This is a genomic window from Massilia sp. S19_KUP03_FR1, assembly GCF_036688685.1.
Taxonomy (GTDB): domain Bacteria; phylum Pseudomonadota; class Gammaproteobacteria; order Burkholderiales; family Burkholderiaceae_D; genus JALYUM01.
On the sequence record NZ_JAQQPS010000001.1, the window covers coordinates 1 to 57671 of the forward strand.

The following is a 57671-nucleotide window of genomic DNA, read 5'->3' on the forward strand; positions in this document are numbered from 1 at the left end:
GTCACGGCCAGAAAACGGTGTCGCCAGCGCATGCTGGTGTTCTTGGCCACGTCGAGCCGGGCCGCTGCCTTGCGTACGGTGCGCGAATCGAGCATGCAATCGAGGTAATCGAGCCACTTCGATTTGTGGCGCAGGCGCGCCAACGGCGTGCCGGTCAGCGCGTTGAACGTGCGGCCACAGGCCCGGCATTGGTAGCGCTGCATGTCGTTGACCTGGCCGTGGCGATACAGGATCCGGCTCTGGCAACGAGGGCAGCACAATTTGTCCGCAACGGCTGCCTCGACGATGTCGGTAGCGCGGGCCTTGTCAACGGCATTTTTTAGAACCGACAGCAGCTGCGCGCACTGGTGGCGCGATAACTGGGCAATCTGGCTGAGGAAGGTGTCGAACCTGCAAGCGTCCATGGCGATTCTCCGGCGATGCGTGGTCGAGGTTGGACCTCAGCCGGAGAAATTCGTTCACTCTTCAATATTTAACGAGTACAGCGCCAAAAAATCGGCCCCCTCACGCTCTCTCGCAAGGGGGCCGATGTGCGCGCAGCCTGCCGCTGCCGCAACAGAAAAAACCTTACATCGTCAACGCCGGCGACTTGCGCGCTGCAAGCTGCGGCCGCGCCTGCGCTGCCTGCCCACCCAGCCTGAACCCGGCGGCCGCCTGCGCCAGGCGCGCCGCCTGCTCCTGCATGCTGGCCGCCGCTGCCGCCGCTTGTTCGACCAGCGCCGCATTTTGCTGCGTCACCTGGTCCATCTGCGCAATCGCTTCGTTGACCTGGTCGATCCCGATGCGCTGTTCCTGGCTGGCGCTGGTAATTTCCGACATCATGTCCGTGACGCGCGCCACGCTGGCCACCACGTCGTCCATTGTGATCCCGGCCTGCTGCACCAGGGCCGTGCCGGCATTTACCTGCGTCATCGAGTCGCCGATCAGGGTCTTGATTTCTTTTGCCGCGCCGGCCGAACGCTGAGCCAGGTTGCGCACCTCCGAGGCGACGACCGCGAAGCCGCGGCCTTGCTCGCCGGCCCGTGCCGCTTCCACGGCCGCATTCAAGGCCAGGATATTGGTCTGGAAAGCGATGCCGTCGATCACGCCGATGATGTCGACGATCTTGCGCGCCGATGTATCGATCGAGCGCATGGTATCGACCACGCGCCCGACGATGGCGCCGCCGCGCATGGCCACTTCCGATGCGGTCACGGCCAGGGTGTTGGCCTGGTGCGCGTTGTCGGCATTCTGGCGCACGGTGGAGGTCAGTTCTTCCATCGAGGCGGCCGTTTCTTCGAGCGAACTGGCCTGGTGTTCGGTGCGCGACGACAGGTCCAGGTTGCCCGCAGCAATTTCGCTCGAGGCGGTGGAGATGGCGGTCGTGCCTTGCTGGACTTCCGACACCACGGTCGACAGGGAACCGTTCATGGCCTGCAGCGCACGCATCAGCTTGCCGACTTCGTCCTGCGGATAGCGATGGAAATCGGTACTCAGGTCGCCGCTGGCCACGGTTTCTGCAATGCCCACCGCGGCCACCAGCGGCCGCGTGATCGAGCGTGAAATAAGCCAGGCGCAGATTGCGCTGAGGGCGGCGGCCAGGACGCTGAGCACGATCACCAGGCGTGTGCTCTGCTGGTGCGCCGCGTCGATGCGGATGGCGGTGTCGTCGATCGCCTTGCGCTGCAGGTCGAGCAGTTTGTAGACGGCGCCGCGATAGACTTGCGCGGCAGGTTCGAATTTCTCCACGTAGGCCCGTTCGGCGCCGGCATTGTCGCCGGCCTTGCGCACATCCATCACCACGACCTTGGCATCCTGGTAGACCTTGCGCAGGTCGATGACTTGCTTGAAGAGCGCCTTCTCTTCTTCCGATCTGAGCATGGGCTCGATCTGTTTCAGGGCCTCGCTGGTGCGCGCCACCGACTCGGCCATCGGTTTGGCGAACAGGCCGGCCAGGGTGGCATCGGACGTACGTGCAATCATCGAGGTGCGCGCCACCGCGGTATCGGTGCGGGTGTTCCATTCCGAGACGATGCGTTCCTTCGATAATGGCAGACTCATCATTTCATGGGTCGCCAGCGCATTCGTGCGTGCGCTGTAGAGGGCCGTTCCGGTCGCACACAGGCACAGCACGAGCACGATGGCAAAGCCCAGCGCCAGGCGAATGCCGATCCGGGTGTCGCTCAGCAGCTTCATCGTCTCTCCGATCAAAATTCAAAATAGATAAATCAAAATAGGCCTTTTTTAGGCCGCTGGCAATTTCGTTCAGAAAATTTGTATCCGTAATGCATCAAACTGGCGACAGCAGCGGTGCATCTTCGGCACAAAAAAACGGCCACCCTGCGCTCTCTCGCAGGGTGGCCGACGCGGTGACGGCATGGCGCCGTACGCAAAAGGAAAATCTTACATGGTCAAAGCGGCGCGCTGGCGCGTGGCCGGGCCGGCGCCAAGGTGCGGGCGTGCCGGCGCGGCCAGCGCGCCCAATCTGAATCCCGCGGCCACTCCTGCCAGCCGCGCCGCCTGTTCCTGCATGCTGGCCGCCGCCGCTGCCGATTCTTCGACCAGCGCCGCATTTTGCTGGGTCACCTGGTCCATCTGTGCAATGGCCTGGTTGACCTGGTCGATGCCGATGCGCTGCTCGTTACTGGCGCTGGTAATTTCCGACATCATGTCGGTTACCCGGGCCACGCTCGAGACCACGTCACCCATGGTGGTGCCGGCCTGCTGCACCAGGGCGGTACCGTTATTTACCTGAGTCATCGAGTCGCCGATCAGGGCCTTGATTTCCTTGGCTGCGCCGGCCGAGCGCTGCGCCAGGTTGCGCACTTCCGAGGCAACGACCGCGAAGCCGCGTCCCTGTTCACCCGCGCGCGCCGCTTCCACGGCCGCGTTCAGGGCCAGGATATTGGTCTGGAACGCAATGCCGTCGATCACGCCGATGATGTCGACAATCTTGCGCGCCGACGCGTCGATCGAACCCATGGTGTCGACCACGCGTCCGACAATGGCGCCGCCGCGTACGGCCACTTCCGACGCGGCCTGCGCCAGGCTGTTGGCCTGCGCGGCGTTGTCGGCGTTCTGGCGCACGGTGGAGGTCAGTTCTTCCATCGAGGCAGCGGTTTGTTCCAGTGCACTGGCTTGCTGCTCGGTGCGACCGGACAGGTCGAGGTTGCCGGCGGCGATCTCAGCGGAGACAGTGGAAATGGCGCTGGTGCCTTCCTGCACTTCCGACACCACGGTCGACAGCGAACTGTTCATGGATTGCAGGGCGCGCATCAGGTCGCCCACTTCGTCACGTGGATAGCCGGCAAACCGGGTGCCCAGGTCGCCCGAGGCGACTGTTTCGGCGACCCCCACGGCGGCCGACAGCGGCGCCGTGATCGAGCGGGTGATCAGCCAGGCGCCGAACGTGCCCAGGGCTGCGGCCAGCACGCTGAGAAGTGCGACCAGTTTGGTGCTGCGCGCATCTGCGGCTGCAATCGCGTGGCCGGTGTCGTCGATGGTCTGACGCTGGATTTGCAGCAGGCTCAGTACTTTCGATCCGTAGGCTTTGGCGGCCGGGTCGAACCCTTCCGTGTAGGCTTTTTCGGCCGTCGCCGCGTCACCGGCCTTGCGTGCATTCATCACCTGTACCTTGGCATCCTGGTACTTCTTGCGCAACACCAGAATGCTTTGCAGGGTCTCTTTTTCCTCCGGCGTGCTCAGGAGCACTTCGACCTTCTTCAGGATCGCAGTGGTGTCGGTCACGCTGTCGGCGATCGGTTTTGCGAACACCGTCGACAGGGTCGCGTCACTGCTGCGCGCGATCAGCGACGTGCGCGCGATCGCCGAGTAGGTCAGCACGTACCAGTCGGACACCAGCCGTTCCTTGGCCAGCGGCTGCTCCAGCAACTTCTGGGTCGCTTCGGCACTGCTGCGCGATGTGTACAGCGCGAACGCGGTGCCGGCCAGCGACAGCACCAAAATGGCTGCGAAACCGATTCCCAGGCGTGAGCCGATGCGTAAATTTTTGAGCGCCATGCCTTGTCCCCGTCCATACAATAAAGTTCCGTCAGGAAAGTATGGACCCCTTGAAGCCGAAAGGAAATGGCGAATGAACCACGTGTTGTAATCTCGCACGCTGTCAAAAAACCATGTCATACGGGCGTAAAAAAGCCGGCCCCCATGTTGGCGGGACCGGCTTCCGGTGCGGCTGATTGCTTACTGGCGGCTTGGATTGGTCGTCGTGGCGGCATTCGCGGCCGTGGTGGCGGTGGCCGGCACGGTCCAGCCGCCGCCCAGGACGCGGTACAAGGTGACCTGATTTTGCAGGCGCAGCAAGTTCGCTTCGACCGAGGCGCGCTGCGCGTCGAACAGCGAGCGCTGGGCGTCGAGCAAATCGAGATAGCTGGCCGCGCCATTCCGGTAGCGCAGGTCGGACAGGCCGAAGCGGTCCGATTCCGACCTGGCCACGGCGGTCTGGGCGCGCAGCTGTTCGGTGTAGGTCGACTGGCCGGCGAGTGCATCGGCCACTTCGCGGAACGCGGTCTGGATGCTCTTCTCATACTGGGCCACGGCAATCTCACGCCCGGCTTTGGCGCTGTCCAGGTTGGCCTTGTTACGGCCATAGTCGAAGATCGGCAGGAAGATCCGCGGCGCGAACGTGAAGCCGAACGAGCCGCCCTTGAACAGGCCGTTCAGTTCCGTGCTGGCGCTGCCGCCCGAGCCGGTCAGCGAAATGTTCGGGAAGAAATTGGCGCGGGCTGCGCCGATATTCGCGTTGGCGGCAATCAGCTGTTGCTCGGCCGAGCGCACATCCGGACGCACGGCCAGCAGGTCCGATGGCAGACCGGGCGGCAGTTCGGCCAGCCTGGTTTCGGCCAGCGGCACGCCTTGTGGCAGGGTGTCCGGAATCGGGCCGCCCACCAGCAAGGTCAGGGCGTTGGCGTCCTGGGCACGCTGGCGCAGTTGCTGGGCCAGCACGACACGCGCCTGTTCTACCAGCGACAGGCTCTGGTCCAGGTCCAGCTTGGAAACGATGCCGTTGTCGTACTTCAGCTGCGTCAAACCTTGCGAATCTTCGCGCGTTTTGAGCGTCTGGCGGGTCAGCGCCAGCAGCTCTTCATCGGCCTGGTAGGCCAAATACGTAACGGCAACCTGCGCAATCAGACTGATCTGCGTGGTCTTGCGCGCTTCCTCGGTGGCAAAGAACTGCGCCTGGGCTGCGTTCGACAGCGAGCGCACGCGACCGAAGAAATCCAGCTCGAACGAACTGATCTGCACGCCCGCCTGGTAGGCATCCGCACCCGGCTGGACCTGGCCGGTGGCGCCGACGCCCACCGTCGGCAGCAAATCGGCGCGACGGATGCGGTAGGTCGCACGGGCCTGCTCGATGTTCAGGACCGCCACGCGCAAGTCGCGGTTGTTTTCCAGCGCCAGTGCAATGAGTTGTTGCAGGCGCTGGTCGGCAAAGAAACGCTGCCAGGCGATGCTGGACGCCGCTTCGTTGGTGGCGGCGCTGACCGGCGCCGCGCCGTCCGGCGTCGGCGCTACCGGAAAGCCGGCGGCGACAGGGGCGGCCGGACGCTCGTACTTCGGCGCCAGCGACATGCAACCGGTCAAAACCATGGCCAGAGCCAGTGGTGTCACAATCTTCTTGATGTTTTTCATTTAAATCTTTTCCTCTTGCGGGGCTGGATGTGCGATCTGCGCGTCATGCTTGTGCTCTGCGTCTTTGCTGCCGAATACTTTGCGAACGACCACGTAGAACACAGGGATGAAGATTACACCGAGTGCGGTGGCCGTGATCATGCCGCCCATCACGCCGGTGCCGATGGCACGCTGGCTGGCCGCGCCGGCGCCGCCGGCAATCACCAGTGGCAGCACGCCCAGGATGAATGCCAGTGAGGTCATCAAAATTGGGCGGAAGCGCAAATGGCAGGCTTTGATGGCCGCATCGACTGCCGAGTACCCTTGTTCCTGGAGCTCCTTGGCGAACTCGATGATCAGCACGGCATTCTTGGCGCCCAGGCCGATGATGGTAATCAGGCCGACTTTAAAGTAAATGTCGTTCGGGAAGCCGCGCAGCGATGCTGCCGCCAGTGCGCCCAGCACGCCGAGCGGCACCACCAGCAGCACCGACACCGGAATCGACCAGCTCTCGTACAGCGCGGCGAGCGACAGGAACACTGCCAGCAGCGAGAAGCCGAGCAGGATGAACACGGTCGAGCCCGACAGTTTTTCTTCGCGCGACTGGCCGGTCCATTCGAAGCCGAAACCGGCCGGCAGTTTGGCCGCCAGCATTTCCATTTCGGCCAGTGCATCGCCGGACGAACGGCCCGGCGCGGCGTCGCCGGTCAGGTTCATGGCCGGGTAGCCGTTGTAGCGCGTGGTCTGCATCGGGCCGGTCACCCAGCGTGTTTTGGCAAACGCCGACAGCGGTACCGGATTGCCCTGGTTGTTCATGGCGTTCAGGCGCAGCAAGTCGTCCGGCTGCATGCGGGCATTCGCATCGGCCTGCACGATCACGCGCTGCAGGCGGCCGCCGTTCGGGAAGTCATTGACGTAGCTTGAGCCGAGCGAGGTCGAAATGGCCGTGTTGATGGCGTTGAACGTCACGCCCAGGGCTTGCGCCTTGTCGCGGTCGATGTCGAGCTGCACCTGCGGCGCATCTTCCAGGCCTTCCGGACGCATGCCGGTCAGCACCTTGCTTTGCGAGGCCATGCCGAGCAGCTGGTTGCGGGCGGCCAGCAGGGCGTCGTGGCCTTTACCGCTGCGGTCCTGCAGGCGGAACGAGAAGCCGGTACCGCGGCCCAGCTCCGGAATCGGCGGCGGCGACAGCGCGAAGATGAAGGCATCGCGCAAGCCCATCAGCTTGCCGGTGATGCGGCCGGCCAGGTCGGTGGCGCTGTGGCCGGCGCCCTTGCGCTCGTCCCAGTCTTTCAGCGGGATGAAGGCGAGGCCCATGTTCTGACCCTGACCCGAAAACGAGAAGCCGGTGATGGCGACCAGGTCGGCCACTTCAGGCTGTTTCAGGATGAAGGCTTCGGCCTGTTTCAGGATGGCGTCGGTGCGGGCGGCAGTCGCGCCTGGCGGCAACTGGATATTGGCGATGATGTAACCCTGGTCTTCGTTCGGCACGAACGAGTTCGGCAAGCGGGTGAACATCAGGCCGACCATGCCGAGCACGAGGACGAACGCGATCAGCGCGCGGCCGGTATGGCGCAGCGTCTTGCCGACAAAACCTTCGTAGCGCGTGGCGGTTTTCGAAAAGCCGCGGTTGAACCAGCCGAAGAAACCGCCCTTGGCGTGGTGCGAACCTTTTTCCACCGGTTTCAGGAAGTGCGCGCACAGGGCCGGCGTGAGCGACAGGGCCATGAAGGCCGAGAAGAAGATCGACGACACCATGACGGCCGAGAACTGGCGGTAAATATTGCCGACCGAGCCGGCGAAGAAGGCCAGCGGCACGAACACCGACATCAGCACCACGGTCACGCCGATGATCGCGCCAGAAATCTGGCCCATCGCTTTGCGGGTCGCTTCCAGCGGCGGCAAGCCTTCTTCGGACATGATGCGCTCGACGTTTTCCACCACCACGATCGCATCATCGACGACGATACCGATCACCAGCACCATGCCGAACATGGTCAGCACATTGATCGAGAAGCCCAGCGCCAGCAGCGTGGCCAGCGAACCGAGCAGGGCGATCGGCACGACGATGGTCGGGATGATGGTGTAGCGGAAGTTTTGCAGGAAGATGTACATCACGATGAACACCAGGATGATCGCTTCGATCAGCGTTTCCACCACTTGCTTGATGGAGATCGAGACGAACTTCGAGCTGTCGAACGGGATCGTGTACTTCATACCAGCCGGGAAGTATTTCGACAATTCCTGCATGCGTTCCTTGACCAGCCTGGCCGATTCGAGCGCGTTGCCGGACGGGGCCAGCTGCAGCCCGATACCGGTCGATGGCTTGCCGTTCAGGCGCGCCGAGGTGGCGTAGCTCTGGCCGCCCAGTTCGATGCGGGCGACGTCTTTCAGGCGCACGGTCGAGCCGTCAGAATTGGCGCGCAGCACGATGTTGCCGAACTGTTCGACCGTGCTCAGCTGGCCGGTAACAACCACGGTGGCGGTAATTTCCTGGCCGGCGGCCAGCGGCAGGTCGCCGATGGTGCCGGAGGCGACCTGGGCATTCTGTTGCGAGATCGCCGTGTTGACGTCGGCCGGCGACAGGCGCAAACCGACCAGCTTGGCCGGGTCGATCCAGATGCGCATGGCTTTCTCGGTACCGAACAGCTGGGCGGTACCGATACCCTTGATACGTTGCAGTTCCGGCAGCACGGTGCGCGAGGCGTAGTCGCCCAACGCGATCGGGTCCCACTTCGGATCGGTCGACGACAAAATCGTGAACAGCAGGAAGTTGGCGCGCGATTTGTCCACGCGCACGCCTTGCTGGACCACGGCTGACGGCAGGCGCGGGGTGGCGCGCGACAGGCGGTTCTGCACGTCCACCTGGGCCAGATCGGCATTCGTATTGGTGTCGTAGGACAGGGTGATCGTGCCGGTGCCGTTGGCCTGGCTGGTCGATTCCATGTAGATCAGGCCGGGCGAGCCGTTCATTTCACGTTCGATGACGGAAATGACCGAGTCTTCCAGGGTCTGGGCCGATGCGCCCGGGTAGGCGGCGGTGACGATGATCGACGGTGGCGCCACCGTCGGGTATTGGGCGATCGGCAGCTGGGTGATGGCGACCGCGCCCATCACCATGATGAACAGCGCGATCACCCATGCAAAAACTGGGCGGTCAATGAAGAAACGTGCCATGTATGAATCCTGGTGGTGTTATTTATTGGCAGCTGGCGCGGCGGCTGCGACGGCGGCCGGCGCGGCGGCGGCCGGCGGAGTCCACTGCACCGGTTTTACGGGCGTGCCTGGCGGCAGCATTTGCAGCTTCTGGAAGCCGTCGACCATCACGTTTTCGCCTTCTTTCAGGCCGGACAGGACAACCCAGTTCGACCCCTTCTGCGAACCGATGGTGATCGTGCGCGGGGTGATCTTGCCATCGGCGGATACCACCGACAGGGTATCGCCCTGGTTGCTGCGGGTGACAGCCTGTTGCGGGACCAGGATGCCGGCTGGCAGTTCAGCCTGCGACAGGCGCACGCGCACGTACTGGCCCGGCAGGATCTGGTTGTCCGGGTTCTCGACCTGGGCGCGCAGGTTGACCTGGCCGGTGGTCGGGTCGACCGTCATGTCCGAGAACAGCAGCTTGCCCTTGCGCGCATATTCGGTGCCGTCGTCCAGCAGCACGGTGACGGGAATGGCGGACGATTTGCTGCCGGCGTTCTTGCGCAATTTTTGCAGTTCGGCGGCGGACTGGGTGATGTTCAGATACATGCTGCTGGTTTGCTGGATCAGCGCCAGTTGGGTCGCTTCGCTGGCCGAAACCAGGGCGCCCTCGGTGACCAGGGCGCGCCCGATGCGCCCGGAAATCGGCGCCTGCACGCTGGCATAGCCCGAATTGATCTGGGCAATGCGCACTTGCGCCTTGGCGTTGGCCACGTCGGCTTCGCCTTGCTTCTGGGCGGCGACCACGTTCACATATTCCTGCTTGGACACGGCATTCGCGGCCACCAGCGGCTTGTAGCGGTCGGCCTGGGCTTGTTGCTGGGCCAGGTTGGCCTGGGCTTTGCCGAGTTCAGCCTGCGCACTGTTCAACTGGGCCTGATACGGTTCCGGATCGATCTGGAACAGTGACTGGCCCTGCTTGACTTCACTGCCTTCTTCGAACAGGCGCTTGAGCACCACGCCGTTCACGCGCGCGCGCACCTGGGCCACGCGGATCGCTTCGGCGCGCGCTGGCAATTCGGTTTCCAGGGCAATCGGCTCGACCTTGGTGGTGATCACGCCCACTTCAGGCTGGGGCATCTTGGCGCCGGCGCCAGGCCCGGCGGCATCTTTTTTGTCGCCACAAGCGCTCAGCAGGGCGATGACGGCAATGCTGGCCGCCGCGATTTTTGTCAGAGAAAGGGGAGATTTGGACAAGCGCATTACGGGAAATCCTTCAGTTTATAACGAAGCATCAGCGCCGTCCGCCGTTGGGGCGGGGCGCTGTCGTCGCGGGCTTTTGTGAATTTCGGGATATACTATCACGAGTGTATGTTTATAGTTGCAAGCAATCAAAGTTTGGAGTAACGATGGCCCGCAGGACGAAGGAAGATGCAGCGGCCACCCGCGACAGCATCCTGGATGCAGCTGAACAGTTATTTGTCCGGCAAGGTGTCTCCCGTACGACGTTGCAGCATATCGCAAGCGCCGCCGGGGTGACGCGCGGTGCGATTTACTGGCATTTTGACGATAAGGCGGTGCTGTTCAACGCCATGATGGACCGCGCCAAGTTGCCAATGCGCGCTGCGCTGGACGAATTGACGGCGTCCAATGGCGATGATCCTCTCGCAGAGTTACACCAGTATTGCATGCGCGTTTTATCGGAAACGGTGAGCAATCCGCAGGCGCGCCGGGTGTTTGAAATTGCCGTGCTGAAAATGGAATTTGTCGACGAGCTCGACGCCGTGCGGGCGCGCCGCACCGAGCACATGGCCGAATGGATGGCGCTGGCCGAAAGCCGGGTCGCCTCGGCGCTGGCGCGCGGCCAGGTGCGCCCCGACGTCAACCCGCGCACGCTGGCGCTGGGCCTGTGGGTCATCATCGATGGCTTGATCCGCAACTGGCTGTTCGATCCGCAGGCCTTCGATCTGGAACAATTAGGGCGGGCATTGATTACGCCGCAGATTGCAGCGATCAGAGTGGGGTGAGTTGCTTCACGCTCATCGGTGTATCGAGCAAGCCGGCCGATTCGGCATCCATCTCGCCGTCGATCTTCAACGGCCGGTATCTGGTCTGGTAAGCAATCAGGACGTTCCGGCTGGCCTCGCTCCACACCCCGTCCTGCGGCACCACGTAACCGATTGCCGCCAGTTTTTTCTGGAACCACGCCGCATCCGGCAGCTGGCCGCCAAAGCCGCGCGCCTTATCGGCGGCTAGCTGGCGATCCGGCCACGCCACCAGACCTGCATCGACCAGCCGCTGCCACGGAAACAGCGCGCCGGGATCCTGCTTGCGTTGCGGCGCCACGTCGCTATGGCCGAGGATGTTTTCCGGGGCGATATGGTGGCGCTTGACGATGTCGGCAATCAGGGGCAGCAGGACCGCCATTTGCGCGTCGGGAAAGGCGAACCACTGCTTGCCACCGGGGCCGTCGATCCAGCCGCGGTTGACGATCTCGATACCGATCGAGGTATTGTTGATGGCGCGGTCGGCCTTCCAGCCGCCGCCCAAGCCGGCATGCCAGGCATTCCGGCTTTCATCGACCAGGCCGTAGATCTTCGGTTGCGCACCGTCGGTGACGAGGTAGTGGATACTGGCGCGCACGTCGGTTTGACCCGTGAACTCCTTGAGCGATGCCTGGTTGTCGAACACGGTGTAGTGCAGGACCAGATACTTCACGCGACTGTCCTGGTCGCGTGTCGTATACGTCCGGTCGACCGCCGGCCCGCTGCTGCAACTGGCCAACAGGAACAATCCAATCAGTGTGGCCAGGTGCTTCTGCATGGTGTGCTTTCGTCGAATTAACGCATGCCCGAGATGATCTGTTTCAGCTTGCCGGCATCGGCGCAGAAGGCGCGGATGCCCTCGGCCAGTTTTTCGGTGGCCATCGCGTCTTCGTTCATCATGAAGCGGAAGGTTTTTTCGTCGATACTCACGCGCTCGACCGGCGTGCCGCTACCGGCACTGAGCTTGCGCTCGATCGGGGCGTCTTTATCGGCCAGCTGCTGCAGCAAGTCCGGCGAAATGGTCAGCAAATCGCAGCCGGCCAGTTCCGTGATCTGGTCAATATTGCGGAAGCTCGCGCCCATCACTTCGGTCTGATAGCCGAATTTGCGGTAGTACTGGTAAATGCGTTTTACCGACAGCACGCCCGGATCCTGCGCGCCCGTGTAATCGATGCCGGTCGATTTTTTGTACCAGTCGTAGATGCGGCCGACGAAGGGGGAAATCAGTTTCACGTTCGCTTCGGCACAGGCGATCGCTTGCGGCAAGGCGAACAGCAGGGTCAGGTTGCAGTGGATACCTTCCTGTTCCAGGACTTCGGCGGCGCGGATGCCTTCCCAGGTCGCTGCGATCTTGATCAGCACGCGCTCGCGGGCGATGCCGGCCGCTTCGTACAGCGCGATCAATTCACGGCCCTTGGCGATATTCGCGGCAGTGTCGAACGACAGGGCGGCGTCGATTTCGGTCGATACCCGGCCCGGGATGATTTTCAAAATTTCCACACCAAACGCGATCAGCAATTTGTCGATCACGACGCCGGTCGATGCGCCCGCGTTGTCGCGCACGGCCTTGGCCAGCAGTGGCTTGTATTCTTCTTTCTGGACCGCTTTCAAAATCAGCGACGGGTTGGTGGTGGCGTCGCGCGGCGTGTAGGCCTGGATCGACTGGAAGTCGCCGGTATCGGCCACCACGGTGGTGAATTGCTTGAGTTGTTCGAGTTGGTTCATCAGGTGTCTCGGTGATGGGTTATTCAGGTGCAGTCGGTGGCGGCGAGGAAGGCACCGATCATGGCTTCCAGGCCGGCCTGGTCTGCCAGTGTAAAACGTTCCAGGGTAGGGCTGTCAATGTCAAATACGCCCACCAGTTTGCCATTCTGGACCAGCGGAATGACGATCTCGGCATTCGAGGCTGAATCGCAGGCGATGTGGCCGGGGAACGCGTGCACGTCGGGGACCAGGATGGTTGCGCGGGTCGAGGCTGCCGCGCCACAGACACCGCGTCCGAACGGAATGCGCGCGCAGGCGACCTTGCCCTGGAACGGGCCGACCAGCAATTCCTCGCCGGTGCCAGCCTTGTTCGGGCGGGCCAGATAAAAGCCGGCCCAGTTCAGGTCGGCAATGGTGTCGTAGACGAAGGCGGAAAACTGGGAGGCGTTGGCGACCAGGTCACGTTCGCCTTCGAGAATGCTGGCCACTTGCTTGACTAACATGGCGTAATCGGGACGGGCACTGGCTGCGGGCAGGATATGCATGGATCTGGTGTGGTGGGCAAAAAAACCATTTTAGCCGATCTGCCTTGCCTTGATCCATCGGGTTCGAGAGCGCGCCCGGTCCGCATGGCGAGCGCCAGCTGCGCGGCCTTGCACGCGCATGCCGTGCTAGTATTTATCGACCTGCAGGCGGTGGGAAAAGAGCGGCTTGCGAAGCGCTCGCGCAGGCGCCGGATTCAAGAGGGTGGCAAATTTTGGTCGAGCACAGAAACGCAACGCCGTACCAGCCGGCCACGGTATGGCTGATCACCTGTTTGATCATCCTCGTGCTCGGCCTTGCCACGGGCGCCATCCTGTACCTCAGTTATGTGGATACCCAGCGCCAGCAGAAAAACAATCTGCTCAATATTGCCACCGCGCTGTCCGCGCAAACCGCGACCGTCGCCCAGGCAGTGAACCGCAACCTGCGCCAGGTGAACCGCATGTACCTCGCCCGCGAAGACCGAAAGTTGACGTTCGTTTTTCCGGCGCAAGAGCGCGACGCGCCCGACCCCTTGCTGATCGATGTGGTGCTGTATGACCTGCGTGGACAACTTGTCGGCTATTCCGTGCCAGCGCGCGCCAATGTCAGAGCGCAAGCGGCGCCGCTGCCGGGTAGCGCGGGCTTGTCGATCACGGATGTCGATCCCAAAACGGGAACCAGCCTGATGCGCATCGAACGGCCCTTGCTCGATGATGATGGCAGCGTCATCGGGACCATCGTGGGCCGGCTCGACTCCACCAGGCTGGGCCGGCTGTATTCGCTCATCAGCCTCGGTCGCGGCGGCTCGGTGACGCTGTTCCGGCGCGACGGTTTGCTGCTCATCCGCGGCCCGGCCTTTCCCGCCATGATCGGCCGCTCGTTTGGCAACACACCCTTGTTTACAAAGGTGTTGCCGGCGGCCGAGCGCGGCGTGTTCGAGGGTACCAGCCCGCTCGATGGCCAGGACAGATTGTATGGCTACGCGGCGGTCGAGGGTTTTCCGCTGTTGATCGTCACCGGGATGAACCGTGATGTCGCGATGGTAACCTGGTACGAGCGCCTCTGGATCTCGGTCATATTCTATGCGCTGGTCTTGCTGGGCCTGGTCTACTTTGCCTGGCGCGTCAGCCGCGATGCGCGCGAACAGTCACGGCTGATCGCACGCATGGCTTATCTGGCCGATTACGATGCACTCACGGGCTTGCCGAACCAGCCGAGTTTCTGGCGCGGGTTCGAACAGGCCATCGAGCGCGCCGGCGCCGGGGGGTATTCGGTGGCGATTATCGTGCTGCAGCTCGAACGTCTGCATGAAATTATCGACTTGCTGGGGCAGGGCACGGGAAATCGTGCGCTGTCCACCGTGGGCGCCATTTTGGCGGGCCATCTCAGGCCCGGCGTCACGCTGGCGCGGGTGCGTGGCTCGGAATTCGCCTTTCTGGTGTCGTTGCATGAGCGCGGCATCGATCTTGCCGCCTATGCCACCACCTTGTTCGAGGCATTGTCGCACCCCGTTTCACTGGAACGGCGCGAGTTTTACCTGGCCCCTTTTTTTGGCATTGCCGTGTACCCGCAGGATGGTGGCAGCGCCGACGAGTTGTACCGCAGCGCACAAAGCGCCTCGCATCCCGGCGACAACGGCGCGCACGACGCCATCCAGTTTTATTCGGGCCATGTGCAGGTCGACATGAATTACCGCCTGGCGCTCGAGGCCGAGTTGCGCCAGGCGCTGGCGCGGGGCGAAATGCGGCTGGTGTTCCAGCCGAAGGTCACGGTCGCCGCCTCGCAGATCGTGGGTGTCGAGGCCTTGCTGCGCTGGACCAATAAGGTGCTGGGCGAGGTTTCTCCGGCCGACTTCATCCCGGTCGCCGAGCACTCAGGCTTGATCGTGTCGATCGGTGCCTGGGTGCTGGAAGAAGCTTGCCGCGTGCTGGCGCAATTGCAGCGCGCGTCAGCACGCCCATGCACGATGGCGGTCAACCTGTCACCGCGCCAGCTGCACCAGAAAGACCTGCTCGACATGATCGAAGGCTGCATGCGCCGGCATGGCATCGGCAAGGACATGCTGGAACTGGAAATCACGGAGACGGCGCTGATGAGCCGTGAGGATGTGGTCGATGTGCTGCTGCAGCGCATCCGCGACCTGGGCGTCACCTTGTCGATCGACGACTTCGGTACCGGCTATTCCAGCCTGGCCTACCTGAAAAGGTTTCCCGTCCAGCGCCTGAAGGTTGACCGGGCCTTCGTGCGCGACCTGGGACAGGACGACGACAGCGCCGTGATTGCCATGTCCATCATGAACCTGGCGCGCGGCCTGCGCATGAAGGTGGTTGCCGAAGGCGTGGAAGATGCCGCGCAGCTGGCGATTCTGACGACCATGGGCTGCGACGAATACCAGGGGTTTTATTTCAGCCGTCCCATCGAGCAGGCCGCGCTGGAGGCTTTGCTGGCCGCCTAAAAGCCGCTGCGGCCGCTCAGCCGATGAAGGAATCGAACTGCATGTCGAATTCCTGCAGCGCCTTCTGGGCATTCTGCATTTTCTTGCGGAACTCCGGGCCGCGCTGCAGCGCCAGGCCGACGGCCAGCACGTCGATGACGACCAGGTAAGCCAGGCGCGCCGAGATCGGCGTGTACGGATCGGTATTGAACACCAGGTCGATCGGGATGAGTACCGTGGCCAGGTCGGCCAGCGGCGTGCCGGACGGCGCCAGCACGATGATGTCGGCGCCGCCGCGGCGCGCCAGTTTCACCGACCGCACCAGTGCCGGGCTGTTGCCGCGCTGCGAGATGGCAACCACCGCGTCGCCTGCGCGCAACAGGGCGGCGGCAATGCTGTGGATGTTGGGGTCGGCGTAGGCGACGGTCGGTACACCCGAGCGGAAAAATTTGTGCTGGGCGTCGGCGGCGACGATGCCGGACGTGCCCTGGCCATAAAACTCGATCTTGTTGGCGCGCGCGAGAATGTCGAGGGCCGCCTGGATGGTTTCAGGGTGCAGGTTGTTGCGCAGGTCGAGCAGGGTGTTGATGGAGCGGCTGCAGATTTTATTCACCAGGTCGGCGGCCAGGTCATCTTGCGATGGTTGCTCGCTGGCGCCGGGCAGCGCCAGCGCCAGGCCCTGCGCCAGTTTCAGCTTGAATTCGTGCCAGCCGTCGTAGCCGAGGGTACGGCAGAAGCGCACCACCGTGGGTTCCGACACCTGCGCGCTTCTGGCGAGCGCGGTGATGTTCTGGCTGACGGTCGCCGATGGCTTTTCCAGCACGGCGATGGCGACCTTGCGCTCGGATTTGGAGAGCGAGTCGAGCTGGGTGCGGATGGAGTCAAGCAGCACGGGACGTCCTTCTATCCACCACCATCAAGACCGTCATCCCGGCGAAGGCCGGGACCCATATCACCTGACCGAAGTCGTGCTGCATGCATGCCATGGGTCCCCGCCTGCGCGGGGATGACGGTTTTAACGTTGACAGGAAAGGACGCATTGCTAGTCTTCAGGTAGTGGTGGAGCGGGAGTTTCGTGGTGCACAGCACCGCGCCTGCGAAACGGCCTGGCCTTGCAAGGCCAGGCTCCTTGCGCTCCTGACTTAGTCTTCAGGGAGCGCTTCTTCACGCCACTGCAGCCCGTCGCGCCCGATCAGCGCCGACGACGAGGCCGGCCCCCAGGTGCCGGACGTGTACGGCACCGGTGCGCTGTCCGCCTGTTCCCAGTGATCCAGAATCGGCTCGACCCATTCCCACGCAGCTTCCAGCTCGTCGCCGCGCATGAACAGGGTCAGCTGGCCGCGCAGCACGTCGAGCAGCAAGCGCTCGTAGGCTTCCATGCGCGGCGTTTTGAACTGTTCGTTGAAGTCCAGCTCCAGCTCGGCTTGCTTCAAGCGCATGCTGTCGCCCGGCGTCTTGGCCATCAGGTTCAGCGATAAACCCTCGTCCGGTTGCAAACGAATCACCAGGCTATTGGGCTGGAAGCTCGAGGTTGGCTGGTTGAAAATCGAATGCGGGATCGGTTTGAAGCGCACCACGATTTCGGCCAGGCGGTCGGCCATGCGCTTGCCGGTACGCAGGTAGAACGGCACGCCGGCCCAGCGCCAGGTGTCGATTTCGGCTTTCAGCGCAACGAAGGTTTCGGTGTGCGAGTGCTGCGGCGCATCCGGTTCGTCACGGTAGCTCGGTACCGGCTGGCCGTCGACGTGGCCGGCACGGTACTGGCCGCGTACGATGTTTTGCGCCAGCGTCGTCGGGGTGAATTTTTTGAGCGAGCGCAGTACTTGCAGCTTGGCGTCGCGCACGGCGTCCGGCGCGATCGAGGTCGGCGGCTCCATCGCCACGATGCACAGCAGTTGCAGCAAGTGGTTCTGCAGCATGTCGCGCAGGGCGCCGGAGTTGTCGTAGTAGCCGAGGCGGTTACCCACGCCAATTTTCTCGGCGATGGTGATCTGTACGTCGGAGATCCATTCCCGGCGCCAAAGCGGCTCGAACAGGATATTCCCGAAGCGCAGCGCCAGCAGGTTCTGCACGGTTTCTTTACCGAGGTAGTGGTCGATCCGGTAGATCTGCGACTCGGCAAAGACCTTGCCCACTTCGGCGTTGATCTGCTTGGCGCTGGCCAGGTCGCGGCCCAGCGGTTTTTCGAGCACGACGCGCGAGTTCGGCGTGACCAGTCCCGCTTCCTTCAGGTTGTCGCAGATTTTGGCGAACAGGTGCGCCGGCGTGGCGAGGTAGAACACGCGCGTGAGCGTGTCGTCCTTGCGCATGGTGTCGACCAGCGGGCCATAGGTTTTGACATCGGTCGCGTTCAGGGACACATACAGAATGCGCTCTGCAAAGCTGTCCCAGCGCTCGTCGATCTTGGACTTGATATGGGGCTTGGAATCTTTGTCGACATTCGCCAGGAATTCTTCACGGGTCCATTCGTGGCGGCCTACGCAGATGATGCGTGCGCCCGGCGGCAAGTCGTTCGCGACGTGGCGCGCATACATAGCCGGCAACAATTTACGCATAGACAGGTCACCGCTGCCGCCAAAAAGAACAAGGTCAAAATCGTTAAGTGCCATAGGAGAAGCTTCGCAAAAGAAGTGGGTGGTAGCGTCAATGTAAATTTACTACACGAATATTGAATACGCAAGAAAATTTACTACGGATTTGTCGGGTCGACCGGGTCTGCAAACCGGGTCTGTAAGCTTATCGTGCCACATTTGGCATGGTCGGGCGGGCGCTCCCGTGCGGCCCTGCGTGGAAGGGGGTGGAGTTTCGGTTCAAATTCAGCAAATTCACAACATTCTCTTGCGATTATGCAATTAAAATATGACGCAATCGTGAAATTTGCGTATTTGCTTCTATACTACTTTCTCCACGGACACTTCCATCGCGCGTCGCGCGTCTTACTTGGGGAAAGCAGAATATGCGCATTAATTTACCTGTCACGAACATCGAACGTGTGATCCGGGAAGGCGAATCGATCGTCTCCAAGACGGATTTGCAAGGCAATATCGTCTACGCGAATCCGTGTTTCATCGACGTCAGCGGTTACACGGAAGAGGAACTGATCGGTGCACCGCAGAATATCTTGCGCCACCCCGACATGCCGGCCGCCGCATTCGCCGACATGTGGGGCACCCTCAAGCAAGGCTTGCCGTGGACGGGTCTGGTCAAGAACCGCTGCAAGGATGGCGGCTTCTACTGGATCCGGGCAAACGTGACGCCGGTGCGCGAACAGGGGCGGGTAGTCGGCTATATGTCGGTGCGCACCCGGGTGGCGCCGGCAACCATTGCCGCCACCGAGCAGGCCTACCGCCTGATTCGTGAAGGCAAGGCGAGCGGGATCCGCCTGCATCGCGGCGCCGTCGTGAAAACCGGCGTGGCGGGCTGGAGCGCGCGCCTGGGCGCCTGGAGCCTGGACCGGAAAGTCGGCCTGGCCGTGGTCACGGTGTCGCTGGCCAGCATCGCGCTGGCGGTGGCGGCCGTGCAGGCCGGCGTGAACAGCACCTTCGCGATCGGCGTCGCGCTGCTGGCAGTGGGCGTGCTGATGACGCTGTGGTCCAGCGTGCATGGCAGCGTGGTGATGCCGCTGCAACGCGCCATTACCGTGGCCCGGGCCATTGCGGCAGGCGACCTGTCGAGCAAGTTCGAAACCACCAGCCAGAACGACGTCGGCCAGCTGCTGCAAGCGCTGCAGCAGATGAACGTCAACCTGACCGCGATCATCGGCGACGTGCACGCGAACGTGACGGCGATCCAGTCGGGCACGCGTGAAATTTCGAATGGCAATATGGACCTGTCGGGCCGCACCGAGACCCAGGCCAGCAGCCTGGAACAGACCGCCGCCAGCATGGAACAGTTTGCCGCGACGGTTAAACAGAATGCCGATTCGGCGCTGGAAGGCAGCCAGCTGGCGTCGCAGGCCTCGACCGTCGCCCGCGACGGCAGCGGCACCGTCAGCGCACTGGTCAGCACCATGGAGCAGATCCAGGCGTCGTCGCAAAAAATCGTCGAGATCGTGTCCCTGATCGACGGTATCGCTTTCCAGACCAATATCCTCGCGCTTAACGCGGCCGTGGAAGCGGCACGCGCCGGCGAGCAGGGCCGCGGTTTTGCGGTGGTGGCCAGCGAAGTGCGTCAACTGGCGCACCGCTCGGCCAGTGCGGCGGCCGACGTCAAGAAGCTGATCGATTCCTCGGCCGCCAGCATCCGCGAGGGCACCACCTTCGCCGGACGCGCCGGCGCCACCATGGGCAACGTGCTGCAATCGGTCGAAGACGTGACCGCCATCATGGCGCAGATTTCCTCGGCCTCGCGCGAACAGAGCATCGGCATCGAACAGGTCAACCAGGCCATCATGCAGATGGACCAGGTGACCCAGCAAAACGCCGCGCTGGTGGAAGAGTCAGCCGCCGCGGCGGGGGTGCTCGATGCCCAGGCTGTGCAGCTCTCGCGTGCGGTGAGTGTGTTCCAGGTCGGCCAGGGACAGACTGCCCCAAAGTCGCGCGTGCGCCTGGCCGCGTAAGCGTCGGGCAAAAAAAACCCGGCAGGTCGCCGGGTAGTCAGGTACGGGCCGCGGCCCGTACCGGTAAAACATAAAACTTATACGGTCACGTTCAGACGCACGTCGATATTGCCTTTGGTGGCGTTCGAGTAAGGGCAGACGATGTGCGCCTTGTCGACCAGCTCCTGCAGCTGGGCCTGGTCCATGCCTGGGCCATTCACGGTCAGGTCGACTTCGATCGAGAAGCCGGTCGGTACCTGGCCGATGCCCACTTCCGCGGTGATGTTCAGGTCCGCTGGCAGCGTGACCTTGGCCTGGCCTGCAACGAATTTCAGCGCGCCGATGAAGCAGGCCGAGTAGCCGGCAGCGAACAGCTGCTCGGGATTGGTACCGACCGCGCCGGCGCCGCCGAGTTCTTTCGGTGTCGTCAGTTTCAGGTCGAGCACGCCATCGCTGCTTTTCGACGTGCCTTCACGGCCGCCGGTCGAGGTGGCTTTTGCGCGGTACAGGACTTTTTCGATGCTCATAAAATTACTCCATATTGTTATGTGAGGTAGTCCGGCATCGCGACGACGCCGGACAGGTCCATCAGATTACCGGATTTCAGGCTTTTACGTCGAAGCGGTCCAGATTCATCACCTTCGTCCAGGCCGCCACGAAGTCGCGCACGAAGGCCGGCACTGCATCGGCACTGGCATACACCTCGGCAATTGCGCGTAGCTGGGCGTGCGAGCCGATGATCATGTCAACCCGCGACGCGGTCCATTTCGCCTTGCCGGTCTTGCGGTCGCGCCCGGCAAACCGGTCGACTGTGGTCGACACCGGGATCCATTGCGTGTTCATGTCGAGCAGTTCGACGAAGAAGTCGTTGGTGAGCGCGCCCGGCTGTTTGGTGAGCACGCCATCCTGGCTGTCGCCCACGTTCGCGCCCAGAACGCGCAAGCCACCGATCAGCACCGTCATTTCCGGCGCGGTCAAGGTCAGCAACTGGGCCCGGTCGATCAGCAGCGCCTCGGCCGGCACGCTGTAGCGCGTCTTCTGGTAATTCCGGAAGCCGTCGGCTATCGGTTCGAGCGGCTCGAACGAGTGCACGTCGGTGTGCTTCTGCGTTGCATCGGTGCGCCCTGGCGTGAACGGCACGGTGATGTCGTGGCCGGCCTTTTTGGCGGCCTGCTCGACGCCAGCATTACCTGCCAACACAATCAGGTCGGCCAGCGATACCTGTTTGGCGCCGCGATTGAAGTCGGCAGCGATCGCTTCGAGTTTCTGCAGCACGCTCGCGAGTTGTTCCGGCTGGTTGACGGCCCAGTCCTTCTGCGGCGCCAGGCGGATGCGCGCGCCGTTTGCGCCACCACGCTTGTCGGAGCCGCGGAAGGTCGAGGCCGAGGCCCATGCGGTCGACACCAGTTGCGCCACCGTCAGGCCGGAGGCCAGCACGCGTTCCTTCAAGGCGGCCGCGTCCTGCGCGTCGATCAGGGCGTGCCCGGCGGCAGGCACCGGGTCTTGCCAGAGCAGGATTTCGGCTGGCACTTCTGGACCGAGATAGCGCGCACGCGGGCCCATGTCACGGTGGGTCAGCTTGAACCAGGCGCGCGCAAAGGCGTCGGCAAACTGGTCCGGGTTCTCGAAATAATGGCGCGAGATTTTGGCGTAGGCCGGGTCCATGCGCAGCGCCAGGTCGGTGGTCAGCATGGTCGGACGATGGCGTTTCGACGGGTCGTGTGCATCGGGAATCAGGCCATCGCCGCCTTTGGCCACCCACTGGTGGCCGCCGGCCGGGCTTTTCGTCAGTTCCCACTCGAAGCCGAACAGGTTCTCGAAGTAGTTGTTGCTCCACTGCGTAGGCGTTGACGTCCAGGTCACTTCCAGGCCGCTGGAAATGGTGTCGCCGCCCTTGCCGGTGCCGTAGCTGTTGGCCCAGCCGAGGCCCTGCGCTTCGATGCCGGCCGCTTCCGGTTCGTGCGAGACGTGCTCGGCCGACGCGGCGCCATGGGTCTTGCCGAAGGTGTGGCCGCCGGCGATGAGCGCGACGGTTTCTTCGTCGTTCATGGCCATACGGGCGAAGGTGTCGCGGATATCGATGGCGGAGGCGAGCGGGTCGGGCTTGCCGTCCGGGCCTTCCGGGTTCACGTAGATCAGGCCCATCTGGACAGCCGCCAGCGGGTTTTCCAGGTCGCGGGTATGCGGCGCCTGGCTGTCGTCGTCTTTCGGCAGGACAGCGTGGTCGGTCTCGACGCCGGGCGAGCCCTGTGAATACCGCACGTCGCCGGCCAGCCATTTGTTTTCACGGCCCCAGTACACGTCCTGGTCCGGTTCCCAGGTGTCGGCACGCCCGCCCGCGAAGCCGAAGGTTTTAAAACCCATGCTTTCCAGTGCCACATTGCCGGTCAGGATGTACAGGTCGGCCCAGGAGATTTTATTGCCGTATTTTTGCTTGATCGGCCACAGCAGGCGGCGCGCCTTGTCCAGGTTGACGTTGTCCGGCCAGCTGTTCAGGGGTGCGAAACGTTGCTGGCCGCGCCCGGCGCCGCCACGACCGTCGCCGGTGCGGTAGGTACCGGCGCTGTGCCAGGCCAGGCGCACGAACAGGCCGCCGTAGTGGCCAAAATCGGCCGGCCACCAGTCCTGCGAATCGGTCATCAGGGCGGTCAGGTCTTGTTTGAGGGCAGGCAGGTCGAGGGTAGAGAACGCTTCGGCGTAGTTGAAGTCCTGGCCCATCGGGTTGGATTTGGACGAATGCTGTTGCAGGAGATCCAGACGCAATTGTTGGGGCCACCAGTCACGGTTCGTCGTGCCGACGCCTGCGGCCGCGCTGAAAGGACACTTCGCTGCGGTGTTTTCGGTTGTCATGGTGTGATCCTGTCTCGGTATGGTTGAAATCGATGGAAGCGGTGGCGCGCGGCACGGCCGCGAGCACACCTCCCGAGCTCAGTATAGGGATGCATGCAGAATAGGTAAATTGAATCGTTCCTATCGATCTGATAGCTTAATAGCATATCCGTACGGATACTTTACGTCGGCAACATGTACTTGGCTAACAGGCCGGAGGGCAGGTCGGGACGGCTGGCGTCGAACAGCGCCAGGTTGCCGATGACGATAAAACTGTCGCGCGCGCGCGAGACCGCCACGTTGAGCAGGTTCGGCGACTGGTCGTAGAAGGCCTCGATCGGCTTGGTCCCGTAGGTCGGCGAGAACACCACGATGGCGCGTTCGGCGCCTTGCAGCGCGTGCACGGTGCCGACCGTGATGTCGCGCGCGACGTGCTTGCGCAGCAGCGCGCCGATCAGGCCGGCCTGCGCGGCAAACGGCGTGACCACGCCCACCAGTTCGGACAGCAGGCGTGGCGCACCGGCCAGTGCGCTGTAATGGGCTTCGATGCGGGTGCGGTTGCTCATCAGCCAGTCGACCACGGCGTGCGCTTCCTCGTCGTTGGTGCGGCTGGCGCCCGCCTTGACGTCGCGCCCGGCCACGTGGATGGCTTCGAACGGCTGGAACAGCAAAGCCGACGGCACCATGGTGCGCAGCGGTTGCAGGCGGCCGGCGTAGCTGAGCTGGTTGCAAAAGTCGATCAACGGCGGCAGGCAGCGCCGGTGTTCCAGCAGCATCAGGCCACGGGATTCTTGAAATTGCTGGACGGCGCAGGCGCGGTTGGCCACCGCCATCAGCGTGCCGCTGGCGTTCAGGTAGCCGGCGTCGGCGAGGCGGTCGTACTCGGGGTCGTGCGGCGCACTGGTCAACCCGAACTGGACCGCGGTCGTGCGGTCGACGCCTTGCCCGGTGCTCCAGATCGGTTCGATCTGGTGCACGTCGCCTACCACCAGTGCGCGTTTGGCCAGCGCGAACAGGCCGGCGCCGACATCCGGCGCCACCTGGCCGGCTTCGTCGACGATCAGCAGGTCGATCGTGTTCCAGAGCGGGATATCGTCGCCTTGCCAGGCCGTGAAGAAGGCCGGCGCCATGTGGACATTGGTCACCAGGCACGGCGACAGCTTGGCGAAGCGGCGGTATTTTGCTTCCAGTTTGACGCGCCCGCGCGTGTCGCTGTCCATATTCGACAAGCGCTGTTGCTGCTGCAGCAGCCAGCGGCCGGTCCAGTAATGATCGGCCAGGCCGAACATGGGCGCGCGCAGGGCCAGGTCGAGCGCATCTTCGAGGTCGTCGAGGGTGGCGTCGTGCAGGTGGCGCAAATCGCCTTGCAGGGCGTCGCGCCACTGGTCGAGCAGGGTTTCGATTTCGGCCAGTTTGTGCTGCGCCAGGCGTTGCTGGGCCAGCGCAGCTTGACGCTGCTGTTCGGCTTCCTGGAAGCGTTCGGCAATCGCAGCCTGGGTGGCGTTGCGGGTATGTAGCGCCCCCAGTTTGGCGTTGTGCAGGAAGGCGGCCGGCTCGTCGCTGCGGTCGTTGAGGGTGACTGTCGCCCGTTCCGATGCGAGGAAGGTGCGGTCCAGTTTCGCGCGCTGGCGCCTGACCAGTGGCACGAAGGCCAGCAGGTCGAGCCACAGCGGCGAATGGGTCATGTGGTTCACCCAGCCCGCTTCGGCGCGCAGGATGTCGGCCACCGCTTCGGCGTAGGTGGTGGTGGCGGCCGCGGTGGCGTCGTGGCAGGTGGCGATGGCGCGCGCCCAGATGCGGGCCTGGCGGGCGTGGCTCTGGATGTCGGCCTGGTACTGGACGATCAGCCGTTCGCAGGTGCTGCTGGCGCCATCGTGCAGCCCGGCACCGCTGGCTTTGTGAATGGCGTGGCGCGCGCCGATCAGCGCGCGCAGGCGCTGGGCGTGATGCTCGAGCTGCGCGTGCAGCTTCGCGACGATGTTGACGATGGCGCGCTCGCCCGGAAACTGTGCCTGCGCCTTCTCGATGAAGGTGCGCTGCGCGGCATACACCGGCGCGCGTGCTTCCCAGTCGGTGAAGGGCTGGCTTTTCGCGGTGCAGACCGGGTAGCTGCTCTGGCGCGATTCGGACGCCAGAAACAGGCCGAAGCCGCCCGGGTACGGGTGCCAGCGCTCGTGGCCGGTGTGCTCACAGATGCTGGCAAAACTGTATAGCACGTTTTCGACCGCCTTGACGTTGGTCGACGCGACCACGATCATCGGGCACTCGCCCTGGGCCAGCGCGGCATCGACCCAGAGTTGCGCCACCACGCTTTGCAGCAAGGTGGTCTTGCCGGTGCCGGGCGGACCGTTCACGGCCAGCACGCCACCTTCGGGCAGCAGCGCCAGTTCGGTCATGGCGATGCGTTGCGACGGCGAGAGCGGATGGCGCGTGTCGATATGCCCGACCGTGGCCGCGTACTGGGCGCCGCAAGCGCCAACCGACAGCGGCGCGCGCGCGGGCCTTTCAATCGTGCTGGCCAGGTTCTCGAACAGCGGCAGCGGCGCCAGCTCGTAGGCGATCTGGTCGTACAGCTTGATGATGTGGCGCGCGATCACGGGCGGGTCGCACGGCATGCCGAACCAGTGCGAGACCAGGGTGTGGCCCTCGGCGGCGAAGGCGGTACCGGCGGCGCGTCCCAGCGTGGCCTGCAAGGCCGGCAACACTGCGCCCGTAACGGCCTCGAACAGGTCGGCGGCAATCGCCAGCGCGTCGTCCAGGCTGGCCGGCTTGAATGGCAGGCTGGCAATGAACTGGTCGTGCTGGTCGAGTGTGCCCACGGCCAGCCGGGCCAGCGTGGGGGCCAGCAGTTCGCGCGGAATCCACGGCATCCGCTGCGGGTCGGCCACCAGTTCGCCGGAGCGCTTCAGGCGGCACGCGATGCACAGCAGCGCCGGCGCCTCGCCCCTGGCGTCGGCTGCCAGGCGGGCTGGCGTCAACAGGAAGGGGATCACGTCGCTGGCTGGGGTTTTACTGGCGGCGAACTGGATCCGGGTCCATGCCTCGACCTCGTCGGCGGCGCCCGTCACGCGCCACACACCCTCGACCTGGGCCAGCTCGATCGTGCGCGCGCTGCTCGGGAGCTCTGGCTGAAACAGGTTCAATTCGGCCAGCGCCGCGCGCCAGTAGCCGGCGGGGATAGTGCGTGAGGGTGATGTCATGGGAGGGTAGATGGAAGGCCTGCGCTATCGTCAGGCAATCCTGATGCGGTGAAGCTGGAGCGGGAGCGAAAAATGGGAACAGGAAGGTGGAAGAATAGCGGTCCACTCCTGCTCAGTCAATTGTATTCGTATCGTAAACACATTTTATGGTTCGTACACATGCTCGACGCGGCCCGGGACATCCACCCGCAGCGCCAGCACCTGGCCGGTCAGCGGCAGGCGCGCCTTTTCGGCCTGCGGGCGCTTGTGGCTGGCGCTGGTGATGTACAGGGTGCGCAGATCGTCTGCGCCGAACGCGATCATGGTCGGGCATTGCACTGGCAGGGCGACTTCCTGCAGCAGCTTGCCGGCCGCGGAAAAGCGCAGCAGGCGCGCGCCTTCGAACATCGCGCACCAGTAGGCGCCTTCGCTGTCGACGGCGGCGCCGTCCGGACGGCCGCCGTAGTTGGCGGACTGTTTGTCAGTGTCGAATTGCTGGAAGCGCAGCACGTGGCACGCCTTGCCGGCCAGGGCATCGAAATCGTAGCGGTCGATGCGGTGGCTGGTGGTGTCGGCGTGGTACATGGCGTCGCCGCCCGGCGCAAACGCCAGGCCGTTCGAGTTGGTCATATTGCCTGACCAGGCGCGCTGCACCTTGCCGCGTTCGAGCACGAACATCTCGGCCACCGGCTGATCGCCCGGTTCGTAGCGGGTGCCGACCCAGAAGCGGCCGGCCGGGTCGACGCGGCCATCGTTGAAGCGGGTGGTGGCGGTATCGTACGGCGCAGCGGCGATCTGCGTGACGGCGCCGCTCGCGGTGTCGAGGTGGACGAAGCCATCGCGGCGCGCGACCACCAGGCCGCCGGTGGCGTGGATGGCGAGCGCGCACGGTTCGCTGTCCATGGCGTACTGGCGGTGTGCGCCGCTGCCGGGGTCCTTGCGGTGGACGGCGAAGCCGTCGATGTCTACCCAGTACAGCACCAGTTCATGGGGATGCCACAGCGGGCATTCGCCTACTTGCATGGTCTGGTCGTGAAAGACTTCGATATTCATTTGTTTCCTTAGTCTGCCGCGCGGGCGCGGGCGATGAGACCGTTGGTGGAGCTGTCGTGCTCGCTTGGCGCAGGGGTGCCCGTCAGTTCCGCTTCGATGCGTTTGGCCAGCACCTTGCCCAGTTCCACGCCCCACTGATCAAAACTGTTGACGTCCCAGATGACGCCCTGCACGAAGGTCTTGTGTTCGTACAGCGCGATCAGCGAGCCCAGGTTGAAGGGGTTCAGGTAGTCCATCAGGATGGTGTTGCTGGGGCGGTTGCCGGGGAAGGTTTTATGCGGCGCCAGGTTTTCGATCTCGGCCAGCGACAGGCCTTGCTGTTGCAGGTCGATGCGTACTTCGTCCTGCGTCTTGCCCTTCATGAAGGCTTCGGACTGGGCGAAGCAATTGGCCAGCAAGGCCGCGTGCTGGTTTTCCAGTTCGTGCGCCGGGCGCAGGACGGCGATGAAATCGATAGGCGTGACGTCGGTGCCCTGGTGCAGCAGCTGGAAGTAGGCGTGCTGGCCGTTGGTGCCGGTGTCGCCCCAGATGACCGGGCAGGTTGGCGTGTCGACCGGCAGGCCGGCGCGCGTGACGCGCTTGCCGTTGCTTTCCATGTCGAGCTGCTGAAGGTAGGCCGGGAAGCGGTTCAGGTCCTGGTGGTAGGGCGCGATCGAGACAGAGGTGCAGCCAAGGAACTGGCGGTTCCAGAAACCCACCAGCGCCAGGATGACCGGCATGTTCTGTTCGAAAGGCGCCTCCTTGAAATGCAGATCCATGGCGTGGGCGCCGGCCAGGAAGTCGGCGAAGTAGCCGTAGCCGACCGCGAGGGCCACCGGCAGGCCAATGGCCGACCAGACCGAGTAGCGTCCACCCACCCAGTCCCAGAACGGGAACATGTTCTGCGGGTCGATGCCGAACGTCTTGATGGCTTCGACGTTGGTCGAGACGGCGACGAAGTGGCGCGACAGTTCCGCTTCCGATGCGCTTTGCAGGAACCAGGCGCGCGCGGCTTGCGCGTTCATCATGGTCTCGGCGGTGGTGAAGGTTTTGGAAGCGATGATGAACAGCGTCGTTTCCGGGTTCACCTGCTGCAGGGCGGCGTCGATGTCGTGGCCGTCGACGTTCGAGACGAAATGCATCCGCAGGCGCGGGTGGGCGTACTGGCGCAGTGACAGGCAGACCATTTTCGGGCCCAGATCGGAGCCGCCGATGCCGATGTTGACGATATCGGTGATGGGTTTTCCGGTGTAACCTTGCCAGGCGCCGCTGCGCACGGCGTCGGAAAAGGCGTGTACGCGACGCAGCACGGCGTGCACGTCGGCGGCCACGTCCTGGCCGTCCACGGTCAGCGCCAGGTCGCGCGGGGCGCGCAGGGCGGTGTGCAGGACGGCGCGCTGTTCGGTCAGATTGATTTTTTCGCCGGCGAACATGGCGTCGCGGCGCGCTTCAACGCCGCGTTCGCGCGCCAGCGCGGCCAGCATGTCAAGCGTGCGCCCGTCCAGACGGTTTTTTGAATAGTCTAGGAACAGTCCCGCGGCCTCGACCGACAAACGCTCGAAGCGCTGCGGGTCGGCGCCGAACAGGCCGCGCATCTGCCAGTCTTCGGCATCGACGGCGTGGGTTTCAAGTGCCTGGAAGGTGGCAGTACTGGTCAGGGAAGGCGTGAGCATGGGCGTGGGTGGAATGCGATTAAAGGTAGTCGAATAATACATGAACCAGGAGTAAATTCACTACAGAACAGCGCTCTTCGCCCCCCGCTGTGGACGTCTGGAAATAATTTTTATCGTTGAATAGCAATGAAACACCCGGCGTTTCCTTTTGTAGTAAAATTTCAGGATTGATTTCAGAATTCACAAACAAGGAACTCACCATGGCGCTCCACCCCGTAGTTGAACGCGTAACCAAGCGCATCATCGAACGCAGTGCGCCATCGCGCGCCGCTTACCTGGCCCACGTCGACGCGGCGCGGATCAAGGGCGTGCAGCGCGGCGCCTTGTCGTGTACCAACCTGGCCCATGGCTTTGCGGCCTTCCCCGCCAACGACAAGCTGAAACTGCGCGAATACCGCCAGCCGTCGGTGGCGATCGTCTCTTCGTATAACGACATGTTGTCGGCGCACCAGCCGTTCGAACACTTCCCTGCGATTATCAAGGATGCCGTGCGCGAGGCTGGTGCCGTGGCCCAGTTTGCCGGCGGCGTGCCGGCCATGTGCGACGGTGTCACCCAAGGCCAGCCGGGTATGGAGCTGTCGCTGTTTTCGCGCGATGCCATCGCCATGAGCACGGCCGTGGCGCTGTCGCACAATATGTTCGACGCGGCGCTGTACCTGGGCGTGTGCGACAAGATCGTGCCGGGCCTGTTGATCGGCGCGCTGCACTTCGGCCACATCCCGGCCGTGTTCGTGCCGGCCGGTCCGATGACCACCGGCATGTCGAACAAAGAAAAAGCCGCGGTGCGCCAGCGTTACGCGCTCGGCCTGGCTACGCGTGAAGAACTGCTCGACGGGGAAGCCAAGTCCTACCACGGCGCCGGCACCTGCACCTTCTACGGCACCGCCAACAGCAACCAGATGCTGATGGAAATCATGGGCCTGCACATGCCGGGCGCCGCCTTCATCACGCCGGGCACCGAACTGCGCCAGGCGCTGACGGTGGCCGCTTCGCAGCGCGCCGTCAAGATCACCCAGCAGGGCGGCGACTACATGCCGGTGGCGCACATCGTCGACGAGAAATGCATCGTCAACGCGCTGGCCGGCTTGCTGGCCACCGGCGGCTCGACCAACCACACGCTGCACCTGGTGGCCATCGCCAAGGCGGCCGGCATCGTCATCGACTGGGACGATTTCAATGAACTGTCCGCCGTGGTGCCACTGCTCACGCGCATCTACCCGAACGGCGACGCCGACGTGAACCACTTCCAGGCCGCCGGCGGTCCGGGTTTTGTGATCCGCGAACTGCTCGATGCAGGTTTGGCGCACGACGACGTCAACACCATCCTCGGCCATGGTCTGCGCGCGCACACGACCGAGCCCTTCCTCGATGCCGGCAAGGCGATCTGGAAAGACCTGCCTCTGGCCTCCGGCGACGAAGCCGTGGTACGCCCGGCGTCGAACCCGTTTGCGGCCGATGGCGGCATGATCCTGGTAAAAGGTAACCTGGGCCGCGCGATCATGAAGATCTCGGCGGTGAAGGTCGAACATCGCATCGTCGAAGCGCCTGCGCTGACCTTCGATTCGCAGGAAGACTTCATGCACGCCTACCAGGCCGGCCATTTGAACCGCGATTTCGTGGCCGTGCTGCGCTTCCAGGGCCCGCGCGCGAACGGCATGCCGGAACTGCATGCACTGACGCCGGCGCTGGCCAACCTGCAGGATGCCGGCCACCACGTGGCGCTGGTGACCGACGGGCGCATGTCGGGCGCGTCGGGTAAGGTACCTGCGGCGATCCACGTGTCGCCGGAAATTCTGGCCGACGGACCGCTGGGCCGGGTGCGCGATGGCGATATCATTCGCCTCGATGCCTCCACCGGCACGCTCGAAGCGCTGGTGCCGGCCGCCGTGTGGGACAAGCGCACGCTGGCTGCGGCCGACTTGACCTCGAACCATATCGGCATGGGGCGCGAACTGTTTGCCGTGTTCCGCAACGCGATCAGCGAAGCGGAGAAGGGCGCCACCACGTTCCCGCTGCCGTCGCCGCGCCAGACCGTGGTGCCGCTGCATGAAGGCGTCGACTCGGGCGAAATCATGCCGGGTTCGGACGAAGATTTCCTCGCACGTAAAAACTGAACAGGTAGATAACATGACCATGACCGTACTTGAAATTATGCGCTCGGCGAGCGTGATTCCCGTGATCGCCATCGACGATCCGGCCCACGCCGTGCCGCTGGCGCGCGCGCTGGTGGCGGGCGGCATCCGCGTGCTGGAAGTGACGCTGCGCACCGCGCACGGCCTGCACGCGATCCGCGACATGGCACAGGTGGAAGGCGCCATCATTGGCGTCGGCACCTTGACCGCGCCGGAAGAATTCGCCGCCGCGCGTGACGCCGGCGCCGTGTTCGGCGTCTCGCCCGGCTTGACGGCCGCGCTGATCGAGGCGTCCAAAAAAAGTGGCTTGCCGCTGCTGCCGGGCGTGATGACGCCGTCCGAAGTGATGGCCGCGCGTGAAGCGGGCTTCCGTCAACTGAAACTGTTCCCGGCCATGCAGGCGGGCGGGGTGGGCATGCTTAACGCAATTGCCGGCCCATTGGGCGACGTGACGTTCTGCCCGACCGGCGGCATTTCGATCGACACGGCGCCAAGCTTCCTGGCGCTGAAAAACGTGGCGTGCGTGGGCGGTTCGTGGCTGACGCCGAAAGACGCGATTGCGGCCGGCGACTGGGGCCGCATCACGGAACTGGCGCGCGCCGCGGCCGCGCTGCGCCAATAAGCGATCGCTGCATTGGGCTGGTGCCAGACCAGACCAGCCCTGCCGGAACCGCTCCGGGTCTTCAGTGTTCAGACCGGCAGCAGCCCTCGCACCGGGTTGCTGCCCGCCGCCACCAGCCGCTGTTCCGCCGCCAGCCTGGCTTGCCAGACTGCATCGTCGATCTTGAAAACGCTGACCTCCCGGATCCAGTTTGCTGCCCACATCGACCTTGTCGACCGATTCGCCGATCAAGGTCTTGATTTCCCTGGCTGCACTGGCCGAGCGCTGGGCCAGGTGGCGCACTTCGGTCGCCACGACGGCAAAGCCACGCCCCTGTTCACCGGCGCGCGCTGCCTCGACGGCGGCATTGAGCGCCAGAATATTGGTCTGGAAGGCGATGCTGTCGATCACGCCGATAATGTCGGCAATTTTGCCTGAACTTTCCTTCATCGCACCCATCATCGCCACCACCCGTTCAACGACCTCGCCACCCTCGACCGCAACATGGGAGGCGGCCAGCACGAGGCGGTTGGCCTGTTGGGCATGATCGGCAGTCTTCCTGACGGTGCTGCTGATTTGCTCCATGGCCGACGCGGTCTGCTCCAGGGAACTTGCCTGCGCCTCGGTCCGGGACGACAGATCCAGGTTGCCGGCCGCGATTTGGCGCAAGGCGACGGCAATCGTGTCGGTGCTGGCGCGGACCTGGCCTACCGTGTGGGACAAATTGTCATTAATGCTCTTCAAGGCTTGCATGAGTTGCCCTGGTTCATCATGAAAGGTCGTGGGAATGTCGCTGAACAGGTCGCCCGCGGAACCGCCTTGGCGATGTCGACCGCGCCCTGCAGCGGCCCGGTGATGCTGCGAGTGATGAGAATCGCGCCGCCGATGCCCGCGCCCAGCGATAGCACCAGGATCGCCAGCAGCAAGATCGTTGCCGATGCAATGCGGGTCTTCGATTGCGCCTCGAATACCTCGGAGTGCTGGTTCGTGAGCGCCACCACTTGATTGATTGCGCGCAAGTGCGTGTCGTACGCGGTTTTCATTTTTGCCATCGCGGCACCCACTGCTTGTTTGTCATGGCTCTGGAGTGCGGGATTGAAATCCTTGAAGGCGACGTCATAAAAGGTCACCGCGGGCAGGTAGGCGCCCTTGAGCAAGGTTTCAGCGATGTCGCTCTCGAGACCCTCCTTGCTCCAGAACGCATGCCGGGTTTCATGTTCGTTCTGTAGCGTGCCGAGGCGGGCGATCAGCTGTTTTTGATGCGCCGGATTGTCGGTGGCCATCAGCTGGAAGCTCACCAGGTAGGATTCGAGAATATATTCTGGCGGAGGCAACACGTCGGCGATCAAATCCTTGCCCTGCACAATACGATGGTAGAGCGGACCGTTCACCTTGAGTTCATTGAGCGTCTGGAATGAAAACACGCCAAATGTGATGAAGCCGCATGAAAAGATGAGAATCAGAGCGGCCAGCCTGCGGGGCAAATTTAGCGCGCGCAACATTTCCATGAGAAATTCCTAAGCTGAGATTGCCGCAGTCATCGCCATGGCTCAGCTCTTGTCCAAGGCACCACTGGCCGCTGGACGATGCTGCGTTGGCATCGATCCGACGAAATGCAAGTGCATTCATTGAAAACGATGCTACACCTTTCGAAATTACTTTCAAGAAATCCACGATGTCTACTTGGGGTCATGAACATACGAGGAAGGCCGGCAGTTAAGCCGCTAACTGGGAGGGCGTGCAACTATTCGGGCAATCTGCATTCAGATTGCCATATCATCTCAAGCGCACAAAGGTCGCAGCGGAACATTACAGGGAACTGCATGAGATCTAAATGGTTGCACCTCGAAAAATCGAAAAGTATGGCAACAGCTGCTGTCATGCTGCTTTCAGTGACAGTCATGTCGATAGTAGCCTGCTCGCCAAAACAAGCAGTACCGGAACGACGACCCGCAACCAAGCCTGTCGTTGCAACGGTTCGCTATGGCGAATCCCCACCAGAAATGGCAAAGTTTGCTGCAGAAATCGCACGCTCCCAACTGGCCTACATCGATATCATTGCCGACAAAAATATCGATGTGGCGCCCTGGAACAGTAAACTGGGCGGTTTGCCGTATCTCCCGAAGGACCAGGCTTATCCCACCGGCCCCGACGGCGTCCCGCTGGCATTGCTGGCGCAGCTTAATTTTTCCGAAATGCCCGCGCTGAAAGGTTATCCGTCACAAGGCATTCTGCAGTTTTTCATCGCTGTGGGAGACGCAAAGGCGCATATTTACGGTATGCCGCAATATCATGCCAAACCCTATAACGAGCAGAATTTTTTTGCTGCGCTCTCGAAACAGGCATGGTTCAAGTTAATCTACCACCCGCAAGTCCTGCAGGAGCGCGCAACATTGCGGAGCCCTCCAATGTTGCCGCGTGAAATGATGTTGCCCCTTGCCGGGACCACCCGACTCCGCTTCCAGGCCGGTACTGAGCCTGTGTCCATCTGGGACTATCGCTTCCAGCGCTTCTTTGGTAAACCGGCTGACAAATTTTTTGAGCAGTTTGGTGCGCAAGAAGATGCAGTGGCAGTCAACTACGAGGCCTTTTCCCAAAAAGACCACCTTGCAAAAATGGGCGGATACAGTTCGCCCGTTCAGAAAGACCCTCGGATGATTCGTCCAGCCGAGGACTGGGTCGTCCTTCTCGAATTGCAGGAAGGCCGCAGAGACGGCAGTTTCGACATGATCTGGGGTGATGCGGGAATGGGTGCATTCTATATTCGTGCCGACGATCTGAAGCGGCGGGATTTTTCGAGAGTCGTGTACTACTGGGATAATCATTGACGCCATCACAAACGAGACGTTCGGTGACAAGGCAATGGTAACGATGGATGCCATACGTTCTCGGCGCCTGCGTCAGCAGCGCTGGCGCCCCCTTAGCGCAGGTGAAATCGCCATGGCGTCCCTGCTGTTTCGCGATGCCATCGACTACGCGCGCGTGCGCATTCACGGTCGGCGCTACATGCCTTTTCAGCCCCGCAACTGCGCGATGACGCCGAACGGCCAGATGTATTTTCATGCGTCCTGCTTCCTTGACGACTATGCCCAGGCATCCCTCGCCAATCGGCATTGGTTCATGCACGAGATGGTCCACATCTGGCAGCATCAGCTGGGCTACCCGGTGCGCCTGCGCGGGGCGATCCGGATCGGGCTGTCCTACGCTTATCGCTTGCGTCCAGATGCCACCCTGGCTGACTTCAATATGGAAGCCCAGGGCGACCTGCTGGCCGATTATTTCGTGCTGAAATTCCTGCAGCGGCCCGAGGCGATGCGCCAGCCGCAGTACGCGCACGCGCTGGCGCTGTACGACACCGTGCTGGAAAGTTTCCTGGTAGCACCGGGAAGCCGCCGCCACCTGCCATCCTTGCGCTAAAATGTCGGCTTCTTCTGACAACCACTTTTCATCATCATGACCCAGGACGAACTCAAACAAGCCGTGGCGCGTGCCGCCATCGATTACGTGGTCGATGGCGAGATCATCGGCGTCGGCACCGGTTCCACGGCCAACTTCTTCATCGACGAACTGGCAAAGATCAAGGACCGCATCAAGGGCACCGTGGCCTCGTCCGAAGCGACTGCCGCGCGCCTGCGTGCGCATGGCATCGAAGTGTATGACCTGAACGAAGTCGAATCGATCGCCGTCTACATCGACGGCGCCGACGAAATCACGGACACGGGCGCCATGATCAAGGGCGGCGGCGCGGCGCTGACGCGCGAGAAAATCGTGGCCTCGGTATCGAAGCGGTTTGTCTGCATCGCCGACGGTTCGAAACTGGTCGGGACGATGGGCACATTCCCCTTGCCGGTAGAAGTGCTGCCGATGGCGCGCGCCGCCGTCATGCGCCAGCTGGCGGCACTGGGCGGCCAGCCACGGGTGCGCACGGTGGTGGCCAGCGACGACATTTTTATTACCGATAACGGCGGCGAGATCATCGATGTCGCCGGCTTGTCGATTACCGATCCGGTCGCACTGGAAGCACAAATTAACCAGATCGTCGGCGTGATTGCCGTCGGCCTGTTCGCTGCGCGCGGCGCCGACGTGTGCCTGCTGGGCACCGCCGACGGCGTCAAAACCCTCACCTTTTAAATTGGACGCACCATGAAACGCACGCTGGTAGTGGCAGGACTGTTCGCCGTCGTATTGAGCGGCTGCTCGATGTTCCGGGATCGCATGGTAGCGGATCCGACCGCTCGCGCGCGTCCCGGGCCGGCGCAGCTGTTCGACCCCAATGGCGTGCCGATCGAACCCGTGCCGTTCGTGGCGGGTGTGTCGTCGGTGACGGTGGAGCGGCTCGCTTCGGCGCAGTCGTGTCGGGGTGGGGAGGGTGCGGCGCTCGTGACGCCGGTCGGGCCGGTGGAGGTGTATCGCATGCGCTGCGAGGATGGCCGGACGTTTATGGCGCGCTGCGAGCTGAGGCAGTGCAAGCAGATGTGATTTGCTGCGTTTCTTTCTCGGCATTGACGTGTTATGGGTCCTCGCCTTCGCGAGGATGACGGAGCAACGTTTGTTGGCTTTAAAACCGTCATCCCGACGCACGTCGGGACCCATGCAGACTGTGAGCCGTCAATCGCTTGAGTTATTCCGCCGGCGGCACATACCCCATCGCCGCATCCGCGCCTTCACCAAAGAAGTGCTTCTCCATCTGCGTCGCCAGGTACTTGCGCGCGCGCTGGTCGGCCAGGTTCAGGCGGTTTTCGTTGACCAGCATGGTCTGGTGCTTCAACCACGCCTGCCAGGCTTCCTTCGACACGGATTCGTAAATCCTCTTGCCCAGTTCACCTGGATACGGCGGAAAATCGAGCCCTTCGGCGTCTTTATCTAATTTGATGCAATGGACGGTGCGGGCCATGTGAGCTCCTGGTTTTTTAAATGAAGGCGTGATTATAGGGTCTTGATCAAAACCTGTGACTTGCGCTGCCAGTTGTACATGTGCTGGCGGTCTTTTGGCAGGTCGTCCACCGAGGCGGGCACGAAGCCGCGCTTCTTGAACCAGTGCATGGTGCGCGTGGTGAGCACGAACAATTTGGTCAGGCCGGCCGCGCGCGCCCGGTTTTCCATGTGTTTCAGGATACGCTCACCGTCGCCTTGCGTCTGCACTTCCTGGCTCACGATCAGGCACGCCATCTCGCCCATCTTCGCTTCCGGGAACGGGTACAACGCGGCGCAGCCGAAAATCACGCCATCGTGGTCGATCACGGAAAACTGTTCGATTTCGCGTTCGATCAGCTCGCGCCCGCGTTTGACCAGGGTGCCGTCGGCTTCGAGTGGCTCGATCAGCTTGATAATCCCGCCAACGTCCTCAATTGTGGCCTGGCGCAGGCTTTCCAGGTTCTCGTGGCTGATCATGGTGCCCACGCCATCGTGGGTGAACAGTTCCAGCAGCGCCGAGCCGTCCATTTCGAACGGTACGATGTGGGCGCGGTCGACGCCGCTGTTGCAGGCTTTAATCGCATGCTGCAGGTAGAACGAGGCGTCCGGCGGCAGAAAGCCGGCTTGCAGCACGGCTTCGGCCTGGTGCGACGACAGTTCGCGGATCTCGGTGCCGGCAATGTCGGTCATCATCGTTGTTTCGGTGATGAAGATCAGTTTTTCGGCGTGCAGGGCGATGGCGGCGGAAGCGGCGACGTCTTCCATGGTCAGGTTGAACACTTCGCCGGTCGGCGAGAACCCCAATGGAGACAGCAGCACCAGGCTGTCGGTTTCGAGGATCGGCTGGATGGTTTCGGACGCAATCTTGCGGGTGACGCCGGTCAGTTCCAGGTCGACGCCGTCGAACACGCCGAGCGGGCGCGCGGTGACGAAGTTGCCGGAGATGATGCGGATCGCCGCATTGCTCATCGGCGTGTTGGGTAAGCCCTGGCTGAAGGCCGCTTCGATGTCGAGGCGCAGTTCGCCGGCCGCTTCCTTGGCGCATTCGAGCGCAGGCAGGTCGGTGATGCGAATGCCGTTGTGAAAGCGGCCTTCGACGTTGCGCAGGGCCAGTTGCTCGGCCACCTGGGGGCGCGAGCCGTGCACGATGACCACGCGAATGCCGAGCGCAACCAGCAGCGACAAATCCTGCGCCAGCACCGGCAGGGCGCCGGCGGTGACCAACTCACCAGGAAATGCAACAACGAAGGTCTTGCCGCGGAAGGCATGAATGTACGGCGCGACAGAGCGCAGCCACTGGACGAATTGGTTAGGGTTTTCCATTTGCCGCATTATAATTCGCTGCGCGACTTGCGCACTAAAAATACTGAAAAACGAATGTCTGAACAGAGTAGCAAGGGATTGCCGGAAGCAGCGGGTCGTATGGACACTGCCATCACGACGACCACCACCGTCACCCCGGCGAAGGCCGGGGCCCATATTGAGGACGCGAACACGCGCCGTCGCAATCCTGACAGGCCCCGTGACGGCAAAGTGAGCATGGATCCCAGCGTGCGCCGGGACGACGGAGGTGGTTCGTCCAGTGTTCGACAAGGGCGGGCACCACGGCCACCGCGTGATCCCAACGCCCCGGCCAGTGAGCGGCCGCTACCGTTCCGCACGCCTTTGCCTGCGATCACCTTCCCTGAAGACCTCCCGGTCTCCGGCCGTCGTGGCGACATCGCCAAGGCGATCATGGAAAACCAGGTCATCATCGTCTGCGGTGAGACCGGTTCCGGTAAAACCACGCAATTGCCGAAAATCTGCCTGGAACTGGGCCGCGGCAGCCGTGGCCTGATCGGCCACACGCAGCCGCGCCGGATCGCGGCCTCGTCGACTGCCAAGCGCATCGCCCAGGAACTCGGTTCGCCGCTGGGCGTGCACGTTGGTTTCAAGGTGCGCTTCAACGACACGCTGCAGCCCGGCGCGTCGGTCAAGCTGATGACCGACGGTATCCTGCTGGCCGAAACCCAGACCGACCCGCTGCTGAAAAACTACGACACGATCATCATCGATGAAGCGCACGAGCGCAGCCTGAACATCGATTTCCTGCTCGGCTATCTGAAACAGCTGCTGCCGCGCCGGCCCGATCTGAAAGTGATCATCACGTCGGCGACGATCGACGCCGAGCGTTTTGCACGCCACTTTGGCACGCCCGAGAAACCGGCGCCCGTGATCGAAGTGTCCGGCCGCCTGTACAAGGTCGAAATCCGTTACCGGCCGGTCGACCGCGACCCGGTCTCTGCGCCCGCGCAGGACAACGGCAAGCCGGTGCCCAAGGCGCAAGCGGCGCGCGACAAGCGCGATTTGATGGATGCCGTGATCGACGGCGTCGATGAAGTGGCGCGCCTCGGCTCCGGCGACGTGCTGGTGTTCTTGCCCGGCGAGCGCGAAATTCGCGATTGCGCCGAAGCGCTGCGCAAGCACCATCCGCAGCACGTGGAAATTTTGCCGCTGTTCGCCCGCCTGTCGGTCGAAGAGCAGGAAAAAGTCTTTAAAATTTCCAACGCGCGTCGTATCGTGCTGGCCACCAACGTGGCCGAGACCTCGCTGACGGTGCCGGGCATCCGCTACGTGGTGGACGCGGGCCTGGCGCGCGTAAAACGCTACAGCTTCCGCAACAAGGTCGAGCAGCTGCAGGTCGAACCGATCGCGCAATCGGCCGCCAACCAGCGCGCCGGACGTTGCGGCCGCGTGGCCGATGGCGTCTGCATCCGTTTGTACGAGGAAAACGATTTCCTGCAGCGCCCCAAATTTACCGAACCGGAAATTTTGCGCTCGTCGCTGGCCGCCGTCATCCTGCGCATGAAGACGCTGCACCTGACCGACGTCGAAACCTTTCCCTTCATCGAGCCGCCGCTGCCGCGCGCGATTGCCGACGGTTACCAGCTGCTGCAGGAAGTGGGCGCGGTCGATGAATACAACCAGGTCACGCCGCTCGGCGTAAAGCTGTCGAAACTGCCGCTCGACCCGCGCGTCGGGCGCATGATCCTGGCCGCGCTCGAGAATGCCTGTCTGACCGAGATGCTGATCATTGCGTCGGCTTTGTCGGTGCAGGATCCGCGCGACCGTCCGATGGAATACCAACAGCAGGCCGATGAGGCACATAAAAAATTCGCCGACGAAAAGTCCGAGTTCCTCAGCTACATCAAGATCTGGCGCTGGTTCGAGCAAGCCATCGAGCACAAGAAAACCAATCGCCAGTTGATGGAAACCTGCCGCGCTTCTTTCCTTTCGCAGGTGCGCCTGCGCGAGTGGCGCGACGTGCATTCGCAATTGCTGACGATTGTGAAAGAGCAGGGCTGGCGCATGAACGAGCTGCCGGCCACGTATGAAAACCTGCACACGGCGCTGCTCACCGGCCTGCTCGGCAATATCGGCTATAAGGCCGAAGACGATGCGAGTGCCGGCTACCTGGGCGCGCGCGGCATCCGCTTCCATATCTGGCCCGGTTCGTCGCTGTTGAAGAAGCCGGGCAAGTGGGTGATGGCGGCCGAGCTGGTGGAAACCACGCGCCTGTACGCGCGCTGTATCGCGCAGATCCAGCCCGAGTGGGTGGAACGGGTCGGTTCCCATCTGCTGAAAAAATCGTGGGGCGAGCCGCGCTGGGAGAAGCGCGCGGCGCAGGTGACCGCGTCCGAGCGCGCCACGCTGTACGGCATCGTCGTCTACAGCCAACGCAGGATCAACTATGGCCAGTTCAACCCCGTTGAAGCGCGCGAGATTTTTATTCGCGAAGCGCTGGTCGGGGGCGATTACGACACGCGCGCGCCGTTTTTTGCGCACAACCACAAGCTGATCAAGGAAATCGAAAACCTCGAACACAAGTCGCGCCGCCTCGACGTGCTCGTCGACGATCAATTAATCATCGCGTTCTATGACAAGCTGATTCCGGCGGACGTGGTCAACGGCGCCGGGTTCGAGAAATGGCACAAGGACGTCACGCACGCCGATCCGAAGCTGCTGTTCCTGAACCGCGAAGAGCTCATGCGCCACGAAGCGGCCGGCGTGACGACCGATTTGTTCCCAAAAATGATGAGCGTGACCGGCATCGAGATGGCGCTCAGCTACCACTTCGAGCCGGGCAGCGTGCGCGATGGCGTGACGGCCTCGGTGCCGCTGTTCGCCTTGAACCAGTTGCCGCGCGAGCGCGCCGACTGGCTGGTGCCGGGCATGTTGAAAGAGAAAGTGCACCTGCTGCTGAAGTCCTTGCCGCAGAAGCTGCGCCGCCACTGCGTGCCGCTGCCCGATTTCGCCGCGCGCTTTTGCGAGCGCATCAACGAGGCCGGGTCATTCGGGCGCGGCGATCTGATCGACGTGATCATTGGCCACATCCGCAAGGAAACCGGCCTGAATGTGCTGTCGACCGACTTCAAGGTGGAAACGCTGCCGGCGCACCACTTCATGAATTTCAAGGTGATCGACGAGCATGGCCGCCAGCTGGAGATGGGCCGCAACCTGTCGACGCTACAAGCCGAGTTCGGTGGTCAGGCGCGACAAAGTTTCCAGAAACTGGCCGAAGTGAAGGCGCCCGCTGCCGCGGTGCCGAGTGGCCCGATCGCGGTGGCCGCGCCGGGGCCGCGTGCCATGCCAACCGGGCCCAAAGGCAAGGGTGCTGCTGCTGCCCCTGCCGCACCACCCGTGGCCGGCAAGCACACCGGTTTGACCAGCTGGAGCTTCGGCGAGTTGCCGGAACTGCTGGAAATCGCGCAAGGAAAATTGACCTTGATTGGCTTCCCGGCGCTGGTCGACAAGGGCAGCTACTGCGACCTGGAAGTGTTCGACGACCCGAACGTGGCGGCGCGCACCCACCGCATCGGCCTGCGTCGCCTCTTCTCCCTGCAATTCAAGGACCAGCTGAAATTTGCCGAGAAAAACATCCCCGGCATGCAGCAGATGGGGATGCAGTTCATGGCGCTCGGTTCGCAGGAAGAATTGCGCGACCAGATCGTCCAGAAAGCCATCGACATCGCCTGCCTGCAAGACCCGCTGCCCACCGATGCCGCCGCCTTCAACAAGCGCAAAGACGAGGGCAAGGCACGCCTGGGCTTGTTGGTCAACGAAATCGCGCGCATGGTGTCGCTGGTGCTGACCGAATTCCACGGCCTGCCGAAAAAGCTGCAGAACGTTCCGTCAGCGGTTGCCGCCGACATGCAGGGCCAGTTGCAGGACCTGGTACACAAACGCTTCCTGATCGACAACGACTACAGCCAGCTGGCGCACTTCCCGCGCTACCTGAAAGCCGTCAATGTGCGCCTGGAAAAGCTGCGCGGCGACGCGACGCGCGATGCCAAGTTGATGGCCGAGTGGCAAAGCGCCGCCAGTCAATTCCAAAGGATCAGCAAGCAACAGGACGGCAAGAACACCGACCCGCGCATGACGGAGTTCCGCTGGATGCTGGAAGAACTGCGCGTGTCGCTGTTTGCCCAGGAGCTGCGCACGCCGATGCCGATTTCGGCGAAACGCTTGCAGAAAGTCTGGGAATCGATGCAGCGGTAATGGCGGCCGCATCACGCCGCAGTGATTCCCGTCCAGTAAGCTCAAAACCGTCACCCCGGTGAAAACCGGGGTCCATACTGAGCGTGCATTGGCAACGATCTGCAGCCATTTACGTTCGTAACGCTGGTTGTTCAGTATGGATACCGGCGTTCGCCGGTATGACGGCGTTAGGGCAGGCGCTAGCGGCGTTAAGGCAGGCGCTAGATATCGCTGTCGCCGGGATTCTTTTTCCCGCGCGTCCCCGGCATGGTCGTGCCGCCCGACAGGTTGCCGGCGCCACCCGCTATGTTGCCCAAGTCGCCCCCCGTGCCGGACCCCGTTCCCGCGCCCGATTGCAGATTGCCAGCGCCGCTGCGGCTGGCACTACCTGGGCTGCCGCCACTGACCACGCCCCCCATCGCCACCGACGGTCCCATGCTGGGAATATTCGATTGCTGCGGATCGGTGCCATAGAAGGTATGGATCTGTTTGGCCCAGTTCACGTCGCTCATGTCGGGCCAGGTGCCGGGGTCGAAGCCGGGGGCGTTTTTCAGACGCGCCTTGTCGACATTCAGGACAAAACGCTCGTTGACGGTGTCGAGGTGGAGCGCACCCCAGGGGACGGCGAACAGCTTTTCGCCGATGCCCAGGAAACCGCCGAACGACAGCACGGCATACGCCACCTGGCCGGTGTGCATGTCGAGCATGATTTCCTTGATGTCGCCCAGGTCTTCTTCATTGCCGTTGACGACGCTGTCGCCGATGAGGGTGTCGGCGCCCATCAGCGACGGTCCTGGTCCGGGGCTGGACGAGGCGCCGCTGCGGGGTTGGTAGATGCCATATTTGTCACGGTCTGCGTAGCTCATGAGGTGTCTCCCTTGTGGTGGTGTTTGGACCAGACCACAGCTTAGGCGGCAGGTCCCCTACAAGTTTGATGTGGCTCAATCGGGCGGAAAACGCGATGTTTGCTGCTCATGCGTATGTCACGATGCTGTCATTGGCGCATGCAAGACTGGCGCTGCTGATTGAATGTTATTTAACTTTGTGGAGCCATGATCATGACCGTGACGGCACGTTGTATCAACGCAGGACCATTGAACAAGCCCATTCGCACCGCCACCCGCGCCAGCGCCTTGCTGACCAGCTTGCGCAAGCGGGCCGCAGCACTGCTGCGTTAATTTAGAGAAGAAACATCACCGCGGCAACGACCGTCGGTGCAGCAGCACCCATCAACAAGCCCAGCGCGCCGATTGATTCATCCTTGAAACCACGGCGCAGCAGGGCGGCGCCAGCCGGATTCGGCGCATTGGCGATCACCGTCAAGCCACCGCCGGCCACGGCGCCTGCCATCAGCATGTACTTGGCCTGATCCGACAGGCCGACGATCAGGGAACCCAGGTAGGTCAGGGCGGCATTGTCCGTCAGCGCCGTCAGGCCCAGCGCGCCGAAGAACAGCGTGGTCGCGCCCATGCTCGAGACCAGCGGCTGCAGCCACCATTGCTGCATGCCACCGAGCACCACCAGTCCCGCCAGGAAGAATCCCACCAATAACGCCTCCTTCAGCAGCAGCGGATCCTGGTGCTTCGGGTAGGCCTGCGTGTAACCCAGGAACAACAGGAACAGCCCGAGAAACAGCACCGGGTGATGTGCCAGCAGAACCACGGCGGCGAGAAACAGCAGGTGCGCTAGCGAGACGATCCACGCCGGGCGCGGCAGGTCGCCGCCAGCGCCCGCGCGCAAGTGCGGCCGCAGCAGCCAGGTGACGACGCTGGCGTTAATCAGTACGGCGATGGCGGCGCGCCAGCCGAAGGTGCTGGCCATGTACGCGCTGTCCCAGCCCCAGGTGGTGGCCACCATCAGCACCGGCGGGGCGGCGTAGGAGGTAAGGGTGCCGCCGATCGATACATTCACGAATAGCACGCCGAGCGCGCCGTACTTCAGCCACTCTGGCACCCCCGCGCGAAACACCTGGGGCGCCAGCATCAGGGCCGCGATCGTCATCGCGGCCGGTTCCGTGACCAGCGAACCGGCCAGCGGCACCAGCGCCAGACCGAGCCAGGCCAGCGCCACTTCGGTGCGCACCGGCGCCAGCCGGGCCAGCCCTTGCAACAGGGCGCGCACGGCGTCGAGCACCGGGCGCGAGGCGGCCACGACCATCACCACGAACACGAACAGCGGCTCGGTGAACTGGCGCGATTCGGCGTAGCGGATGGCGGTGCCGCCATCGGCCAGCAGTGCCATCGCGATGACCAGCACGAAAGCCCAGAAGCCGAACACGACTTCGACTTCGCCGAGCAAGTGAAACACGCCGGCATGGCGCGGCTGGCGATGCGCCAGTTTTTCGAAGCCCTTGGCAGCGAAAGTGTGCACCAGTGCCAGGCCAAACAGAATGGCGCCAGTCAGTTCAATAGTGCTGGGATGCATCGGGTCGCCTTGAAACGTAAAGGCCAATTATTTCATGTTTCCACGAAATATTGTTGCACGGTTAATAATCAAGCAGCCATGCCCGGCGATCCAATCCCCGCCGCAAAGTCAACCCTGCGCACATAAAAGATAGGTCTTGCCAAAGCCCGAAGGCGCTAGTACTGTTCATCCATACAGTACTTTGTCAGCTTATCATGATCACGCCACACCTTCACCCGACGCCGGAAAGCCTGCACCCATCGCTGTGGCGCGCGTCGCAACTGGCCCATTCCAGCGCGCGCTGCGTCGATACCGGCTATCCCACCTTGTCCAGCCAGTTGCCGGGCGGCGGCTGGCCCACCGGCACCCTGATCGACCTGCTCGTGCAGCAAGCGGGCATCGGCGAGCTGCGCCTGCTGCGCCCGGCGCTGGCGGCGGCGGCGTCGCGCCGCATCGTGCTGCTGCAGCCGCCCCATGCACCGCAGGCGCTGGCGCTGGCGGCGCTGGGTTTGCCGCCGTCGCAACTGGTCTGGATCCGCAGCACACGCAGCGCCGATACCTTATGGGCCGCCGAGCAGGTGCTGCGCAGCGGCAGTTGCGGCGCCTTGCTGCTGTGGCAAAACCATGCGCGCAGCGAAAGCCTGCGCCGCCTGCACCTGGCGGCGCAATGTGGGGAAACACTGTTTTTCATGTTCCGGCCACTGGCCGCCGCGCAGGATGCGTCGCCGTCGCCCTTGCGCCTGAGCTTGCGGCCAGCCGCGGGCGGGCTCGACATTGGTTTCGTCAAACGGCGCGGTCCACAGCGCGATGCGCCGCTGTTTTTACCCCTTTCACTTCCACTCACTTCTTCTTTATTGCAGCAACGTCATGCGTCTCTGGATCGCCCTCTACCTGTCCCACTTACCGCTCGAGGTGTTTTGCCCGAACTGGTCCAGTGACGTCGGCACCGTCGTGCTCGAACAGGAGCGCGTGCTGGCCGTTTCTCCCCTGGCCCACGCGGCAGGGGTGCAGGTGGGCATGCGCCGCGGCGGCGTGCTGATGCTCATGCCCGACGCGCGCCTGGTCGAGCGCGACCTGGCACGCGAAGCCGAAGCCCGGCACGCGGTGGCGATGGCGCTGCTGCAGTACACGCCGCTGGTGGCGCAGGCCGAGGAGTCGACGCTGCTGCTCGACATCGGCGCCAGCCTGCGCCTGTTCGGCGGCATTGGCGCGCTGTGCCGGCACATCCGCGCCGACCTGTGCACGCTGGGTGTGACCGGTGCGCTCAGCTGCGCTCCCACGGCGCGCGGCGCGTGGATGCTGGCGCGCCGCAATGGGCGCCATGGCCGCGTCGTCAAGATGGCCTCGCTGGTGCGCCGCCTCGACCGCCTGCCAGCCAGCCTGGTCCCGCCGGCGCGCCCGTTCGGCGCATGGTTCGAAGGCATTGGCTGCTTCAATCTGGGCGCCATGCGCCGCCTGCCGCGTCCCGGCCTGCAGCGCCGCTGCGGCCGTCCGCTGCTCGACATGCTTGACGCCGCCTACGGCATGACGCCCGAGCTGTTCGAATGGATCGCCGCACCCACGACCTTCCACGCCAAACTGGAACTGTTCGACCGCGTCGAACACGCCGACGCCTTGCTGTACGCCGCCCAGCGCCTGCTGCTGCAACTGACCGGCTGGCTGTGCGCGCGCCAGCTGGCGGTTGAACGCATCACGTTTTACCTGGAACACGAACGGGGCAAGGTGGCGCGCGACCCCACGCTGGTCGATATCGCGCTGGCCGAAGCCACCTGGCGCGACGAACACCTGGTGCGCCTGTTGAAAGAGCGCCTGGCCAAGCTGGTGCTGGAGGCCCCGGTGATCGGGCTGGCGCTCGAAGCGCTGCAGGTGCAGCCGATGGCGCCACCCAGCGAATCGCTGTTTCCCGAGCCGGGCGGCAGCGAAGAAGACCGGGTGCGCATGTTCGAATTGCTGGTGGCGCGCCTGGGCCCCGACAATGTATTGCAAGCCTTGCCGCAGGCCGATTACCGGCCCGAGCTGGCCAATATCTGGGTGCCGGTGCAGCAAACCATCCGGCCATCCGTGCGGGCCGCCCAGATGCCTGCCGATCTGCACAGTTTCCCGCGCCCCACCTGGCTGCTGGCCAAGCCCATCGCGCTATTGATGCGCGACCACCGCCCGTTCTACGGCTCGCCCTTGCGCATGGCGTCGGCGCCCGAACGCATCGAAGCGGGCTGGTGGAGTCAGATGCAGACGCGCGATTATTTTGTGGCGCAGGGGGGCGACCACACGCTGTACTGGGTGTATCGCGAACGCATCGTGGGTTCGGCTGCGGGGCTTGATCCGAGGTGGTTTCTGCATGGGCTGTTTGCCTGAACCGTTCGCCGAAGTACTGGTGAAGTTGCCGTACAAGTTACCCTGGAAGTCGCGGGGAAGGGACGCTCGCAAAACCAGCTGCGCGTTGCCCAGGCCGCCTGTGATGATGGCTGTAGCTTGTATGGCTGCGCTTCTCAAGCACCATTGCTGCCGGGAGTAACGTTTTTGCGCGGTTCAATCAAGCCCATTTATAGCGCGGCAACTGCCGACAAGACTAAATTGACGCCTCGGATTGCGAGGAAAATGCGCTAAACAATATAAATCAATAGTCTAGTCCTGGCGCCGCAACTGTCGAACATCATTTCATTCATCGACTAACCGCCGGAAATCTCCAGGGTGATCTACACCACGAACGCGATTGAATCGATTAATATGAAACTGCGAAACGTCACGAAGGTACGCAGTTCCCGACTGATGAAGCCGTTAGCAAAAGGTTTATCTTGCGCTTAAGAACATCAGTAAGAAATGGACATATGTCTATACGTTACCGGAAAGCAGTGCTGCACCGCTTCGCCGTGCAGTTCGCAGACCGTGAGGGCGCGCAGACTCGAGCAAACCCGTTTACGCAAAATCTGGTACATCCCCACGCTTCACGAATGCCCGTTTTTTAATTGCTACAGTTATCCGCAGTTGCTACTTCCCCATCCCGGTCCGCCGCCGTGCGGCAGGAGCTAATGCCATGCAATTCGATGATTTTGAATGTTTTTCTGCCGATTCACCCGCAAGCGGCACTGAGCTGACGCCCTCGGCGACGCCCCTGATCAGGCTGCAATACCTGATCGACAACACGCCGGCCATCATTTACTGCACCGTGCCGAGCGGCGATTTCAAGATGACGTTCGTCAGCAACAATGCTTTCAATTTGCTCGGTTACCGTCCCGAGCAGATGGTGGCTGATCCGAATTTTTGGTTTGACCATATTCACCCTGACGATGCGCCCCATATTTTCGCCAGCCTGGCACAAATTTTTACCGGAGGACAACGGGCCTATGAGTACAGGTTTCGCGTCAGCGACGGCAGTTACCTGTGGATGCACGATTCATTGCGCCTGGTCCGCGACGCCCACGGCGTTCCGCTCGAAGTCATCGGTTCGCTAACCGATATCACCGGCCGCAAGCGGATGGAAGAGACGCTTAAGGCACACGGCATCGAACAACGCCATTTGATCGACCAACTGCGCAACGCCCATGAACAGTTGTTGCAATCCGAGAAAATGGCATCGATCGGCCAGCTTGCCGCCGGGATCGCGCACGAGATCAACAATCCGGTCGGTTTCGTCAACTCGAACATGGGGGCCTTGAAGGGCTATGTCGCAACGTTGCTGGGCGTGATCGACCAGTATGAAGCGGCCGGTAGCGGGCATCCGGCGGTGGCCACTCGGATGGCCGCGGTGCGCGAACAGGCAGACATGGCTTTTCTCAAGGAAGATATGACCGACCTTGTGCGCGAGTCGCTTGAGGGACTCAAGCGTGTCAAGGATATCGTCCAGGCACTCAAGGATTTTTCGCATACGGGGGCAACGAATTGGGACGTGGCCGATCTCCATCATGGCCTCGACAGCACCCTCAACATCGTCAGCAATGAAATCAAATACAAGGCGCGGGTCGAGCGCCAGTACGGGCAATTGCCGCCGGTAACCTGCCTGGCCTCGCAGCTGAACCAGGTTTTCATGAATTTGCTGGTCAATGCCGCCCATGCAGTGAGCACGCAAGGCATCATCACCGTGCGTACCGGGACCGGCAAGGGCATCGGCCCCGAGGCGGGGGCTGACTGGGTGTGGATCGAAGTTGGCGACAACGGCAGCGGCATCGCGCCCGAACACATGAAACGGATCTTCGAACCGTTTTTCACGACCAAACCGGTCGGCAGCGGGACCGGCCTCGGCCTGTCGCTGTCGTATGGCATCGTCAATCGCCACGGCGGCCGCATCGAGGTCGCCTCTGTCATTGGCGAAGGCACCCGCTTTACCGTCCATCTGCCGGTGCGCCCTTTGAACGCGGCTACCTCCCCATCGGCCTAGCCGGGCGTCGCGCTATAGAATAATCCAGCCGTTGGCGTCGCGCCGCACCGTCAGCATCCCGGGCTCCTCCGCGTCCAGCCGGGCCGCCTCGAGTTCTTGCGGGGTGGGCGTGCTCTTCGGCGCCGCCGCGCGCGCGGCCCTGGCAGCGAGCAGGGTCGTGCGCATTTCCAGGCCCAGCCGGACGTTGGCTGCCAGTTCGTCGGCATCCCACGGCTTGCGCATGAAGCGGAACGCATGCGCATCGTTGATGGCGCTGACGACCGTGTCGAATGACGAGGATCCGCTGAGCATGATGCGGACCGTATCGGGCGCCACTTCCCTGAGCGACTGCAGCAGTTCACCGCCGCTCATCTGGGGCATCATGTAGTCACAGATGATGAGGTCGAATTCGAATTCGAAGATGCGCCGCAAGGCCTGGAACGGATCGGTAAAGCTCTCTATCTGCAACGTCGTTTCAGTCATCTGCTGCAGCGCGCGCCGCAAGGCCGACAGGATGTTAACGTCGTCATCGACGATGATGATGTTCATCATGGTTCCTCTTTCAGGCTGCGCACCCAGATGGTCAGCTGGTGCGCGCTTTTGGTTTCGAAACTGCGAATCTGCTCGATCATTCTGGCGTCAAGCACACGATCGACGGCCAGCAGCATCAAGCCATCGCTGCTGACCAGGTCCCGCGTCAGCTTCATTCCCGCGCGCAGCTCGCCGGCCATCACCTGCACGCCGCCGGGATCAGTTTTGCCACTGTCGACGATCTGGCGGAACGCCGCCACCACGGTCGGGTCATAACGTTTGCCACTGGCGCCGGTAATGAGCGACCTGGCTTCGTCAGCACGCAAATGCCGCTGCACCATCGCGCCGTGCTGCAGGTTGTAATAATCGGCCGCGACCGCCAGAATGCGCGCGCCAAGGGGGATTTCCAGTCCTGCAATGCCGTCGGGGAAGCCGTTGCCGTCGAACCGCTCCAGGTGGTGGCGGATGATCGCGGCGCTACCCTGCAATTCCTCGAGTGGCATGAGCAGCGTTTCCGCCTGCTGGGGGTGTTTGCGAAATTGTCCCAAGGATTCACCGTGCAACAGCGTCAATGGCGTCGTGAGGAGCAGGTCGCTGAACCCGACCTTCCCGATATCGTGCAACAGGGCGGCAATGAAAATGTCCTGGGTCTCCTTTGCATCGAGCGCCATGTTGACCGCGATGCGGCGCGCCATGTCGGCCACCAGCCGTGCATGGCCGGGCGGGTTGTGCGCGCGCAGTTCGATCATGCTGGAGAAGATTTTAATGGTGGTGACAAAGTTATGTTTCAGCTTGTTGTTGGCGGCGACGGTCGCTTCGTGCTCCACCTTCAGGAGCTGGGTCCGCGCTTGCACCTTGGCTTCGAGGCTTTGGTTGAGCATTCTCAGCTCGTCGTTTTGACGTAGTGTCAACGCCTCCAGCCGTTTTTTTTCGGCTTCCAGCGCGCTGCGCTCAATGGCATGCCGGACCAGCAGCAGCAGGTCCTGGTCTTCCCATGGTTTCGTGATGTAGCGGTAGATTTCGCCACTGTTGATGGCATCCTGGATCGATTGGATATCCGAATAGCCTGTCAACAGCATGCGCAGGGTGGCAGGCCATTGTGCCCGGACCAGTCCCAGGAAACGGGCGCCGTCCATCTCGGGCATCCGCATGTCGGAAATGACCACATCGACCGCTTCCTTTTTCAGGATTTCCAGGCCCAGGGCACCGCTCTCTGCTGTAAGCACGCGGTATCCGCTCGCACGAAACAGGCGCCGCAGCGCCGCCAGTATGTTCGGCTCGTCATCGACGCACAGCAGTGTGGGCGGCGCCGCCTTGGCGCAGGCGGCTGCCTCGTCGGCTGCGCCACTGCTGGGCGTAGCAAGCTCGTTCATGTGACTATCCTTGGCTGATGGACCGGCAGGTGCACGCGAAAACAGGTGCCCTCGCCGGGTGTGGTGTTCACCTCGATGCGGCCCCCGTGTCTTTGTACAATGCCATACGACAGCGACAGGCCTAATCCGGTACCTTTGCCGACCGGTTTGGTCGTGAAAAACGGGTCGAAGATGCGTGAAAGGATGTCAGCCGGAATGCCGCTGCCGTTGTCGGCAATCTCGATCCACACGCCGTCGTCGCCGTCGCAACCGGTACGGACCGATATCCGCCCGTGCCGCTCGCCCACGGCGTGGGCCGCATTGACCACAAGATTCATGACGACCTGGTTAATTTGCAGGGGCAGGCACTCGATGTCGGGAATGTTGCCATATTCTTTGACGACGGTAGCGCGGTATTTGATTTCATTGCCAACGATATTGAGGGTCGAGTCGATCCCTTGGTGCAGGTTTGCCCAGACCCACTTCTGGTCGGTATCAACGCGGGAAAAATCTTTCAGGTCCTGTACGATATGCCGCACACGCACGATGCCTTCCCGCGATTCGGCCATCAGCGACGGAATATCCTCGCGCAGGAAGTCCAGGTCGATACGTTTGCGCAAGTCGCGCAACGCGGCAGCCACGTCCGTCGCCCCAATCTGCGCCTCTGCGCCTTCATAGGCATCGAACATGGCGAACAGTTGGTCCAGGTAACCCTGCAATGTCGTGAAGTTACTGAAAATGTAGCCGATCGGATTGTTGATCTCGTGCGCAACGCCGGCCGCCAACTGGCCGATTGAGGCCAGCTTGTCAGACTGCACCAGTTGCTGCTGGGCGCGCGAGAGCTGTTCATTCAACGCGGCAAGCTCCAGGTTGCTGCGCTGCAGGTCAGCCTCGGCGAGATGGCGCCGGACGATATCCGCCTGAAGCTTTTCGTTGATATCGGCAAGCTGTGCTGTGCGCCTTTCCACCACCACTTCCAGGTTGTCATTCACCAGGCGCAAGGCCGTTTCTGCCTCCTTGCGCTTGGAGACGTCGCGTATCGTTTCAATCGCACCGACGATATTGCCGAGTGCATCGCGTAGGGGGGCTGCCGTGAAATGCAACCACAATCCGCTTGCGCCGATCAAGGGGAAAAAATCCTCAGCTTCACAGGCGCCCGGGATCAGCGTCGAGGCCCACCATTTTTTTTGGTAGTGCATGTCGAGCTCATTATCCAGTCCGGCCACGATCAAGTCGGCCAGCAAGGGCCGCCGGTGGCCGTAAAATGCCTGCCAGTGGTTGTCGGTCCCGATCATCGCCTCCTTGCTGTGTCCCAGCAGGTGCTCACAGGCACGGTTCCAGTGCGTGACAACATGCGCGGTATCGATGGCAAAGGTTGGCACCGGATGGCCATCGAAGAATTCGGATAGCGCGATCTCGGCACTTGCCGGTGGGGTACCCGTAGTGGAGGAAGTCATGTTATCAACGCCTGGCACGTCGCATCAAAAAGTTGTTCGGAATTGCGGAAGACGCCCTCCCAGGCGCTGTTGTCCAATGCCAATGCGCGCCATACCGACATCGACAACGGCGGCACCTGGTCGCCTTCGACATCGGCCAGGTCGAGCGCATGCGCCAGTGCGTTGGCGACCACCACCGCCGTGGTCAGGTCGGCCGGGGCGACGCAGTCTGCGGGGCCCGCAAGGTGGTGGCCGGCCACGGCCGCCTGGATCTGCTCCGGGAACTTCCAGTGGGCGGTCAGGGCCGCGCCGATTGCGGCGTGGTCGGTCCCGAATACGGCGCGTTCAGCGACCGATACCGTGCAGTCATGCTCGTACTGCCACGCCAGCACGCGCTGATAGTCATCCGCAAAGCGGGTCGCCAGGACAAGTGTGCCAAGGTCGTGTAACAGACCCGCGGTAAATGCCGAGTCGGGATTGACCTGCAGGTGCGGCGCGATCACGCGTGCACACACGGCACTGGCAATCGAATGGCGCCAGAACGCTTTGAAATCGAAGGTGCCGCTGCCATGCGCACTGAAACTGGCAATCACCGAGCATGCCGTCACCAAGGTGCGAATGCTGTGAAAGCCTAGTACGGAAACGGCTTGACCGATGGTGGTGACCTTCGACTGCAGACCATAGAAAGACGAGTTTGCCAGGCGCAAGGTCTTTGCCGTGAGCGCCTGGTCGAGGGTGATCTTGGCGGCCAGCACCTGCATATCGAAATCGTCCTGCTCCATTGTGGCCAGCAGATCGTTGACCACGGCCGGCAAGGATGGAAGCGTCAGCACGCTTTTGATGACATCATCCGCGCAGATCATATCAAGGTCCCATTCCTGTATGCACGCAACAGATCGAGCAAGTGCGTGTTCGCTTCATCCTGTGCGGTGTGGCGAAACAAACCGTCCAGGCGGCCCAGCGCGCGCGCGGCCGCGGCTTCTCCGCCCGGGTCATCGTCGGCCAAAGGCGCCCAGATCACGCAGCTGCGCAGGCCCCGGCGCCGCAGCGAGGTCAGCACACTGTCGGACAGCTGGGCATCCTTGGGCAGCAGGACGGCACCATGGTCGTCCAGTACGGCGGCGGCCAGCGTCATGCCGGCAGTGGCTTCGGTCAGTTCAATTTCCCTCGGAATGGCGTCATGCATCATTGCGCTACTTTACTCAAGGTGATCAGGCTGCCGCGGGATGTGGAACTCGCACCCATTGGATACATCACGACCGCGTAGGACTGGCCGTCGATGTCGGCTGTATGGCACATGCTGGGCGTATAGGCGCCTTGGCCAGCGTCAATGCCGGCATCAGGGGCGCGCACAAACAAATCGGGCAGCACACTGCATGCCGACTCGCCGAGCAACGCGCCGCTGTGGCGGAACAGGTGGTGCGCGGCGCTGTTGATGAAAGCGATCATGCCCGCATCATCCAGCCCGATGACTGGCAGCGGCAACTGCTGCAGAATCTCCCGGGCGACATTCAGGCTGATCTCGTCGCGGCTGATCTGACGTTGATTTTCCAGTAGCAATGCTTCCATACGCCGATTTGTCGCGGCAAGTTCCAGGTTGGCCGTTTGCACCTCCCGATGCAACCTCAGGTTGTCATCGGCAATTTCCTTCACCCGGAACGCCTCGGCGATGTGGCCGCGCAGTTGCTCATCGTCCCATGGCTTGGTCAAAAACTTGTAGATCGCACTTTCGTTGACGGCGTCGGTGACAGATTGGAGTTCGGTGTAGCCCGAGAGCATGATGCGTATCGTGCCCGGATATTGCAACTTTGCTTTGCGCAAAAAGTCGGCGCCAAGCATCCCGGGCATGCGCTGGTCCGACAGGATCACATCGACCGGATGTTGCGCCAGGATAGCAAGTCCAGCGGCGCCGTCGTTGGCGGTAAAGATTTCATACTGATCGCGGCGCAACAGGCGCTTGAGCGCATGCAGGATGTTCGGTTCGTCGTCGACCAGAAGCAGGCGGCGCTGCGGCTTGTGCTCCACTGCGCCGCTGGCGGACGGCAAATCGGCGCGGGCTTGCTGCGTGCAAGATTGCTCTGGCAGGTGCTCTCGGCCGGGGTCATCTGCGACATTCGTGTTGGCACCAAGAGGTGCACAGCACAGCGCGTTGACGGAAACAGCGGACTTGGGAACGACCGGCGGCATGTGATTCTCGAGAAGTGATGTGGCAAGGCCCGACATTTACCGCACCGCCGGCAGCCCGACGGCAGGCTTGGGATGCGGGGTGGACAAATGCCGCAGCGATGTAAGTACGTGACCCATCTTCCAGTCTTTTTCCGTATTGCGCAATATCAAGTGAGCCACGCGCTGTTGCATTGGCGCAACCCATTTCAACGCTGCTAGCCTGCGCCGCTGGATCGGCGGGCGCAGGACCTGCAGGTCGGTGCCATGGGGACAATCCTGGCCTGCGTCCTCCAGCAGCCCAACTGTTAGGCCCGGACCCAACGGCAACACCTTGCCGTCTCCCCTGGCAGAAGCTTGCGCTACGCACCTTCCTTTGGCATAATGTCTAATACTAGATAAATAGTCTTACTCATATGCTACGCTACTCGACCGAGCACGATGTACGGTTCACGTACAACTACCTGCAGGGCCAGCCATGAAGCACGATACCGCTATATCCGGCGACGGCCTCCAAGCTGCGCTGATAGCGCAGGTCAAGCAGATCGCCGATGGCCTGGCCCAAACGTTTGCACCGTTTTGCGAAGTGGTCGTGCACGACCTGCGCAACCCCGAGCATGCCGTGCTCGCCATTCACAACAATCTGTCAGGGCGCTCGGCCAGCGACCCGGCTACTGAACTGGGCCTGGCGCGCATCGAGGACAACGCCTTTCCCCAGATCGTGGCCAACTACGCCAATCAGTTCGCGGATGGCCGCCCGGCCAAGAGCACCTCGATCGGCATCAAGGATGCAGAAGGGCACTACGTCGCGGCCCTTTGCCTGAACGTGGACCTTACGCTGTTCCGCTCGATGCAGAGCACGCTGGAACAGTTCACCTCCACCGATGCCTCGCCAGTACCTGAAACGCTTGACCCCGCCAATGCAGAGATGCTGCGCAAGCGCATCGAGCAATATGCCGCACGCCTGGCATCCTCGCCGCAACTGCTAAAAGCCGACGAGCGTCGCGCACTGATGCGGGAACTGAAGGCCGGTGGTTTCCTGGAGATGCGGCGGGCCATGGAAATCGCCGCTTCATGCCTTGGCATCTCGCGTGCCACGGCCTACAACGACATGAAGTAACCGGAGAAGATGAGATGAATATGCTCCAATTGCCTGCGTACGACGACGTGCTCCAGGCAGCTGCCCGCATTGCCGGCACCGCCAACCGCACTCCCGTGCTGACCTCGCGCACCGTCAACGACGAATTCGGTGCCGAGCTGTTCTTCAAATGCGAAAACATGCAAAGGATGGGAGCATTCAAGTTCCGTGGCGCTTATAACGCGCTGTCGAAGTTCACGCAAGAACAGCGTCGCGCCGGGGTGGTCGCTTTCTCGTCCGGCAATCATGCCCAAGCCATCGCGCTGGCGGCCAAGCTGCTCGGCATGCCGGCCACGATCGTGATGCCGCACGACGCACCGGCAGCGAAGGTGGCGGCAACGAAGGGTTATGGCGGCAATGTCGTCATCTACGATCGCTACAAGGAAGACCGTGAACAGATCGGCCGCGAACTGGCCGACAAGCACGGACTGACGCTGATTCCGCCTTACGACCATCCGGACGTCATCGCCGGCCAAGGCACCGCCGCCAAGGAACTGTTCGACGAGACTGGGCCGCTCGATGCCTTCTTCGTTTGCCTTGGCGGTGGCGGGCTGCTCGCCGGATCCGCCCTCGCGACCCGGGCCCTGTCACCGCAGTGCAAGCTGTACGGCGTTGAACCTGAGGCCGGCAACGATGGGCAGCAATCGTTCCGTTCGGGTGCCATCGTCCACATCGACACCCCCCAGACCATCGCCGATGGCGCCCAAACCCAGCATCTCGGCCAATACACGTTTCCCATCATCCGGCGCGACGTTGACGACATCCTGACCGTGTCGGACGACGAACTCGTGCAATGCATGCGCTTCTTCGCGGAACGCATGAAGATCGTGGTCGAACCGACAGGATGTCTCGGTTTCGCAGCGGCGCGGCGCATGAAGGACAAGTTGCGTGGCAAGCGAGTCGGCATCCTCATCAGCGGCGGCAATATTGACCTGGCCCGCCTGAGTGGCTTCCTGGCAGCTTGATGCGGCCCATTCAAGGACCGCGAGCGCGTGCCGGATGTCCCGTTCGCGCAGGCGCCGGTCTGCCATGATCAAGGCGATCCTGTGGGATAACGATGGGGTGCTGTGCGATACCGAGCGCCTGTTTTTCGAAGCCAACTGTCGTGTCCTGGCGCCCCACGGCGTGGCATTGACGCGAGAACAGTATGTTGCCTGGTACCTTGAGGACAACCGTGGCGCATGGCATGTCCTGCGTGGACGCGGCTACGGTGAAGTGCAGATCGCTGAAGTGCGGACGGCACGCGACAACTGTTACGCACACCTGTTGTCGGACGCCGGGCAGCTGTGTTTTGCGGGCGTGGAGGCGATGCTTTCCCGCCTGGCGCAGCGTGTAGCGATGAGCATCGTCACCGCGTCGTTCGCGGAGCACGTGGCACTGGCCCACCGCGCGGGCGAGGCCCTGAATCATATTGGGCACATCTTCGCCCGGACCGATGGCCTGCGACCAAAACCGCATCCCGACGCTTACCTGCATGCGCTGCACAAGCTCGGCTTACATGCCGACGAGTGCATTGCTGTAGAGGATACGCCGCGCGGGCTGGCCGCGGCAAGCGCCGCTGGGTTGCGCTGCATCGTATTGCGCAGCGACCTTCTGGAAGGCTATCGGTTCCGCGGTGCCTACCGCGTCGTCGATTCACATCTGCAACTCGAATCCGAGCTCGATGCACTGCTGCGACCGACCGAACCACCAATTCTCCATACCGCATGTTTATGACTGAATCATCGAATCGGCCCAGCGTCGGCCCTGCACCAGTGTTTGGCAAACTGGTCGAACTGCTCACCGCCGGAGGGGCCCGCTACCGGGTCATCGAACATCCCGCTGCCGGCAAATCGGAAGAGGTTGCGCGTATCCGTGGTACCGAAGTCGGCCAGGGTGCCAAGGCAATGGCCTGCAAGCTCAAGGTTCCCGATGCGCCAGCCAAGTATGTACTGGCCGTATTGGCTGCCGATCGCCAGCTTGACTTGGGCGCACTCGCCCTCTATTGCCGAGCGAAGCGGGCCAGTTTGATGAGCCCGAGGGAGATCGATGCGTTGACCGGTTGCGTACCAGGGGCCATTCCACCGTTCTCGTTCCATCCGGGCCTGGAACTGGTAGCGGACCCCGAGCTCTTCACGCGCTATCGCGAAATTGCTTTTAACGCGGGGCGGCTGGATGCATCGATCGTCCTCTCCACTGACGATTTCCTGCGAATCGCTCAGCCACAGTTGGCCGATATCCGCCACCGCTGAGCTTCCTGGTCACTTTTACCGCAGACTTCCAATGCCCAGCGAGGCCCAACTGCTTTTGCTCGACCGCGATGCCGTCGCCGCCGTCATGACGACCGAAATGATCGGCCTTGCTATCCACGACGCCTTTGCTTTGCATAGCGAACGGCAAGGCCGTGTTTTTCCGGTTGTACGGGCATCCCGAAAAGCCGTCAGT

General features: G+C 62.6%; 46 protein-coding genes and 2 pseudogenes (1 of these 48 running past the window's edge). 20 read left to right on the forward strand and 28 right to left on the reverse strand.

The window, feature by feature from the left end; all coding sequences use genetic code 11:
- From V6M87_RS00005 to V6M87_RS00030, 6 genes are all read right to left on the reverse strand, one after another.
- Nucleotides 1-404 (reverse strand): IS1/IS1595 family N-terminal zinc-binding domain-containing protein (locus tag V6M87_RS00005; RefSeq protein ID WP_332847668.1); only part of this gene is annotated, 404 nt, incomplete at its 3' end.
- A gap of 163 nt (nucleotides 405-567) precedes the next feature.
- Nucleotides 568-2175, reverse strand: a complete 1608-nt coding sequence (locus V6M87_RS00010; protein ID WP_332847669.1) for a methyl-accepting chemotaxis protein — start codon at nucleotides 2173-2175, stop codon at nucleotides 568-570.
- 207 nt (nucleotides 2176-2382) lie between these two features.
- Complete coding sequence (locus tag V6M87_RS00015) at nucleotides 2383-3999, reverse strand: methyl-accepting chemotaxis protein (protein ID WP_332847670.1); 1617 nt, start codon at nucleotides 3997-3999, stop codon at nucleotides 2383-2385.
- 180 nt (nucleotides 4000-4179) lie between these two features.
- Entirely contained in the window at nucleotides 4180-5628 is a 1449-nt protein-coding gene (locus V6M87_RS00020) for an efflux transporter outer membrane subunit (protein ID WP_332847671.1), read from the reverse strand.
- Nucleotides 5629-8784 (reverse strand): efflux RND transporter permease subunit, encoded by a 3156-nt coding sequence (locus tag V6M87_RS00025; RefSeq protein WP_332847672.1) that lies wholly within the window; start codon nucleotides 8782-8784, stop codon nucleotides 5629-5631.
- Between the two features lie 18 nt (nucleotides 8785-8802).
- Nucleotides 8803-10011: an efflux RND transporter periplasmic adaptor subunit gene (locus V6M87_RS00030; RefSeq protein WP_332847673.1), complete on the reverse strand. Its 1209-nt coding sequence runs from the start codon at nucleotides 10009-10011 to the stop codon at nucleotides 8803-8805.
- Nucleotides 10012-10157: 146 nt separating this feature from the next.
- Between V6M87_RS00030 and V6M87_RS00035 the strand changes: the two genes are divergently transcribed.
- Nucleotides 10158-10775: a TetR family transcriptional regulator gene (locus tag V6M87_RS00035; RefSeq protein ID WP_332847674.1), complete on the forward strand. Its 618-nt coding sequence runs from the start codon at nucleotides 10158-10160 to the stop codon at nucleotides 10773-10775.
- On the opposite strand, the gene V6M87_RS00040 is transcribed toward V6M87_RS00035, so the two are convergent.
- Genes V6M87_RS00040 through V6M87_RS00050 form a run of 3 tightly spaced genes read right to left on the reverse strand, consistent with a single transcriptional unit; the run spans nucleotide 10762 to nucleotide 13042 of the window.
- Nucleotides 10762-11571 carry an N-acetylmuramoyl-L-alanine amidase gene (locus V6M87_RS00040; protein WP_332847675.1) on the reverse strand — a complete coding sequence of 270 codons (810 nt, stop codon included), beginning with the start codon at nucleotides 11569-11571 and terminating at the stop codon, nucleotides 10762-10764. The genes V6M87_RS00035 and V6M87_RS00040 overlap by 14 nt on opposite strands.
- A 17-nt stretch (nucleotides 11572-11588) precedes the next feature.
- Nucleotides 11589-12518 (reverse strand): transaldolase, encoded by a 930-nt coding sequence (tal, locus tag V6M87_RS00045; protein ID WP_332847676.1) that lies wholly within the window; start codon nucleotides 12516-12518, stop codon nucleotides 11589-11591.
- A 23-nt stretch (nucleotides 12519-12541) separates the two neighbouring features.
- On the reverse strand, nucleotides 12542-13042 hold the full coding sequence (locus V6M87_RS00050; RefSeq protein WP_332847677.1) for a GAF domain-containing protein: 501 nt from the start codon (nucleotides 13040-13042) through the stop codon (nucleotides 12542-12544).
- A gap of 212 nt (nucleotides 13043-13254) precedes the next feature.
- Between V6M87_RS00050 and V6M87_RS00055 the strand changes: the two genes are divergently transcribed.
- Nucleotides 13255-15477: a putative bifunctional diguanylate cyclase/phosphodiesterase gene (locus V6M87_RS00055; RefSeq protein WP_332847678.1), complete on the forward strand. Its 2223-nt coding sequence runs from the start codon at nucleotides 13255-13257 to the stop codon at nucleotides 15475-15477.
- Between the two features lie 16 nt (nucleotides 15478-15493).
- Here V6M87_RS00055 and V6M87_RS00060 read toward each other — a convergent pair whose 3' ends face one another.
- Together V6M87_RS00060 and zwf are read right to left on the reverse strand one after the other, a co-directional pair.
- Nucleotides 15494-16348, reverse strand: a complete 855-nt coding sequence (locus V6M87_RS00060) for an SIS domain-containing protein (protein ID WP_332847679.1) — start codon at nucleotides 16346-16348, stop codon at nucleotides 15494-15496.
- A gap of 250 nt (nucleotides 16349-16598) precedes the next feature.
- The gene (zwf, locus tag V6M87_RS00065; protein ID WP_332847680.1) at nucleotides 16599-18065 is read right to left on the reverse strand and encodes a glucose-6-phosphate dehydrogenase; all 1467 of its coding nucleotides are present in this window, start codon (nucleotides 18063-18065) and stop codon (nucleotides 16599-16601) included.
- 347 nt (nucleotides 18066-18412) lie between these two features.
- Here zwf and V6M87_RS00070 point away from each other — a divergent pair, with 347 nt between their 5' ends.
- The gene (locus tag V6M87_RS00070) at nucleotides 18413-20014 is read left to right on the forward strand and encodes a methyl-accepting chemotaxis protein (protein WP_332847681.1); all 1602 of its coding nucleotides are present in this window, start codon (nucleotides 18413-18415) and stop codon (nucleotides 20012-20014) included.
- 77 nt (nucleotides 20015-20091) lie between these two features.
- Here V6M87_RS00070 and V6M87_RS00075 read toward each other — a convergent pair whose 3' ends face one another.
- The 5 genes from V6M87_RS00075 to pgi form a co-directional block, all read right to left on the reverse strand.
- Nucleotides 20092-20520, reverse strand: a complete 429-nt coding sequence (locus V6M87_RS00075) for an organic hydroperoxide resistance protein (RefSeq protein WP_332847682.1) — start codon at nucleotides 20518-20520, stop codon at nucleotides 20092-20094.
- A 76-nt stretch (nucleotides 20521-20596) separates the two neighbouring features.
- The gene (katG, locus tag V6M87_RS00080) at nucleotides 20597-22843 is read right to left on the reverse strand and encodes a catalase/peroxidase HPI (protein WP_332847683.1); all 2247 of its coding nucleotides are present in this window, start codon (nucleotides 22841-22843) and stop codon (nucleotides 20597-20599) included.
- Nucleotides 22844-23004: 161 nt separating this feature from the next.
- Nucleotides 23005-26022: a DEAD/DEAH box helicase gene (locus V6M87_RS00085; RefSeq protein WP_332847684.1), complete on the reverse strand. Its 3018-nt coding sequence runs from the start codon at nucleotides 26020-26022 to the stop codon at nucleotides 23005-23007.
- Nucleotides 26023-26166: 144 nt separating this feature from the next.
- Nucleotides 26167-27054 carry an SMP-30/gluconolactonase/LRE family protein gene (locus V6M87_RS00090; protein WP_332847685.1) on the reverse strand — a complete coding sequence of 296 codons (888 nt, stop codon included), beginning with the start codon at nucleotides 27052-27054 and terminating at the stop codon, nucleotides 26167-26169.
- Between the two features lie 8 nt (nucleotides 27055-27062).
- Entirely contained in the window at nucleotides 27063-28706 is a 1644-nt protein-coding gene (pgi, locus tag V6M87_RS00095; protein WP_332847686.1) for a glucose-6-phosphate isomerase, read from the reverse strand.
- Between the two features lie 200 nt (nucleotides 28707-28906).
- On the opposite strand from pgi, the gene edd reads away from it, so the two are divergent.
- Together edd and eda are read left to right on the forward strand one after the other, a co-directional pair.
- Complete coding sequence (edd, locus tag V6M87_RS00100) at nucleotides 28907-30820, forward strand: phosphogluconate dehydratase (protein ID WP_332847687.1); 1914 nt, start codon at nucleotides 28907-28909, stop codon at nucleotides 30818-30820.
- A 13-nt stretch (nucleotides 30821-30833) separates the two neighbouring features.
- Nucleotides 30834-31460, forward strand: coding sequence for a bifunctional 4-hydroxy-2-oxoglutarate aldolase/2-dehydro-3-deoxy-phosphogluconate aldolase (gene eda, locus V6M87_RS00105; protein ID WP_332847977.1), 627 nt, complete (start codon nucleotides 30834-30836; stop codon nucleotides 31458-31460).
- A gap of 270 nt (nucleotides 31461-31730) precedes the next feature.
- On the opposite strand, the pseudogene V6M87_RS27200 reads toward eda, so the two are convergent.
- Both V6M87_RS27200 and V6M87_RS27205 read right to left on the reverse strand, forming a co-directional pair.
- Nucleotides 31731-32192 (reverse strand): annotated as a pseudogene (locus V6M87_RS27200) (methyl-accepting chemotaxis protein); the annotation flags it as partial.
- Complete coding sequence (locus V6M87_RS27205; RefSeq protein WP_442920536.1) at nucleotides 32180-32947, reverse strand: hypothetical protein; 768 nt, start codon at nucleotides 32945-32947, stop codon at nucleotides 32180-32182. The pseudogene V6M87_RS27200 and the gene V6M87_RS27205, both read right to left, overlap by 13 nt.
- A gap of 315 nt (nucleotides 32948-33262) precedes the next feature.
- Here V6M87_RS27205 and V6M87_RS00115 point away from each other — a divergent pair, with 315 nt between their 5' ends.
- From V6M87_RS00115 to V6M87_RS00130, 4 genes are all read left to right on the forward strand, one after another.
- Nucleotides 33263-34267, forward strand: a complete 1005-nt coding sequence (locus tag V6M87_RS00115; RefSeq protein ID WP_332847688.1) for a YwqG family protein — start codon at nucleotides 33263-33265, stop codon at nucleotides 34265-34267.
- A 112-nt stretch (nucleotides 34268-34379) separates the two neighbouring features.
- On the forward strand, nucleotides 34380-34856 hold the full coding sequence (locus V6M87_RS00120) for a Rhs element Vgr protein (RefSeq protein WP_332847689.1): 477 nt from the start codon (nucleotides 34380-34382) through the stop codon (nucleotides 34854-34856).
- 36 nt (nucleotides 34857-34892) lie between these two features.
- On the forward strand, nucleotides 34893-35570 hold the full coding sequence (gene rpiA, locus V6M87_RS00125; protein WP_332847690.1) for a ribose-5-phosphate isomerase RpiA: 678 nt from the start codon (nucleotides 34893-34895) through the stop codon (nucleotides 35568-35570).
- A 12-nt stretch (nucleotides 35571-35582) separates the two neighbouring features.
- Nucleotides 35583-35918, forward strand: coding sequence for a hypothetical protein (locus V6M87_RS00130; protein ID WP_332847691.1), 336 nt, complete (start codon nucleotides 35583-35585; stop codon nucleotides 35916-35918).
- A 142-nt stretch (nucleotides 35919-36060) separates the two neighbouring features.
- Here the strand turns inward: V6M87_RS00130 and V6M87_RS00135 are convergent, their stop codons facing one another.
- Nucleotides 36061-36333, reverse strand: a complete 273-nt coding sequence (locus V6M87_RS00135; protein WP_332847692.1) for an oxidative damage protection protein — start codon at nucleotides 36331-36333, stop codon at nucleotides 36061-36063.
- Between the two features lie 32 nt (nucleotides 36334-36365).
- Complete coding sequence (argA, locus tag V6M87_RS00140; RefSeq protein WP_332847693.1) at nucleotides 36366-37676, reverse strand: amino-acid N-acetyltransferase; 1311 nt, start codon at nucleotides 37674-37676, stop codon at nucleotides 36366-36368.
- 216 nt (nucleotides 37677-37892) lie between these two features.
- Here argA and hrpA point away from each other — a divergent pair, with 216 nt between their 5' ends.
- Entirely contained in the window at nucleotides 37893-41891 is a 3999-nt protein-coding gene (gene hrpA, locus V6M87_RS00145; RefSeq protein WP_332847978.1) for an ATP-dependent RNA helicase HrpA, read from the forward strand.
- Between the two features lie 200 nt (nucleotides 41892-42091).
- On the opposite strand, the gene V6M87_RS00150 is transcribed toward hrpA, so the two are convergent.
- A complete protein-coding gene (locus V6M87_RS00150) occupies nucleotides 42092-42736 on the reverse strand; it encodes a PRC-barrel domain-containing protein (RefSeq protein WP_332847694.1) in 645 nt (214 codons plus the stop codon).
- A 95-nt stretch (nucleotides 42737-42831) separates the two neighbouring features.
- Here V6M87_RS00150 and V6M87_RS00155 point away from each other — a divergent pair, with 95 nt between their 5' ends.
- The gene (locus V6M87_RS00155; protein WP_332847695.1) at nucleotides 42832-43053 is read left to right on the forward strand and encodes a hypothetical protein; all 222 of its coding nucleotides are present in this window, start codon (nucleotides 42832-42834) and stop codon (nucleotides 43051-43053) included.
- Here V6M87_RS00155 and V6M87_RS00160 read toward each other — a convergent pair.
- Nucleotides 43050-44294, reverse strand: coding sequence for a putative Na+/H+ antiporter (locus tag V6M87_RS00160; protein ID WP_332847696.1), 1245 nt, complete (start codon nucleotides 44292-44294; stop codon nucleotides 43050-43052). The genes V6M87_RS00155 and V6M87_RS00160 overlap by 4 nt on opposite strands.
- 194 nt (nucleotides 44295-44488) lie before the next feature.
- Between V6M87_RS00160 and imuA the strand changes: the two genes are divergently transcribed.
- The 4 genes and pseudogenes from imuA to V6M87_RS00180 all read left to right on the forward strand — a co-directional run bounded on the left by imuA (nucleotide 44489) and on the right by V6M87_RS00180 (nucleotide 48648).
- Nucleotides 44489-45211: a translesion DNA synthesis-associated protein ImuA gene (imuA, locus tag V6M87_RS00165; protein WP_332847697.1), complete on the forward strand. Its 723-nt coding sequence runs from the start codon at nucleotides 44489-44491 to the stop codon at nucleotides 45209-45211.
- Entirely contained in the window at nucleotides 45141-46628 is a 1488-nt protein-coding gene (locus V6M87_RS00170) for a Y-family DNA polymerase (RefSeq protein ID WP_332847698.1), read from the forward strand. The genes imuA and V6M87_RS00170 overlap by 71 nt, the downstream gene beginning before the upstream one ends.
- Nucleotides 46629-46946: 318 nt before the next feature.
- Nucleotides 46947-47239 (forward strand): annotated as a pseudogene (locus tag V6M87_RS27210) (transposase); the annotation flags it as partial.
- Nucleotides 47240-47307: 68 nt separating this feature from the next.
- Nucleotides 47308-48648, forward strand: a complete 1341-nt coding sequence (locus V6M87_RS00180) for an ATP-binding protein (RefSeq protein WP_332847699.1) — start codon at nucleotides 47308-47310, stop codon at nucleotides 48646-48648.
- Nucleotides 48649-48660: 12 nt separating this feature from the next.
- On the opposite strand, the gene V6M87_RS00185 is transcribed toward V6M87_RS00180, so the two are convergent.
- Genes V6M87_RS00185 through V6M87_RS00210 form a run of 6 tightly spaced genes read right to left on the reverse strand, consistent with a single transcriptional unit; the run spans nucleotide 48661 to nucleotide 54169 of the window.
- Nucleotides 48661-49179, reverse strand: coding sequence for a response regulator (locus tag V6M87_RS00185; protein ID WP_332847700.1), 519 nt, complete (start codon nucleotides 49177-49179; stop codon nucleotides 48661-48663).
- Nucleotides 49176-50531, reverse strand: coding sequence for an HD domain-containing phosphohydrolase (locus V6M87_RS00190; RefSeq protein WP_332847701.1), 1356 nt, complete (start codon nucleotides 50529-50531; stop codon nucleotides 49176-49178). Before V6M87_RS00190 ends, V6M87_RS00185 begins: the two co-directional genes overlap by 4 nt.
- Nucleotides 50528-51967 (reverse strand): ATP-binding protein, encoded by a 1440-nt coding sequence (locus tag V6M87_RS00195; RefSeq protein ID WP_332847702.1) that lies wholly within the window; start codon nucleotides 51965-51967, stop codon nucleotides 50528-50530. Before V6M87_RS00195 ends, V6M87_RS00190 begins: the two co-directional genes overlap by 4 nt.
- Nucleotides 51964-52809, reverse strand: coding sequence for an HDOD domain-containing protein (locus tag V6M87_RS00200; protein ID WP_332847703.1), 846 nt, complete (start codon nucleotides 52807-52809; stop codon nucleotides 51964-51966). The genes V6M87_RS00195 and V6M87_RS00200 overlap by 4 nt, the downstream gene beginning before the upstream one ends.
- Nucleotides 52806-53135: a hypothetical protein gene (locus V6M87_RS00205; RefSeq protein WP_332847704.1), complete on the reverse strand. Its 330-nt coding sequence runs from the start codon at nucleotides 53133-53135 to the stop codon at nucleotides 52806-52808. Before V6M87_RS00205 ends, V6M87_RS00200 begins: the two co-directional genes overlap by 4 nt.
- Nucleotides 53132-54169, reverse strand: a complete 1038-nt coding sequence (locus tag V6M87_RS00210; RefSeq protein WP_332847705.1) for a response regulator — start codon at nucleotides 54167-54169, stop codon at nucleotides 53132-53134. The genes V6M87_RS00205 and V6M87_RS00210 overlap by 4 nt, the downstream gene beginning before the upstream one ends.
- A 418-nt stretch (nucleotides 54170-54587) precedes the next feature.
- On the opposite strand from V6M87_RS00210, the gene V6M87_RS00215 reads away from it, so the two are divergent.
- From V6M87_RS00215 to V6M87_RS00235, 5 genes are all read left to right on the forward strand, one after another.
- A complete protein-coding gene (locus V6M87_RS00215) occupies nucleotides 54588-55229 on the forward strand; it encodes a helix-turn-helix transcriptional regulator (protein ID WP_332847706.1) in 642 nt (213 codons plus the stop codon).
- Nucleotides 55230-55243: 14 nt separating this feature from the next.
- A complete protein-coding gene (locus tag V6M87_RS00220; protein ID WP_332847979.1) occupies nucleotides 55244-56212 on the forward strand; it encodes a threo-3-hydroxy-L-aspartate ammonia-lyase in 969 nt (322 codons plus the stop codon).
- Nucleotides 56213-56276: 64 nt separating this feature from the next.
- On the forward strand, nucleotides 56277-56963 hold the full coding sequence (locus V6M87_RS00225; protein WP_332847707.1) for an HAD family hydrolase: 687 nt from the start codon (nucleotides 56277-56279) through the stop codon (nucleotides 56961-56963).
- Nucleotides 56960-57478: a YbaK/prolyl-tRNA synthetase associated domain-containing protein gene (locus V6M87_RS00230; protein WP_332847980.1), complete on the forward strand. Its 519-nt coding sequence runs from the start codon at nucleotides 56960-56962 to the stop codon at nucleotides 57476-57478. The genes V6M87_RS00225 and V6M87_RS00230 overlap by 4 nt, the downstream gene beginning before the upstream one ends.
- A gap of 31 nt (nucleotides 57479-57509) precedes the next feature.
- Nucleotides 57510-57671 carry the 5' portion of a hypothetical protein gene (locus V6M87_RS00235; protein ID WP_332847708.1) on the forward strand. The gene runs 90 nt beyond the window's last position, so only the first 162 of its 252 coding nucleotides appear in the window; the start codon lies at nucleotides 57510-57512; its stop codon lies off the right edge, out of view.

Bases quoted from the DNA above. Each gene is read 5' to 3' on its own strand.
- V6M87_RS00010 (WP_332847669.1), bottom strand. From the start codon at position 2,175: ATGAAGCTGCTGAGCGACACCCGGATCGGCATTCGCCTGGCGCTGGGC.
- V6M87_RS00015 (WP_332847670.1), bottom strand. From the start codon at position 3,999: ATGGCGCTCAAAAATTTACGCATCGGCTCACGCCTGGGAATCGGTTTC.
- V6M87_RS00020 (WP_332847671.1), bottom strand. From the start codon at position 5,628: ATGAAAAACATCAAGAAGATTGTGACACCACTGGCTCTGGCCATGGTT.
- V6M87_RS00025 (WP_332847672.1), bottom strand. From the start codon at position 8,784: ATGGCACGTTTCTTCATTGACCGCCCAGTTTTTGCATGGGTGATCGCG.
- V6M87_RS00030 (WP_332847673.1), bottom strand. From the start codon at position 10,011: ATGCGCTTGTCCAAATCTCCCCTTTCTCTGACAAAAATCGCGGCGGCC.
- V6M87_RS00035 (WP_332847674.1), top strand. From the start codon at position 10,158: ATGGCCCGCAGGACGAAGGAAGATGCAGCGGCCACCCGCGACAGCATC.
- V6M87_RS00040 (WP_332847675.1), bottom strand. From the start codon at position 11,571: ATGCAGAAGCACCTGGCCACACTGATTGGATTGTTCCTGTTGGCCAGT.
- tal (WP_332847676.1), bottom strand. From the start codon at position 12,518: ATGAACCAACTCGAACAACTCAAGCAATTCACCACCGTGGTGGCCGAT.
- V6M87_RS00050 (WP_332847677.1), bottom strand. From the start codon at position 13,042: ATGCATATCCTGCCCGCAGCCAGTGCCCGTCCCGATTACGCCATGTTA.
- zwf (WP_332847680.1), bottom strand. From the start codon at position 18,065: ATGGCACTTAACGATTTTGACCTTGTTCTTTTTGGCGGCAGCGGTGAC.
- V6M87_RS00070 (WP_332847681.1), top strand. From the start codon at position 18,413: ATGCGCATTAATTTACCTGTCACGAACATCGAACGTGTGATCCGGGAA.
- V6M87_RS00075 (WP_332847682.1), bottom strand. From the start codon at position 20,520: ATGAGCATCGAAAAAGTCCTGTACCGCGCAAAAGCCACCTCGACCGGC.
- katG (WP_332847683.1), bottom strand. From the start codon at position 22,843: ATGACAACCGAAAACACCGCAGCGAAGTGTCCTTTCAGCGCGGCCGCA.
- V6M87_RS00085 (WP_332847684.1), bottom strand. From the start codon at position 26,022: ATGACATCACCCTCACGCACTATCCCCGCCGGCTACTGGCGCGCGGCG.
- V6M87_RS00090 (WP_332847685.1), bottom strand. From the start codon at position 27,054: ATGAATATCGAAGTCTTTCACGACCAGACCATGCAAGTAGGCGAATGC.
- pgi (WP_332847686.1), bottom strand. From the start codon at position 28,706: ATGCTCACGCCTTCCCTGACCAGTACTGCCACCTTCCAGGCACTTGAA.
- edd (WP_332847687.1), top strand. From the start codon at position 28,907: ATGGCGCTCCACCCCGTAGTTGAACGCGTAACCAAGCGCATCATCGAA.
- eda (WP_332847977.1), top strand. From the start codon at position 30,834: ATGACCATGACCGTACTTGAAATTATGCGCTCGGCGAGCGTGATTCCC.
- V6M87_RS27205 (WP_442920536.1), bottom strand. From the start codon at position 32,947: ATGGAAATGTTGCGCGCGCTAAATTTGCCCCGCAGGCTGGCCGCTCTG.
- V6M87_RS00115 (WP_332847688.1), top strand. From the start codon at position 33,263: ATGAGATCTAAATGGTTGCACCTCGAAAAATCGAAAAGTATGGCAACA.
- V6M87_RS00120 (WP_332847689.1), top strand. From the start codon at position 34,380: ATGGCGTCCCTGCTGTTTCGCGATGCCATCGACTACGCGCGCGTGCGC.
- rpiA (WP_332847690.1), top strand. From the start codon at position 34,893: ATGACCCAGGACGAACTCAAACAAGCCGTGGCGCGTGCCGCCATCGAT.
- V6M87_RS00130 (WP_332847691.1), top strand. From the start codon at position 35,583: ATGAAACGCACGCTGGTAGTGGCAGGACTGTTCGCCGTCGTATTGAGC.
- V6M87_RS00135 (WP_332847692.1), bottom strand. From the start codon at position 36,333: ATGGCCCGCACCGTCCATTGCATCAAATTAGATAAAGACGCCGAAGGG.
- argA (WP_332847693.1), bottom strand. From the start codon at position 37,676: ATGGAAAACCCTAACCAATTCGTCCAGTGGCTGCGCTCTGTCGCGCCG.
- hrpA (WP_332847978.1), top strand. From the start codon at position 37,893: ATGGATCCCAGCGTGCGCCGGGACGACGGAGGTGGTTCGTCCAGTGTT.
- V6M87_RS00150 (WP_332847694.1), bottom strand. From the start codon at position 42,736: ATGAGCTACGCAGACCGTGACAAATATGGCATCTACCAACCCCGCAGC.
- V6M87_RS00155 (WP_332847695.1), top strand. From the start codon at position 42,832: ATGTTTGCTGCTCATGCGTATGTCACGATGCTGTCATTGGCGCATGCA.
- V6M87_RS00160 (WP_332847696.1), bottom strand. From the start codon at position 44,294: ATGCATCCCAGCACTATTGAACTGACTGGCGCCATTCTGTTTGGCCTG.
- imuA (WP_332847697.1), top strand. From the start codon at position 44,489: ATGATCACGCCACACCTTCACCCGACGCCGGAAAGCCTGCACCCATCG.
- V6M87_RS00170 (WP_332847698.1), top strand. From the start codon at position 45,141: ATGCGTCTCTGGATCGCCCTCTACCTGTCCCACTTACCGCTCGAGGTG.
- V6M87_RS00180 (WP_332847699.1), top strand. From the start codon at position 47,308: ATGCAATTCGATGATTTTGAATGTTTTTCTGCCGATTCACCCGCAAGC.
- V6M87_RS00185 (WP_332847700.1), bottom strand. From the start codon at position 49,179: ATGATGAACATCATCATCGTCGATGACGACGTTAACATCCTGTCGGCC.
- V6M87_RS00190 (WP_332847701.1), bottom strand. From the start codon at position 50,531: ATGAACGAGCTTGCTACGCCCAGCAGTGGCGCAGCCGACGAGGCAGCC.
- V6M87_RS00195 (WP_332847702.1), bottom strand. From the start codon at position 51,967: ATGACTTCCTCCACTACGGGTACCCCACCGGCAAGTGCCGAGATCGCG.
- V6M87_RS00200 (WP_332847703.1), bottom strand. From the start codon at position 52,809: ATGATCTGCGCGGATGATGTCATCAAAAGCGTGCTGACGCTTCCATCC.
- V6M87_RS00205 (WP_332847704.1), bottom strand. From the start codon at position 53,135: ATGATGCATGACGCCATTCCGAGGGAAATTGAACTGACCGAAGCCACT.
- V6M87_RS00210 (WP_332847705.1), bottom strand. From the start codon at position 54,169: ATGTCGGGCCTTGCCACATCACTTCTCGAGAATCACATGCCGCCGGTC.
- V6M87_RS00215 (WP_332847706.1), top strand. From the start codon at position 54,588: ATGAAGCACGATACCGCTATATCCGGCGACGGCCTCCAAGCTGCGCTG.
- V6M87_RS00220 (WP_332847979.1), top strand. From the start codon at position 55,244: ATGAATATGCTCCAATTGCCTGCGTACGACGACGTGCTCCAGGCAGCT.
- V6M87_RS00225 (WP_332847707.1), top strand. From the start codon at position 56,277: ATGATCAAGGCGATCCTGTGGGATAACGATGGGGTGCTGTGCGATACC.
- V6M87_RS00230 (WP_332847980.1), top strand. From the start codon at position 56,960: ATGACTGAATCATCGAATCGGCCCAGCGTCGGCCCTGCACCAGTGTTT.